Below are 57671 nucleotides of genomic sequence, written 5' to 3'. Positions count from 1 at the left end.
TGGGGGCCGACTCGGAGGGCGTGCCGGTGGTCACGAGAGCTGGTTCCGGGACGGGGGCGACGTCGACCGCGCACACCTTGAACTCCGGCATGCCGGAGACGGGGTCGGTGGCGTCGGTGGTCACGCGGTTCACGGATCCGGTCCCGGACCAGTGGAAGGGCATGAAGACGGTGTCGGGCCGGACGGCGTCGGTCCAGCGGGCCCTCGCCTCGACGACGCCGCGGCTCGTGGTGAGGCGGGCGCGGGCGCCGTCGGGGACGCCGACGCGGACCCCGAGAACGGGGTGGAGCTCCACGTACGGCTCGGGGACCAGCCGCTCCAGCTCGGCGACCCGGTGCGTCTGGGCCCCGGACTGATAGTGCTGCAGCACACGCCCGGTCACGAGATACACCGGCGCCCCGGGCCGCAGATCATCGGCCGGCCCCGCATGATCGACGACAACCATCCGAGCCCGCCCGTCCGGAGTAGGAAACCCCCCGACAAACATCCGCGGCGTCCCCGGGTGGCTCTGCCAGGCGACCATGTCATCTGGGTTGGTGGTCGCGGTCTCATCGGACGGGATGACATGTTCGCCGGCCGGGGTGGCGGGGACCGGCCAGAAGTAGCCTGGGCCGTTCTCGGCCTCGTCCTTGTCCAGGCGGGCGTGGGTCAGGCCCGAGTAGTCGGCGATGCCGCCCTTCGAGGCCAGGGCCAGTTCGTCGAAGACCTCCGACGGGTCCGTGGAGAAGGTCACCGAGCCGGGCTCGAGCTCGCCGGCCGTGCCCAGGCGGCGCGCGAGCTCCGCGAGGATCCACAGCTCGGAGCGCGCCTCGCCGGGCGCGTCGGCCGCACGACGACGCCGGATGACCCGGCCCTCCAGCGACGTCATGGTGCCCTCCTCCTCGGCCCACTGGGTGACCGGGAGGACGACGTCGGCGATCCGCGCGGTCTCCGACGGCACGAAGTCGCACACCACGAGGAGTTCCAGCGCCCGCAGCCGCTCGGCCACGGAGTCCGAGTTGGGCGCGCTGACCAGCAGGTTCGAGCCGTGCACGAGCAGCGCCCGGGGCCCGTCCGCGGTCCCCAGCGACCGGAGCAGCTGCACGGCGGGCTTGCCCGGCCCCGGGATCGACCCGGGGTCCACGCCCCAGACCCCGGCAACGTACTCGCGCGCCGCCGGGTCGTCGATCTTGCGGTACCCGGGCAGCTGGTCGGACTTCTGCCCGTGCTCGCGCCCGCCCTGCCCGTTGCCCTGACCGGTGATCGCGCCGTACCCCGAGCCCTCCCGGCCCACCAGCCCGAGCGCGAGTGCCAGGTTGATCGCGGCCGTGACGGTCGCGGTCCCCTGCGAGGACTGCTCGACGCCGCGCCCCGTGAGAACGTACGCCCCGCGACCACCTCGCGCGGGCGACGCCGCCGCGAGCTTCCGCGCCACCCGGCGCAGCTCGCCGGCCGGTACGCCGGAGACGATCTCGGCCCGCTCGGGCCACCAGGCCGCGACGGACCGGGCGACGTCGTCGAACCCGGTCACGCGCTCGGCCAGGTACGCGCGGTCGGCGAGACCCTCGGCGAGCACGACGTGCAGCAGCCCCAGCAGCACCACCATGTCGGTGCCGGGCACGGGCTGCAGGTGCACGCCGGCGCCGTCGTCGGTCAGCTTCGCGGTCGCGGACGACCGCGGGTCGACGACGACGAGCCCGCCCTCGTCGCGCTGCCCCGCCTCGCGCGCACCCTGCAGGTGCTGGACCGCCGGCGGCATCGTCTCGGCGACGTTCGAGCCGAGCAGGACGACGACGTCGGCGCCGCCGAGGTCCGGCAGCGGGAACGGCAGGCCCCGGTCCGCCCCGAGCGAGCGGTTGGCCGCCGCCGCAGCGGAGGACATGCAGAACCGCCCGTTGTAGTCGATGTTCGGCGTGCGCAGCACGGTGCGGGCGAACTTGCCCAGCGCGTACGCCTTCTCGTTGGTGAGGCCGCCGCCGCCGAAGACGGCGACGGAGCCGGGACCGTGCTCGTCGCGGAGCTCGCCGAGCTTCCCGGCGATCAGGTCGAGCGCCTCGTCCCAGCTCGCCGGGGTGAGCTCGCCGCCCCGGCGGATCAGCGGGGTGGTGAGGCGGTCGGGGGTGGTCAGGACCGCGGCCGAGGTCCAGCCCTTCTGGCACAGGCCCCCGCGGTTCGTGGGGAACTCGCGCGGGGTGACCGCGAGGGGGAGCCTGCGGCGGGCGGCGGCGGCGTCGGGCATCGAAACGGACGACGCGGCCGCGGCCACGCCCCCGGCGCCGGGAACCGGCGCCAGGGACATGCCGCACTGCAGGGCGCAGTAAGGGCAGTGGGTATCAGCCATGGTGGTGCGGACCTTTGCTCGACGGGCCGGTCAGACCTTCGCGGCGCGCATCTCGCCGCGGCCGTAGACGACCGCGCAGACGACGGCCATGGCCGCGTACGCGCCGATGAACACCCAGAACGCCGGGACGAGGGACCCGGCCAGATCGGTCGAGACCGCGAACCCGCGGGGGATGAGGAAGCCGCCGAACGCGCCGACCGCACCCGCGATGCCGATGCAGCCCGCCGCCATCTTGGACGTCCCGCCGGACACCCGGAACACCGCCGGGATCATCCGGTAGATCGAGCCGTTGCCGATGCCCGAGGCGATGAACAGGAACATGAACGAGCCGAAGAACATCCCGAAGTGGTGCGCGCCGAGCGACCAGATCACGCCGAGCGTGCCGATCCCCATCGCGAGGTAGGACAGGAGGCTGATGACGACGCCGCCCAGCCGGTCCGCGAGCATGCCGCCGACCGGCCGCGACAGCGAGCCGACGAGCGCCCCGGCGAAGGCCAGCGAGAGCGTGACCTCGGGGAACTGACCCTTCATGAGGGTGGGGAACGCGCCGGCGAAGCCGACGAACGAGCCGAAGGTGCCGATGTAGAGGAAGCTGATCAGCCACGTGTGCCGGCTGCGGGTGGCGATCAGGAACTGCCGCGGGTCCGTCTTGACGGTGCCGAGGTTGTCCATGAACCGCCAGGCCAGGAACATCGCCAGGACGATGAACGGGATGAAGACGAGACCGGCGCGCTCCAGCGCCACGCCGGCGCCGGTGAGGATGACCAGCGGCACCACGAACTGCACCGCCGCGGTGCCGATGTTGCCGCCGGCGGCGTTCATGCCGAGCGCCGCACCCTTCTCCCGCTCCGGGTAGAAGAACGAGATGTTCGCCATCGAGGAGGCGAAGTTGCCGCCGCCGAGGCCCGCGAGCGCCGCGACGGCCAGCAGCGCGCCGAACGAGAGGTCCGGGTTCTGCACGGCGAAGGCGAGCGCGATGGTCGGGACGAGCAGGAGCGCCGCGGAGATCACGGTCCAGTTGCGGCCGCCGAACAGGGGGACGGCGAGCGTGTAGGGGATGCGCAGGGTGGCGCCGATGAGGGCCGGGGTGCCGATGAGCCAGAACATCTGGTCGGCGGTGAGGGCGAAGCCGGCGGCCGGGAGCTGCGGCACGACGATCGACCAGATGGCCCACACGCAGAAGCCGAGGAACTCGGCGAAGATCGAGATGTAGAGGTTGCGGCGGGCGATGCGGCGGCCGCCGTCGTTCCAGAAGGTGGAGTCCTCGGGGTCCCAGTACCTGATCCAGCGGCCCGTGCGGTGGTGCTTGCGCTCGGCCTCGGCGCTGATGCCGGCGGCGCGGGCGGCGTCCAGGGCGTGGGAGGGGGCGGTCTCGGTCGTCGCCTCGCCGTCGAGGTCGGTGTCCAGTGCGGGGCCGGGGGCGAGGTCGGTCGCCGTCGCCGTCGTCTGCGGGACGGCGGTGGTGGGGTCGTTCTCCTGGGCGGTTGGTGCGGACACGGGTTGCCTCCTGAGATGGGCTGGGGTGCCCGACGACGTCGGGCGTCCGGAACCTGCGGGATCCCGGGCCCGGCCCGACGTCGGACCAGATACCCGGACCCTAGGAAACGGGTGTTTCCCCGCCGGTCATGAGGCGGTGAAGCGACCGTAAGAAGAAACGCACAGCGGTGGGGTCGTCGCTGTGAGAGCCCTCACCAGCGGCTTTGCGCCGCACCCCGGGCCCGGACGGGCTCGTGAAGCTGCTCACACGGGCCCGCGGGCCGCTGTGCGAATCTCGTGACGGTCGATTAACTGCGTCAGGTCGAGCCTTGAAACCTGCGGTTCATACGGTCGTGACATCCGGGTGTCCGACGGCGGACCCCAAGCTGGGAGAAGCTCACGTGTCATTGCCGACCGCTCGAGAAACTCGTGAAGACGATCCGACCACAGCCGCCGAGAGGGCCGGGGCCGTGCTCGACACCGCGGAGGCGACCCTGGTCCGCCTGGGCCGGAACCTGCGCCGCGGCGAGACCAGCGAGGACCTGCGCAGCCTGTTCCTGACCGGCGGTCGCGACGGCGACTCCTTCTACCGGGACCGCTGGAGCCACGACAAGGTGGTGCGCTCGACCCATGGGGTGAACTGCACCGGGTCATGCTCGTGGCAGGTGTACGTCAAGGACGGGATCATCACGTGGGAGACCCAGGCGACGGACTACCCGTCCGTGGGGCCGGACTCCCCCGAGTACGAGCCGCGCGGCTGCCCGCGCGGGGCGTCGTTCAGCTGGTACTCGTACTCGCCGACGCGCGTGCGGTACCCGTACGTGCGCGCGGTGCTGCTGCAGGCGTACCGGGAGGCGAAGGCCCGCACGGGTGATCCGGTGGAGGCGTGGGCCGCCGTCGTCGGCGACCCGGAGACCTCGCGGCGGTACAAGGCCGCGCGGGGCAAGGGCGGGCTGGTGCGGGCGTCGTGGGACGAGGCGGCGGAGATCGTCGCGGCCGCGCACGTGCACACGATCCGCAGCCACGGGCCGGACCGGATCGCGGGGTTCTCGCCGATCCCGGCCATGTCCATGGTGTCGCACGGTGTGGGGGCGCGGTTCGTGCAGATGCTGGGCGGGTCGATGCTGTCGTTCTACGACTGGTACGCGGACCTGCCGATGGCGTCTCCCCAGGTGTTCGGGGACCAGACGGACGTGCCGGAGTCCGGGGACTGGTGGAACTCGTCGTACCTGGTGATGTGGGGCTCGAACATCCCGGTGACACGCACGCCGGACGCGCACTTCATGGCCGAGGCGCGGTACCGCGGGCAGAAGGTCGTGGTGGTGTCGCCGGACTTCGCGGACAACACGAAGTTCGCCGACTCGTGGCTGTCGCCGCATCCGGGGACGGACGGGGCGCTGGCCATGGCGATGGGCCACGTGATCATGAAGGAGTTCCTGGCGAAGCCGGCCGGCGAGCGGGAGCCGCGGTTCCAGGAGTACCTGAAGCGGTTCGCGGACGCGCCGTTCCTGATCCGGCTGGGCGAGCGGCCGGACGGGTCCGCGGGTGCCGCGGGCACCACGGGCGGCGATCCGGGCCCGGCGTCGTCGGACGGCTACGTCCCGGGGAAGTTCCTGTCCGTCGCGGACCTGCCCGACGACGTGCTGCCCGGCGCCTCCCGCACGGAGAACCCGAGGTTCAAGCAGGTCGTGATCGAGGCCGACGGGACGGTGCGGGCGCCGAACGGGACGCTCGGGCACCGCTTCGGGGACGACGGCGAGGGGCGGTGGAACCTCGACCTGGAGGACCTCGACCCGGTGCTGTCGATCGCGGATCTCGAGGGTGGTGCCGAGCCGGTGACGGTCGCGCTGCCGCGGTTCGACGTCGTGCCGCAGCCCGGGGACGACGACGGCGCGCACGTGGGCGGCTCGGGTGTCGTGCTGCGCGGGGTGCCGGCCACGCGGGTGGGCGGGCACCTCGTGACGACGGTGTTCGACCTGTTGCTCGCTCAGTACGGCGTCGGACGGGACGGGCTGCCTGGCGACTGGCCGTCGGGTTACGACGACCCGGCCACCCCCGGGACTCCCGCGTGGCAGGAGGAGATCACCGGGGTTCCGGCCGCGGCGGCTACGCAGGTCGCGCGGGAGTTCGCGCGCAATGCCGTGGACTCGCAGGGGCGGTCGATGATCGTCATGGGCGCGGGCACCAACCACTGGTTCCACTCCGACACGATCTACCGGACCTTCCTCACCCTGACCACGATCACCGGCTGCCAGGGCGTGAACGGCGGCGGCTGGGCGCACTACGTCGGGCAGGAGAAGTGCCGGCCGGTCACCGGCTGGCAGCAGTACGCGGGCGGGCTGGACTGGGCGCGGCCGCCGCGGCAGATGATCGCGACGGCGTACTGGTACCTGGCGACCGACCAGTGGCGGTACGACGGCATGCCCGCCGATTCCCTCGCGTCTCCCCTGGCGCGCGGCCTGTTCAAGGACCGGACGACGGCGGACACGCTGGTGGAGTCGGCGCAGCGCGGCTGGATGCCGTCGTACCCGCAGTTCGACCGGAACCCGCTGGACCTGGTCGCCGAGGCCCGGGAAGCCGGGGTCGACCCGGCCGAGCACACCGTGGCCGCGCTCAAGGACGGCAGCCTGAGGTTCGCGTGCGAGGACCCGGACGCCCCGGAGAACTTCCCGCGGGTGCTGACGATGTGGCGGGCGAACGTGCTGGGGTCGTCGGCGAAGGGCAACGAGTACTTCCTCAAGCACCTGCTCGGGACCGACGGCGCCGTCCGGGCCGCCGAGATCCCCGCCGAGCGGCGTCCGAAGCACATCCGGTGGCGGGACGAGGCGCCGCGCGGCAAGCTCGACCTGCTCACCACGCTGGACTTCCGGATGACGAGCTCGACGCTGTTCAGCGACGTCGTCCTGCCTGCCGCGACCTGGTACGAGAAGCACGACCTGTCCAGCACGGACATGCACCCGTTCGTGCACTCGTTCAACCCGGCGGTGGACCCGCCGTGGCAGACGCGCACCGACTTCGACATCTTCCACACGATCGCGCGCAAGGTGTCGGCGATGGCGGCCACGCACCTCGGGGTGCGGGAGGACCTGGTCGCGGCGCCGCTCGCGCACGACACCCCGGACGAGCTGGCGGTGCCGTACGGGGCGCCGGAGGACCCGGGGGCGCCGATGAGCGAGCGGGAGCTCGTCCCGGGCGTGACCATGCCCAAGCTGATCGTCGTCGAACGCGACTACCCCGCGTTCGCGGACCGGCTCGCGGCCCTCGGGCCGCTCACCGACTCCATCGGCATGCTGACCAAGGGCGTGCGGTTCATGCCCGACGCCGAAGTGGAGTACCTCGGGAAGAAGAACGGGCTGGTCACCGAGGGTCCGGCGAAGGGCCGGCCGCGACTGACCAAGGACGTGCACGCCGCCGAGATGATCCTGGCGCTGTCCGGCACCACGAACGGCCGGCTGGCCGTGCAGGGGTTCGAGGACCAGGAGAGGCGCACCGGGCGGCCGCTCGCGGATCTGGCGCGGGACGAGGCCGGGAAGCGGATCCGGTTCGAGGACGTGCAGGCGCGGCCCGTGCCCGTGGTGACGTCGCCGGAGTGGTCCGGGTCGGAGCACGGCGGGCGGCGGTACAGCGCGTTCGTGATCAACGTGGAGCGGCACAAGCCGTGGCACACCCTCACCGGGCGGCAGCACTTCTACCTGGACCACGACTGGCTGACGGAGCTCGGCGAGGCCCTGCCGGTGTTCCGGCCGCCGCTGGACCTGCACCGGCTGTTCGGGGACTCGCCGCGGCCGGGCGACACCGGGTCGCTGAACCCGGACGCGAACGGGGCCGCGGAGGTCGCGGTCCGGTACATCACGCCGCACTCCAAGTGGTCGATCCACTCGGAGTACCAGGACAACCTGTTCATGCTGTCGCTGTCCCGCGGCGGGCCGAACCTGTGGATGTCGCCGGCCGACGCGCGGAAGATCGGCGTCGCCGACAACGAGTGGGTCGAGGCCGTCAACCGGAACGGCGTCGTCGTCGCACGCGCGATCGTGTCGCAGCGCATGCCCGAGGGCACGGTCTTCATGTACCACGCGACCGAGCGGACCGTGGACGTGCCGCTCGCGGAGGCGTCCGGGAAGCGCGGCGGCATCCACAACTCCGCGACGCGGATCCTGCTCAAGCCCTCGCACCTGGCGGGCGGGTACGCGCAGTTCAGCTACGCGTTCAACTACATCGGGCCCACGGGCAACCAGAGCGACGAGGTGACGGTCGTGCGCCGTCGCTCGCAGGAGGTGACGTACTGGTGAAGGTCATGGCCCAGATGTCGATGGTGATGAACCTCGACAAGTGCATCGGCTGCCACACCTGCTCGGTCACGTGCAAGCAGGCGTGGACGAACCGGTCCGGCACCGAGTACGTGTGGTTCAACAACGTGGAGACCCGGCCGGGGCTGGGGTATCCGCGCACGTACCAGGACCAGGAGAAGTGGCAGGGCGGGTGGGTCCGGACGAGGAGCGGGAAGCTGCGCCCGCGCGCCGGCGGCCGCGTGAAGCGGCTGGCGTCGATCTTCGCCAACCCCACGATGCCCACGATCGACGACTACTACGAGCCGTGGACGTACGAGTACGACATGCTCCTGTCCGCCCCGCAGGGCGAGCACACGCCCGTCGCGCGGCCGAAGTCGCTGATCGACGGCGAGGACACGAGGATCACCTGGTCCTCGAACTGGGACGACGACCTCGGCGGCTCCGAGCGGACCATGCGCGAGGACCCCGTGCTGGCGCACATGAACTCGCACGTGGCCGAGGAGCTCGAGCAGACGTTCATGTTCTACCTGCCGCGGATCTGCGAGCACTGCCTCAACCCGTCGTGCGTGGCGAGCTGCCCGAGCGGGGCGATGTACAAGCGGGCCGAGGACGGCATCGTGCTCGTCGACCAGGACGGCTGCCGCGGGTGGCGCATGTGCGTCACCGGGTGCCCGTACAAGAAGGTCTACTTCAACCACAAGACCGGCAAGGCCGAGAAGTGCACGCTCTGCTACCCGCGCCTCGAGGTGGGGCTGCCGACGGTGTGCTCGGAGACGTGCGTCGGACGGCTGCGGTATCTCGGGCTCGTGCTGTACGACGCCGATCGGGTGGCGTCCGCGGCGGCGGTGGAGAACGAGCACGACCTCCTCGCCGCGCAGCGGGAGTGCTTCCTGGACCCGCATGACCCGGAGGTCGTGGCGGCCGCGCGGCGCGACGGCATCCCGGACAACTGGATCGAGGCCGCGCAGGCGTCGCCGATCTGGCGGCTGATCAGCGAGTTCGAGGTGGCGCTGCCGCTGCACCCGGAGTACCGGACCATGCCCATGGTCTGGTACATCCCGCCGCTGTCGCCGGTGGTCGACGTCGTCGCCTCCTCCGGGAACGACGGCGAGGACGGGAAGGTGCTGTTCGCCGCGATCTCGCAGCTGCGGATCCCGCTGGAGTACCTGGCCGGGTTGTTCACGGCCGGGGACACGCGGCCCGTGGAGAAGGTGCTGCGGCGGCTGGCCGCGATGCGGTCCTACATGCGGGACGTGAACCTCGGCGTCGAGCCTCACGAGGAGACGGCTGCCGCGGTGGGGATGACCGGGACCTCGATCCAGGACATGTACCGGCTGCTGGCCATCGCGAAGTACGAGGACCGGTACGTCATCCCGACGGCGATCCCCGGCGAGTTCGCGCGCGACGCCCAGGAGCTGTCGGACATGGCGTGCTCCCTGGACACCGAGGGCGGGCCGGGGATGGGCGGCGGCGGGCCGTCCGGCGGAGGCCCGGGCGGGCCGGACGGCCCTGGTGGCGGAACGGTCGGCGGGCCCGTCGGCGGAGTCACGGCCGGCGCGCCGGACCTGGTCGGCGCTGGCGCCGGACACGGCGTCGGCAGCGGCGCCGGAGAGGGCGGCTCCCGGGTCAACCTCCTCAACTGGAGCGGCAAGGGCCGCCCCTCGGGCCTCTTCCCGCCCCGCACGGCCCAGGAGCCCTCATGACCCGGATCGTGTCCAGGATCCGCCGCAGCGGCGCGGCTCCACGTGCGGCGGATCGCGGGCCCTCGTCGATCCGCCGGGAGGATCTGCGATGAGGTTCGATCTCTCCAAGCTGGCCGCGATCCGGGGGGCGGCGGCTGAGCGTGCCTCCGCCGGGACGCGGCCCGCCGCGGTTCGGCTCAGCGCGGCTCAGCGGCGGACCACCCAGATGGCCGCGTCGTTGTTGCTCGCGTATCCCGACGAGCGGGCGCTCGCCGATGCGCGGGTGGTGGGCGACGTCGTCGGACACCTGCCTGAGCCTGTCGGCGACCTGCTTGCCGGGCTGGCACGGGAACTGACCGACGCGGATCCCGAGGCCCTGCGGGCGCGGTACGTCGACACCTTCGACATGAAGCGGCGGTGCACGCTGCACCTGTCGTACTACGCGGCCGGGGACACGCGGCGGCGCGGGGTGGCGCTGGTGCGGTTCGTGCAGGCGTACAAGGCTGCGGGGTGGACGCCGTCGGACGACGAACTGCCCGATTACTTGCCGACCGTGCTGGAGTTCTGCGCGCGGGCGGCCGACGGCGACGAGGCGCGGATCGCCGGGGCGCTGCTGACCGGGCACCGGGACGGGCTGGAGGTGCTGCGGCGGGCGCTGGCCGACATGCGGTCGCCGTGGGCGGCGGCCGTGGAGGCCGTCTGCCGGACGCTGCCCGAACCCGACGCCGCGACGCTCGCGCGCGTGCGGGAGCTGGTCACGGCCGGGCCGCCGGCGGAACTCGTCGGGCTGAGCGGCACCGCCCGATCAGGTTTACCCGGATTCGGCGACGACGGCGCACCCGGTGGCGTCACACCTCACTCGGGCCACGTGCCCGACCCGGCTGGAAGGGAACTGCTGCCATGGGCCTGATCCTGTGGGTCATCGTGCCGTACGTGACGTTCACGATCTTCGTGGCGGGGACCGTGTGGCGGTTCCGGCACGACCAGTTCGGCTGGACGAGCCGGTCGAGCCAGCTGTACGAGTCGCGGCTGCTGCGGCTCGGGTCGCCGCTGTTCCACTACTCACTCCTGATGGTGATGGCGGGGCACTTCGGCGGGATCGTCGTCCCGAACACATGGACCGCGGCGGCGGGGGTCTCCGAGGAGGCCTACCACTTCGTGGCCACGACGCTGGGGACACTGGCGGCGGTCGGGCTGATCAGCGGCGTGCTGATCCTGACGTACCGGCGCGGGAGGTCGAGGCGGCTGCAGCTGGTGTCCACCACCATGGACAAGATCATGTTCGGGATGCTCGGGGCGTCGATCCTGAGCGGGACGTGGGCGACGGTGCAGCTCCAGGTGTTCGGGAGCTTGGGCGGCGGGCACGGGTACGACTACCGCGAATCGATCTCGCCGTGGTTCCGCTCCCTGTGGATCCTGCGGCCCGAGGTGGCCCTGATGGAGGGCGTGCCGCTGCCGTTCCAGGTCCACATGATCATCGCGTTCCTGCTGTTCGCCCTGTGGCCGTTCACGCGGCTGGTGCATGCGTTCTCGGCGCCGGTGGGGTATCTGACCAGGCCGTACGTGGTGTACCGGTTCCGGGACGACGGCGGGACGACGGGGCCGCGCAAGGGGTGGGAACTGCCTTCGATCCCGGGAAGGACGTCCAAGCGGTAGCGAATCCGACGCCCAGACCCTTCGACGATGTACGACGGCGCGCCCGTTCGGTCATCGCGCGGCAGCGCCGTCAACCTTCCTCACCCAGATCGTCCGCGAGAACTCCCAGCCCAGTTCTCGTTCCTTGAGCGAACGCCCGCAGACATATTCGACGTGATAGCCGGACCCCCAGGGCTGGTGCTCGATCGGGCACCGGTACTCCTCACGGTCGGAAGGGAGCAGGAAGTGTCCGGCGGAGAGCACGTAGATCGACGGCGGCTCGTCGATCAGTTCCAGCTTCCGCAGATCCGGGGCCTGCACGTCGATGGTCAACGGCATCTCCAACGGCAGGGCCAGACCGACAACCAGCTGCGCGCCGATGTCGGCAACCACCCGAGTCGCTGCGTCAAGCGCGGTGATCGCCTCCTGTACCGCCGATTCCGTCGACCACAGGCTCGCGCCGGCCTCGTCGAGATGGCCGCTGGCAAAGCTCTGACCGCTGCCTACTTCCCCGGCCAAGGCAGCCACCCACTGATCGAACAGCTCAAGCTGGCGGATCGCCGCGGTTTGAACCTCATCCCACCGATGCCGGGACAGAAACTGAAGTGTTGCGAGCGGCGTTCCTGGATTGTTCGCCACCGTGTGTACCACCGCGTCGCACGGGTCATGCGCCAGTTTCTCGAGCAGGTCGGGCGGGCACGGTACTTGCCCCGACCGTGTGCGGCGCTTGCCGGCAACCCTGTGTCGTGTCTGCCACGTAGCACTCACCGCGAGCCGTCTCAACTCGGCCACGCCGATGGTCCGATTGTTCGCGACCCAGAAGTCGAGGTCCGGATACTGCTCGATGAATTCGATCCAGATGGATGTCTCCGCCACACCATGATCTCGTCGACGAATCGCATCGGAAGAGTGATCTTCGAGGTTGCGTGCAAACTCCTCCGTTGATTTAAAAATCATCACAAATCTCTCTCGTCACGCATTGCCTGTACGACGACTTCCGCACACCGAAGCTGTCCGCCGGACCCGTCATCAGTTGATACTGCGACCAGCCGGTGGAGTCGACCACTACCCTTCCGGGGCTCATGACGGGGCAGCTGGGTAGACGTGGTGGAGATCCGATCCGCGCGCGAAGACCCGCCAGGCTTCCTCGTCGCGAGATGAGTCGGGAACAGCCTCGATGGCCGCGCCGCCCTCCAGGTGAACGGTCAAGAACCCGCCTGGTTGGAGGTCCACCCCAACGACAACTGGGCAGCGCTCTGCGAATTTTTCATTGAGTCGTCGTGACCGCGAGTCGTAGAGCGAGTCCGCGGCCAGGAAGGGATCGAATTTGTCACCCTTCTGGCGAAGCATATCCTGGGATCCGAGAATGATTATGTCGCCTCGAACCATTCGAAACGGACATTGAATGTGGAGCGCGACCCGACTGCCAGTCGGACCCAAGAATTGGAAGTCTCCCATGTCAACAGTACGCCCGACGCGCTCGATACCGGTGCCGACCAGCAACGAGGACAGATCTTCCTGTTTGATCACGCCGCTACCTTTCTCCAGGTGGACGCGCCCAGACAGCCAGTTCTCACAGCGGCGCACCAGTTCCATCTGATCGAATTAAAAACTGAGTTCGGAGTACTGGAATTTCGAGAGTCGACGGCGACCCGGCTCGTCGCGCACCATGCCCAGTCCATGAATTTTCTGGGCACCGCCCACGTGAGTCCTTCAGGCACAGGCCGCACAGACTTCGCTGCGCACTGTCGACTCAGCTATTAGACCACCCTCCATCGCGCTTCAAGGTCTGCAGCCTCAATTACCAAGGTGCCGCCTCCGAGTTCGAACTCGTGTCGGATTCCGCCACCTTCCGGCAGGATCTCGTCGAGGAGCACATTGAATCGCCAGGGAACGGACTCGGCGGCTGGTTCCATACGGAACTCAATCGACCTGATGTCGACATACGTTACCGTCAGGCCTTCATCGTGCTTGTGCACGTTCGGGGCGAACTCAAGCGAGAACTTCTCGGAATCAACGTCGAACAGCTGCCGCTCCAGCGCCAGATCCTTAACGCACCTCGTATTGTAGAAGTCGTAGTGATCTGGATCCGTAGCGAACCGCCGGGCCCCTCCGGGCAGGAGTTTTTCAAACGATGGCAAGGCTTCCAGATAGCGCCTGGCGTCAAACATGATTCCGCCGTCTTCGCTTCTCAGCTCCACATACTTCATTTGCACCCCGTCAGTCGTGGGCGCATCCAGCTGTCGCCCTTGATGTTCTCCGTACCCTTAGCACCGAGCCGACCGGCAGCGCGGAGTTCCGCGACAGCGATTCCCTTCATCCTGTTAGCGATGCTATCAGGAACATCCACCTGAGCAGGATGCCCGCGCTTGTCAAAGAATCCATTACCGCCAAAGACCCCGATCTCGGTTTGCCACGCGGTAGCGGGTCAAGGGGCCCTGTACCGAACAGGACAATGGCTGGGCACCTCGCACCGAGAGGCGCCCAGCCATGTATTACTCACCCAAGAGACGTTCCAGGCCCTGCGAAAGCAGCACCATCCGCCTTCGGACTGCCTCACCCTGCTCTTCCAGGACCTGAGTGAAACGGATGGCTTCGACGTCAGCTTCCGCCAGCCGGACGATCTCCGAAACGCCGGAGCCGTCACTTTCGAACAAGCTGATCGCACCCTGCAGCTGAGACTGCAGCCTGTCGAGCCGATCCTCGGATCCGTCAAAGGCACCGATTGATTCAAGCAACTGCGCGGTCCGAGTCTGGTTGTTTTCGTTCAACGTCATCGTGTGATCACCGTAACCACGATGTCATTTTCCGTGACGATCTGCACGGTGCCGCTCTCATACGAGAGTCTGGGCTGACCCTTGAGGCCCTTCACGCGCCACCTCAAGGGAGCGTGACCACACCGCCGCCAACTCTGCGACACTAGTGATGAACCGGTCAAGAGCACCTAACAACCTTTCATTTCACCCTATCGCCGGTTTCTGTGCTATCTCGCCGATCGGCCGCGGACACGCCGGACGGTGACATGCGCACCGGCCAACCGTGGGACGACTTCGCCGGTGAGCCGGTGCGGCTCAGACCAGGGCGGTCAAGGCACGGTGTATGGCCGCGTCGAACTCCTCCGGCTTCAGGGACAGGCGGGCCTTGACGTCGCGGCTCCACTGATCGGCCAGGACCTCGGCGGCGTCTGCCTCGACGCCGTCGAGCACGGCGTCGGCCAGGTCCGACGGTGCGAGCTTGGCCACCGACCAGCCTGCGGCCATGTCCGTGTCGGCCAGACCCAGGTGGACGGCCGTGACGAGGGTGCCCTGCTCGGCGAGCTCCACGCGGACCGCATTGGTCATCGCCCACGCGGCGGCCTTGGACAGGTGGTAGGCGCCCGCGCCCTTGCTCGTGAACCATGACATCGCGGAGAGGACGTTCACGATCGCGCCCCCGCCGTTCGCGGCGAGCGGCGGCGCGAACGCCCGGATCATGTTCAGGTGGCCGTGCAGGTTGGTGTCCAGCTCGCGGTGGACCTCGTCGAGCGGGCCGGTCACCAGGTCGGTACCGGTCGCGATGCCGGCGTTGTTGACCAGCAACGTGACGTCGGCGGCAGCTTCGGCGGCGGCGGCCACGGACACGGGATCGGTGATGTCGAGCGGGAGCACCTCGACTCCGGGGAGGTCCACGGTTTCCGCGCGACGAGCCGTCGCGTAGACCTTGCGGGCGCCGCGATCGAGCAGTCGCTGGGCGAAGGCGCGCCCCAGCCCGCGGTTGGCTCCGGTGACGAGGGCGACGGAATCGTTGATCTTCATGCCCGGTACGCTAAAACCTGACGTTGACGTCAGAGGCAAGTGTCAGCCCGCGAGGATCGCTGTGAGAGGAGTCACCATGGCCACCACCGACGCCGTGGACGCGAGGCCGATCCGCATCGGCGAGGTAGCACGCGATGCCGGAGTCTCCGTTCGCGCCGTGCGCTACTACGAGCAGGAGGGCCTGCTCACCCCGCGGCGCAGCCCGTCCGGCCAGCGCCTCTACCCGCGGGACGCCGTCGTGCTCGTGCGCTTCTTCCAGCAGATGTACGCCGCCGGTCTGACCAGCCGAAGAATCGCCGAACTCCTGCCGTGCTGGGACATCGGCCACACCAACGCCGAGCAGCGCGCCATGCTGCGCGCCGAACGAGCGCGCATCCGGGCCAAGCTCGACGACCTGCAAGCGGCCCTGGACCGCCTCGACGAGATCATCGAGGTCACCGACACCCACCCGTAGACCCGCCCGCGCCCCTGAGCTGTCAGCTGGTGCCGGCCCTGCCGGCCGGCCCGGCGACAGCCTCGACGAACTGCTCGGCCAGATCGACGATCGCGCGTGCCGCCAGGATCCCGTCATCGACGTCCCGCCTCGCGGCCGTCGGTCGTTCGAAATCCGGGTACTCGGTGTCGTTGCGCTTCTGTCGCATCCAGTCGAACTCACGCAAGGTCCGGCGACGATCTGGGATCTGAGCCTGGACCAGCTCGCCGAGCACCCGATGACCTCCGTCACCGCCCCGCGCACGGAGCCCTTGGACCGCGAGCACGGCAGCGAGGGCCTTGCGGGCGGCGTCGTAGGCGGTGACGAACGCCGCCGACTGGTCATCGGTGGTGGCCAGAAGACTCGCCGACGACAGGTGTCTGCGCGCCTCGGCGAGCAACGTTCGGGCGTGCTCGGAATGAGGTTCGACCTGCTCGATCTGCCCTCGTCCAAGGAGGAACTCCTTGGCGGGCGCGTCAGGCCGCCAGTTCAGGTCCTCAGGTGGCCTGGTCGGATCGGCGATCTCGGGCAAGAGTGGACTCCGTACTGGTGAGAGCGATCAGTGGTCTGTCTGCGACGGTCTTCAGGAAGGGGTCGCTCCTGGCGTCCCAGGCTTCCCTGCTGACGAGGTGGATGTTGACTTCCGTGCGCAGCCGTTGCCCGGCAACCTCGGCGACGTCGAGCACGTCTCCACGGGACGGTTGCCCGACGACAAGAACATCAACATCACGCGGTGGCGGACCGGCAGTGCCACTACGTCGCACCGCCCATGAGCCGTAGATGAAGGCTTGGTCGACGCCCGGGATCTCGCGGAGAAGATCGCGGAGAACCGGAACTGGCCCGTAGGTCTCTGCGACCAGCTGCGACATCAACGACCATAAGGGATGTTGCGTATTTGCGCTCACCAAACGGTTGTTCCCGTCGCGGCGATCCTTCAGCACGCCTGCCTCGATGAGCCGGCTCACCTCACGATGGGCGACAGCGGGCAGCACCTCGGCGCGCCGCGCTACCTCCGACACGGAGATCTCCACGCGAGGATCAAGGAGCGTCTCCGCAAGCACCGCTCCCTGTGCGTCCGAGCGCAGGAACGGGGTCAACGCAGATGGACTAGCTCTCACATAACGTGATACTAGTTTCACGTTATGTGAACGGCAACGGCGATCCTGGGCAGGGCCTCCTGCCAGGGCTCGCGCGCCGTAGTGTGTGGGCGTGGAGCCCAGGTCCCGGACCGTCGCCGAGCATGTCGCCGCCGTGCTCGGGCTCGTCGCGCCGCTGCCGGCAGCGGTCATGCGGCTCTCCGAGCTGGTGGACGCGCGCACGGCGTCGTCGGACATCGTTCTGGCTGACGACGTACGTGCCCTCGCGCCCGTGCCCGCGTTCGATCATTCCGCGATGGACGGCTACGCCGTCCGGAGCGCGGATCTGCCGGCGTCCGGGGAATCGGTCACGCTTCGGGTGACCGCCGACATCGCCGCTGCGCCGAACGATCCCGAACCCCTCAGGCCTGGGACGGCGGCCCGGATCATGACCGGGGCGCCGCTGCCGCCGGGGGCGGACGCCGTCGTCCCCGTGGAGCGCACGTCGACCGGGCGGTTCGACCCCGCGGCCGATACCCGTGCCGCGGCCGTGACCCTGACCCGGCAGCCGCGGGACCACATCCGGCGGCGTGGCGAGGACATCGCGGCCGGGAGCCTGCTCGCGCGGGCCGGGACGGAGCTGAGGGCGCCGGTCGTGGCGGGGCTGGCCGCCGCGGGCGTTCACGAGGTCGGTGTCCGACGGCGGCCGCGGGTGGCGGTCATCGCCACGGGCTCGGAGCTGGTTCCCCTGGGGGCGCCGACGGCGCCGGGGCAGATCACCGACTCCAACTCGCTGATGCTGGCGGCGGCGATCCGGGCGATGGGCGCCGATGTCGTCCGGCTGGGGCCGGTGGGCGACACCTCCGAAGCCCTGACCGCGGCGCTCGACGAAGCCGTGCGGCACGTGGGGCGGAGCGGCGACCCCGGCGCGGCATCGCCGTCGACCGCCGAGGCCCCCGGGCCGGAGAACCCGGCGCCGGATCTGATCGTGACGGCCGGAGGCGTTTCCGCCGGTGCCGCCGACGTCGTTCGCGGGCTTCTCACCTCGCGGCCGGAAGCCCTGACCGACGTCGAGCTCGCCGCGGTGGGGATGCGGCCCGGGCGGCCGCAGGCACTGGCGCGCTGGCGTGGCGTGCCGTGGATCGCGGTGCCGGGGACGCCGGTGGCCGCCTACGTGTCGTGCGCGATGTTCGTGCGGCCGGCGGTCGGGCGGTTGCGCGGGCTGCCGGGCCCCGGCGCCCGGACGGAGGATCGGCCCGTAGCCGTCGGCTGGTCCAGCCCGCGCGGCCGCGAGCAGGTGGTCCCGGTGCGGGTGACGGCCCGGGGCATCGCACCGTCCGGGGACGGGCACCACCTGTCGGCGCTGGTCGCGGCCGACGCCCTGGCCGTCGTCCCGGCCGACGTCGAGAAGGTCTCGCCCGGCGACCTCATCCCGGTGATCCCGCTGTGACCGGCGACGCCGGCGGCCCTGCGCCCGCGACCCCCGCCCACGACGCGATCATCCTCGCGGGCGGCCGGGCCGCGCGGCTCGGCGGGGCATCGAAGCCCGCTCTGACCGCGGGCGGCGTGCCGCTGCTGCACCGCGCGCTGGACGCAGCCGGTGCGGCGGGGCGCATCGCCGTCGTCGGCCCCGACGACCTGGCCGGCCTGCTCGCCGCGCATCCTGCCGCGGCCAGAAGCACGCTGACCAGGGAGGTGCCGGCGTTCGGCGGGCCTGCGGCCGGTATCGCGGCGGGGCTTGCCGCGCTGCGGGGCAAGGCGGGCGACCGCGAGGAGACGACAGGGCCCGCGGCGCGGCCGGGAGCCCCGCCCCTCGAAGGAACGGATCGGTGGGTCCTGCTGCTCGCCGTCGATGTGCCGCGGGCGGCGGGCGCCGTCGGGGCGCTCGTGGACGCCGTGGGGCGAGAGGCGTGCGACGGCGCGCACCTCGTGGTCGACGGGCGGGCCCAGTGGCTCGTCGGCATCTACCGCGCGGCTGCGCTCAGCGGGCGGCTCGGCGCGATCGGCGCCGGGCAAGCCGGCGCATCCGCCGGGACTGCCGGCCGGGGTGCCTCCGTGCGGCAGCTCATGGACGGGCTCGACCTGCTCGAGGTGCCGGATCCTGGCAGGCTGTCGGCAGACGTCGACACCCCTGACGACGCCGCGCAACTCGGTATCCGCCTGCCCCGCACCCCGAGGAGTTCCCCATGACCGACCTCAAGACCTGGATCTCAGCCCTGGAGACCGAGCTCGGCCTCCCGCCGGGCACCATCGACATGAACGAGGTCCTCGACCTGGCGCGCGACGCCGCGCACGCCGTCGCGCGGCCCGCGGCCCCGGTCACCACGTACGCGGTCGGCTACGCCGCCGGCCTGGCGGCGGCGTCGGGCGAGCGCAGCGACGCGGCACGCCGGGCGATCACCCTGGCCCACCGCTGGCCGGAGCCGATCCAGCCGGGGTGAGGACGGGTCGCACGAGGACCGCCCGCCGGATCAGCCGGAGCCGGGCCGCGTGGCGACTCCGCCCGGCGCCGCTGGTGTTTCCGGCGCGAGACCGTGCGGTGTGTAGCGACCGCGGGGTCCGGCGGTCGCTGACCGGGTCGTTTGCCAGACTTGGGGCGTGCCCTCCGACGAACATCCGCTGCTCGACGTGCTCACCGCCTCCGGGGCGCGTGCCGATCGGCTCACCCACGTGCGGGTCTTCCCCGCACGCGACGGTGAGCGGGCCGGCTGGCCCGCGTGGGCGGACCCGGGCATTGTCGCCGGGTACGGGAAGCTCGGCGTGGAGCGCCCGTGGGTGCATCAGGCGGAGGCCGCCGACGCCGCCTGGCGGGGCCGGCACGTCGCGCTCGCGACATCCACGGGCTCGGGGAAGTCGCTGGCTTTCTGGCTGCCCGTGCTGTCGGAGATCCGGCGCGCGGGCGCGGGTGCGGGTCCGGGGACGACGACGCCGGGCGCAGCCGCGAGGCCGGGCGGGGGGCCCGCCGTGCGGCCGGGCGGGGCGCGCGCGACGGCGATCTACCTGAGCCCGACCAAGGCGCTCGCCGCGGATCAGCTCCATGCGGTCCGGCGCGTGCTCGACGCCGCGGACGCCCGCGACCTGCGGGTCACCACCTGTGACGGCGACACCCCGCGCGAGGACCGCGGCTGGGCGCAGAACTACGCCGACGTCGTCCTGACCAACCCGGACTTCCTGCACTTCGCGCTGCTGCCGAACCATCGGCGCTGGTCCCGGCTGCTGCGCGGACTGCGCTACGTGATCGTCGACGAAGGGCACGCGTACCGGGGCGTCTTCGGCGCGCACGTGTCCCACGTCCTGCGCCGCCTGGCGCGCCTCGCGGAGCACTACGCGACGGTGCCGGAGTTCCCGTCGGTGGCCGGAGGCTCGGCCCCGGCAAACCCGGCGACGACGGGGTCGCTTTCGGCGGGTCCGGCGGCGGCCGGTTCAGCGGCGGCAGGTTCGGCCTCGGCGACCGCTGCAGGTTCCGCTTCAGCGGGGTCGGCGGCGGGTACGGCGGCCGGGCGGCGACGGCGGGTCAGCTTCGTCGTCGCGTCCGCCACGAGCGCGGAGCCGGGGGTGAGCGCGGGGCGGCTGATCGGCGTGCCCGCCGAGGACGTCGTCGTCGTCGACCGTGACACGTCGCCCTCCGGGCGGCGCACCTTCGCGCTCTGGCAGCCGCCCGAGGTGGCGGGGTTCGCGTTCCAGCGGTCCGCCAGCCAGACGCTCGGGCCGGGCGACGACGATCCCTGGGCGATCGACGCCGAAGCGGGCCATGAGTCGCCCCCGGTGGCCGCGACGCCGCGGGAGAACCCGCGCCGGTCCGCCACGGCCGAGGTCGCGGACCTGCTCGCCGACCTGTCCGCCTCCGGCGCCCGCACCCTGGCGTTCACCCGAAGCCGCCGGGGCGCGGAGTCGGTCGCCCAGCGGGCCCGGGACCGCCTCCGACACGCGATCCTGCAGCCGTCCCGCTCGGTCGGTCCGATGTCGCAAGATCGGTCGCCCGAGGAACCGATCTTGCGACATCGGACCGACCACACGGAGCCTGGAGGGAGCGGAGGCGGCGCCGCCGTCGGACATCCGGCCGACCGCACGGAGCTGGAGCGGGTCGGAGGCGGCGCCGTCGTCGGGCATCCTGCCGAACGGATCGCCGCGTATCGCGGCGGGTACCTGCCCGAGGAGCGGCGGGAGCTGGAGCGGGCCGTGCGGACCGGGGAGATCCTGGGGCTGGCCACGACGAACGCGCTGGAGCTCGGGGTGGACATCTCCGGGCTCGACGCCGTGCTGATCGCCGGGTGGCCGGGGACGCGGACGTCGATGTGGCAGCAGGCGGGGCGCGCCGGACGGGCCGGTGCCGACGGGCTCGTCGCCTTCGTGGCGCGGGAGGATCCGCTGGACACGTACCTCGTGCACCATCCGGAGGCCGTGTTCGACGCGCCGCTCGAGGCGACCGTGTTCGATCCCGGGAATCCGCACGTGCTGGCACCGCATCTGTGTGTCGCAGCGCAGGAGGCGCCGTTGCGGTCGGAGGATCTGGCGCGGTTCGGGGAGCCCGCTCACGTGCGGCACGTGCTGGAGGTGCTGGTGGCGCGGGGTGCGCTGCGGCGGCGGGCGTCGGGGTGGTACTGGACGCACGCGCAGTCGGCGGCCGGGCTGACGGACCTGCGTGGGGCGGGCGGGCAACCGGTGCGGGTGGTCGAGGCGGGGTCCGGGAGGCTGCTCGGGACGGTGGACGCGCCGTCGGCCGACGGGCAGGTGCACGACGGCGCCGTGTACGTGCACCAGGGGGTGACCTATGTGGTGGATCACCTGGACCTGACGGACCACACGGCCGTCGTCGTGCGGCACGACGTCGACTACGGGACGTGGTCGCGTGAGGTGATGGAGGTGGCGATCGAGGGGTACGACGACGGCGCGGGCGCGGGAGCGGCCTCGGCTGGAACGGCGGTGGGTGCCGGGGAGGGCGGTCCGGGTGAGAGCGCCGTGGCCGAGGGCGGAGACCGGAACGGCGGCGGGGACGGGGACGACCGGCGGATCGTGTCGCGCGAGTGGGGGCCGATCACCTGGGGGCTCGGGCCCGTCGAGGTGACGAGTCAGGTGGTGAGCTATCAGCGGCGGCGGCTGCCGGACCTGCAGACGCTCGGCACCCAGGCGCTCGACCTGCCGGAACGGACGCTCGGGACCGTGGCGGTGTGGTGGTCCGTGCCGGAGTTCGTGCTGCGGGCCGCGGGCGTGTCCGCCGAGGAGGCGCCCGGGGCGCTGCACGCGGCCGAGCACGCGTCGATCGGGATGCTGCCCCTGCTGGCCACGTGCGACCGGTGGGATCTGGGCGGGGTGTCCACCGAGCTCCACGCCGACACCGGCGAGGCGACGGTGTTCGTGTACGACGCCTTTCCCGGCGGGGCCGGGTTCGCCGAGCGGGGGTTCGAGCTGGGGGCGACATGGCTGCGGGCGACCCGGGACGTGATCGCGCGGTGCGACTGCGCCGACGGGTGCCCGTCGTGCGTGCAGTCGCCGAAGTGCGGGTCGTACAACTCGCCGCTGGAGAAGGAGGCGGCGGTGCGGCTGCTGGACGCGGTGCTGTCGCACGCGCCCGGCCCGGAGGCGCGATGAGGTGGGCTACTTTCCTGGTCAAATTGCATGGCGACAGGCCAGGATGACTGCATGCCCCAGAATCTGCTGTTCTCGACCTCGGCCGGCGCCGGGTCCCGGCCGGGAGTCCGGCGATGATCCTGATACTCCTCGGGATCGGTGTCGGAGTCGCCGTCTACGCCACCGTGTACGGAGTGCCGTTCGACACCGGGTGGTGACGCCCCCCGAAGCTGTGGATCGGGTCCGGTCCGCTGCCTGCGCCCTGATGGTGCCCGCCGGGAGTCCCGTCGCGCGGCACGGGGCGGGACCTGTCGCACAGGGCCGACGCCGCCGGGACGGCGTCGGCCCTGTGCTGGTCGGTCAGCCGGGTGAGCCGACCTTGGGGTCCGGGAGGTAGACCGTGCCGCCCGCGGCGAGGAATTCCTCGGACTTGGCGGCCATGCCGGCACGGGCCTCGGCCGGGGTGAGGGCTGCCGCGACGTCGTCGGGTACGGCGGCGCCGGCGATCGCCTGCTGGGCGGCCGCGCCGCCGAACTCGTCGCGGATGTCCTGCGAGATGCGCATGGAGCAGAACTTCGGGCCGCACATCGAGCAGAAGTGGGCGGTCTTGGCCGCCTCCGCGGGGAGGGTCTCGTCGTGGTACTCCTGCGCGAGCTCCGGGTCGAGCGAGAGGGCGAACTGGTCGCGCCAGCGGAACTCGAAGCGGGCCTTGCTCAGGGCGTCGTCGCGGTCGCGCGCGCCGGGGTGGCCCTTGGCGATGTCCGCCGCGTGCGCGGCGATCTTGTAGGTGACGACGCCGGTGCGGACGTCGTCCCGGTTCGGCAGGCCGAGGTGCTCCTTGGGCGTGACGTAGCAGAGCATCGCGGTGCCGTAGCGGGCGATCTCGGCGGCGCCGATGGCGGAGGTGATGTGGTCGTAGCCGGGGGCGATGTCGGTCACCAGCGGGCCGAGCGTGTAGAAGGGGGCACCCTGGCAGAGCTCCTGCTGACGCTCCACGTTCTCCCGCACCAGGTGCAGCGGGACGTGGCCCGGGCCCTCCACCATCACCTGCACGTCGTGCTCCCAGGCGCGGCTGGTCAGCTCGGCGAGGGTGTCGAGCTCGGCGAACTGGGCGGCGTCGTTGGCGTCCGCGACGGAGCCGGGGCGCAGGCCGTCGCCGAGGGAGAACGCGACGTCGTACGCCGCGAAGATCTCGCAGAGCTCGTCGAAGTGGGTGTAGGTGAAGTTCTCCTGGTGGTGGGCGAGGCACCAGCCCGCCATGATCGAGCCGCCGCGGGAGACGATGCCCGTCACGCGGTCCGCGGTGAGCGGGACGTAGCGCAGCAGCACGCCCGCGTGGACGGTCATGTAGTCCACGCCCTGCTCGCACTGCTCGATCACCGTGTCGCGATAGATCTCCCAGGTCAGCGTGTTGGCGTCGCCGTTGACCTTCTCGAGGGCCTGGTAGATCGGCACGGTGCCGATGGGGACGGGCGAGTTGCGCAGGATCCACTCGCGGGTGGTGTGGATCGCGTCGCCGGTGGACAGGTCCATCACCGTGTCGGCGCCCCAGCGGGTGGCCCACTGGAGCTTCTCGACCTCCTCGGCGACCGAGCTGTGGACGGCCGAGTTCCCGATGTTCGCGTTGACCTTCACCGTGAAGGCCTTGCCGATGATCATCGGCTCGGACTCGGGGTGGTTGACGTTGTTCGGGATGATGGCGCGGCCCGCGGCGACCTCGGAGCGGACGAGCTCGGCGTCGCAGCCCTCCCGGAGCGCGACGAACCGCATCTCCGGGGTGATCTCGCCCTTGCGGGCGTAGTGCATCTGGGTGATCGTGCGGCCGGGCAGGGCACGGCGGGGCGGGCGGCGGGTGCCCTTCCACTCGTCCTCGGCCGCGCGCCTGCGGCGGCCGTCGTCGGCCTCCGCGGGCGGGCGGCCCGCGTACTCCTCGGTGTCACCGCGCCCGACGATCCAGTCCGTGCGGCCCGCGGGGAGGCCCTCGTTCGGGTCGCAGGCCGGGCCGTCGGTGCGGTAGACACGCAGCGGGGGGTTCGCCGTGCCGTCGGGAGACGGTGCGAGGGTGATCTCGGTGACGGGAATCCTCAGGCCGGTGGCCTGGTCGACGTCGTACGTGAGCGCGCGCGAAGGGATGCTGGTCATCACTCTCCTACTTCCTACGCCGGTATGAGCCGGAATCAGGTTCGACGGTCCGGGCCGCGACAGCCCGATCTCAGCCCCTGCGAGGGCACCCGTGGGATCGCCGCTTACGTTACAACATGTCAGCATCCGGGCGTCAAGCGTTCCGCCCCACCATGTGCGGATCGCCCTTCCCCGGTTCGCAACACGCCATCTGACCTGCGAGGATATGACGCCGTGGACGATATGACAGTGCAGCGCGTACCCCCCGGACCAGTTCTCGACGCCTTGCGCACGCACCACTGGCTACCGCCCAGGTGGGACTCCGTCCATCCCGTGCTCCTGGAATCCGCCCTCGAACTGGCCGACGGCGACCCGCGCCGCCTCCGTGTCGAGGACGACGGCACGGTCACCGTGCTCAACCACCCCGCAACCCCGAACCCGGGCGACGACGGAGCCTGACGAGCGCGCGGGCGCACGCACGGGACGCGGGCGTCCCGTTCGGTCCCACGCACTCGCCGGCTCGTCACCGGCCGGGTCCGGCCCGGCACGAACGGCCGTCCGGCCGGCGTCATTCCCCCAGGCGCCGGAAAGGACGGGTACTGAAGATCACCTCGACCGCGACACCGAAGTACTCGGCGATGCGCAGGGCCAGGTGGAGCGACGGGCTGTACTCACCTCGTTCCAGATAGCCGACCGTCTGGTAGTGCACGCCCAGTGCCTCGGCCAGCTCGCGCCGCGAGATGCCCCGTTCGGCGCGGAGCATCGCGATGCGGTTGTGGACGACGTCGGACGTGGTCTCGCCCACCGCTCACCACCCCTGAGCCATGACGCGGTCCCTGGCCGCGGCGACCGCTGCCCCCGACGCGCGCCGGGTCATCCGCCGCAGCACGATCGGGGCGAGGATCAGGCCCAGCACGATCCACACGCCGAGCACGCCGAACATCTCCAGGGTGCGCCACGACCCGCCGATCTCGGCCGCGGCCATCTCCGCCGGGAGCAGCGCCGAGCGCGCCCCGAGCCCCAGCCAGTAGTAGGGGAACGCCTGGCCGAGCCACTGCAGCCAGACGGGCAGCGCGGTGATCGGGTAGAAGATGCCCGACACCGTCAGCAGCACCATCGAGCCGAGCATGAGCAGGCCGGTCTGCTGCGCGGTCTTGAACAGCGAGCCGAGGGCGATGCCGATCGGAACGGTCGCCAGCATGCCGACCACGAAGATCACCGCGAGCAGCACCCAGGTGCGGGCGTCGAACCGCAGGTCACCCGCCACCGTGAACCCCGGGATGACGAGCAGGGCGAGACTCATCAGCGTCGTCGCGCCGAACAACACGATCTTGCCGAACATGTAGCCGATCATGCCGTTGGGCGTGGCCTTGGCCCGCAGCAGGGTGCCGTCCTCGCGGTCGGTGGCGATCGTGCCCGCGGGCCCGGTCATCCCGCCGAACCCGATCGACATCCCGACGATGCTCGGCAGCACCATGGCGCCGAGCTCGAAGTTCATGCCGGGCACGGTGTTGCCCCGCATGAAGAGCAGCACCACGGCGAAGATCGCCGGCATCAGGAAGTACCAGAGGACGTCCCCGGGCTCCCGGAACGACTGCTTGGTCTCCAGCCAGCCGCGCACCAGCCCCGCGCGCACGGCCACCCAGCGCTGTTCGTTGGTCGTCGTCGTCATGAGCGCACCTCCTCGATCTCACTGCTCGCGCCCTCGGCGGGCGTCCCGCCCGCCTGGCCGGGCGTCTCCGGTCGATCACCGCCGGACTCCGCCTGCCCCGTCTCGGCGCGGTGCACCAGCGCCATGTAGGTGTCCTCGAGACTCGCGTGCCGCACCTCCAGGTCCACCACGTCCGGCTCCCGCGCGAGCAACCCGCGGACGAAGCCCGTCGGGTCGCCTTCGGTGACCGCGTGCACGTGCCGTTCGCCCGCGATCGTCCAGCGCACCTCCGCGCCCTGGGCCATCTGGCGCGCCAGTGCCTCGGCCGATCCGTTCGCGACGATGCTGCCCTTGTCCAGGATCAGGATCCGGTCGGCGAGCTTCTCCGCCTCGTCGAGATCGTGGGTGGTGAGCAGGATGGTCGTGTTGTCGAAATCGGCCAGGCGGTGGACCAGGTCGTGGAACTCCCGGCGGGCGTGCGGGTCGAAGCCCGCCGTCGGCTCGTCGAGGAACACCAGTTCCGGCCGGCCGACGATGCCGATCGCCACGTCGAGGCGGCGCCGCTGCCCGCCCGAGAGGGCCTTGATCTTGAGGTTCGCGTGCTCGGTCAGGCCGACGGTCCGCAGCAGCTCGTCGACGTCCCACGGCCGCTGGACCTCCGGGGTGGAGAACGGCACGTAGAACCTGGCCAGGTAGCCCAGCAGTTCCCGCACCCGCCACCGGCCGTGGTCCCGCCAGGACTGCAGGACGACGCCGAGGCGCGCGCGCCAGGCCTCGTCCCCGTGCAGCGGATCCTGGCCCAGAACGCTGACCTCACCGGCCGAACGGGTCCGGAACCCCTCCAGGATCTCGATGGTGGTGCTCTTGCCGGCGCCGTTGGGCCCGAGCAGCGCGAGCACCTCGCCGCGCTGCGCGGTGAAGGAGACGCCCGTCAGGACGTCCTTGGTTCCGTAGCGCATCCACAGGTCACGGACATCGATCGCCGGGTCCGCCGTCCCGTCGGACGCTTGTGGTTCTGTCATCACAGCCTCCGTACTCTTCGTAGCAGAGATACTACGACCCATAGCCAGATCACAACAGCCCCCTTGGACAGGCCGGTCACGCGCCGGTCCCGTACTCCCAGTGCCACGGCTCGGGTTTCGACCCGCCCGGCCGCGCCCAGGCCGGGTGGATCCACCCGTACCGGGCCGCGTTGGCGGCCATCCACAGATGCTCGGCGGAGCCGAACGACTCGATCCCGCCGCCCAGGTCCAGCGCCTGCCCCCATCCGTGGTTGGACATGCCCGGCGGCGCAGCCAGCGCGCCCTTGCTCGCCTTCACCGCCACCTGCTGCGCGTACGACCGGTACGAGTCCGTCACGGACAGATCCCGCCCGAACTCCGCGCGGAACGCGCCGTTCAGCCGTCCGGCGGCGGCCGCCGCGTCGCACCGCAGCCGTTGCCCGGCGGCGAACGACAGCTCGCACAGCGCGTCCGGCGGGATCTGCCCGTTGGTGTGCCCGCCCGCTCCCGCGGCGCGCACCCCGCTGCCCGGGACGACACCCGCGGCGCCGAGGCCCTGGTCCCCCGCGAGGCCCGTGGCGCGCAACCCGGCCCGTGCCGCGGCGTGCGCGGCGCCGGGAGAGGAGAACGCCCCGGGTAGCCCCACAGCGGTCCGGGCCTCCACCCGCACGACGCCTGCGGCCGGCACGGTGCACGACGTCGTCTCCGCGCCGTTCCGGCCGACGACCGCGGACGCCCGGGCGCACTCGTCGTACCCGTCCCGCAACGCGGCCGCCCCGGCCAGCGCGCCGAGATCGGCCGCCGCCTGCGCGGCTCCCCGGGCGTGCTGCGCGGCCGCGAGCGCCGCGAGTCCCAGGGTGAGCAGGAGCACGGCGCCGATGATCCCGAGCACCATGACCGCGCCGGCGCCCCGCTCCTGGTCCGGGCCGGAGGCCGGCCTGCCGGCACCCCGGCCCGGCGCGTTCGCGGCCGCGTCCGCACCACGCCTGGCGTCCGGCCGGTTCATGGTTCCGCCCAGGCTGTCGCCGTGCCCCGGACCCGCAGCTGGTCCACGAGGTCCCAGCCGGTCACGACCGGCTTCGAGACGATCACGCTCACCCATTCGCCGTCGCGTTCGACCGTCAGTTCCGCGTCCTTGCCGCCGACCCGGGCGACCACCCGGTCGACGCCGCCGCCGTCCTCGCCGATCGCGATCGCCCTGGCGCCCGCCCGGGCCGCGTCCACGGCGCGCATCTGCGCCATGGACGCGGCCACGAGCGACAGCACCACGACCAGGACGAGCACCACGGCGGGCAGGGCGAAGGCGATCTCCGCCGTCACCATCCCGCGTTCGGAATCCCGGTTCGTGGTCATGGTCAGCCGATCGAGAGGGCCTGCTCGATGAGGTTCATCAGCATGTCCTTCACGGGCCCGCCCTTGAGCAGCGCGAGGAGCAGGCCGGCGATGCCGGCGGCACCCAGGGTGCCGATGGCGTACTCGGCCGTCGCCATCCCGGCCTCGCCGTCCCGCGGCGCCCCCTGCCCGCCGCGCCCGCGCTGCCCGCCCGGGTGCGACCCGGTGCCCTGCGCCGCGGCGACCTTCGTGTTCTTCATCGCGTTCCTCCTTCATCAGGACCTGCCGCCCGTGCGGCAGGTGATCTCCCGTGCCCGCGGATCCCGGGGCACGGCTCCCCGCTGGCGGGGAAGTTCGTGCGGCTGCGCGCAGCCGGTAGCGCTAGGGACCGCCGAGCAGGTCGATCCCGAGCCCGAGCAGCACCGGCACCAGCCCGACCAGGACGAACGCGGGCAGGTAGCAGCAGCCCAGGGGGAGGACGAGCCGTACCCCGAGCCGCCCCGCGGCGGTCCGTGCGTCCGCGCTCCGTTGCCGGCGCGCCTCCTGACCGGCGGCGCGCAGGGCCTCGCCCGGCCCTGCACCGTCGACCCAGGCGCCGCGCAGCGCCTCGGTCACAGGCCTCAGGGCATCGGGCGCGCCTGCCCAGGCCTGGTCCCAGCGGGCGCCGAGCACGAGCGCGTCACCGGCGCGGCGGAGCACGGCACCGACCTGCCCGCCCGCGGCCTGTCCGACGGCCCCGAGCGCGCGCGGTACCCCGGATCCCGCGCCGAGGGCCGCCGCGAGCAGGTCGAGCAGCACCTGCACGTCGACCTCGTCGCCGCGCGGGCGGTCCCGTGCGGACGCGATCAGCCGGGACGTCCAGGCCCAGCCGGCGACCAGCAGCCCGGATCCCAGCACCACGGCGACGGTCCCGACGCCGCCGGAGGTCACCACGCGGAGCGTGTCGACGCCGAGCAACCACCCGAGCCCGGCTCCGGCCAGCGGCAGCCAGACGATGACGCGCGCCGTGGTGCGCGGCCCGGCAATCACCGCGTCGCGTTCGGCGGCCGCCTCGGCGTCTCGTACGAGCGCATCGGCGACGGACTCCAGCACCCGGCCGAGCGGCGCGCCGACATCGAGGGCGAGCCGGGTCGCAGCAACCACGGCCAGGGCGTTCGCCGGGCCGAGCAGCCGTCCCAGGGCCGTCCCGTCGGGTACGCCCGCCTGGTCGACCGCGACCCCGGCCGCACCCGCCCAGGCCGCCCCGGGCGCCGCGCCCGCCCGCAGCATCGCGACCACCTGGAGCACGAGCACCCGGACCGGCAGGTCCCTGCGACGCCGAGCCCCGCGGCGCGCCGGTTCCTGTCGCACCGCGGTCCGGCGCGCCGCCCTCCGCGACCCCCGCGCCACGCGGGTCGCCCCGGTCGCCCCGGTCGCCCGCGGCGGCTCGATCCCGAGTTCCGCGACCGGACGTCCCACCGGACCCCAGCCGAACCGGACCGCCAGCGCGGCCAGCACCCCGGCCCACAGCGCGCTCACCATGGCCCGAACCTCCCCGTCAGCTCCCGCCAGGCGTCGTCGTCGACCGTGAACGGGCCGGCGCCGCCCCACCATGCCGCCGGCCGGACCTGCAGCTCGCCGCTGTCGTCACGGCCGACGACGCCGATCTCCGCGAGGAACCGCACGCCGCCCTCCCGGCGCAGGTGGAGCACCACGTCGAGCGCGCCCGCCGCCTGAGCTGCGACGGCCTCGCGCGGCATCCCCGCGAGGGCCGCGAGCGCCTCCAGCCGGGCCGGGACCACGGACACGGCGTTGGCGTGCAGGGTCGCGAGGCCGCCGTCGTGCCCGGTGTTCATCGCCATGAGGACCTCGCGGACCTCGGCGCCCCGGCACTCGCCGAGCACGATCCGGTCCGGGCGCATGCGCAGGGCGTTGCGGACCAGGTCGGCGAGGTCGACGCCGCCCGCTCCCTCGACGTTCGGCCGCCGGGTCACCAGCGGCATGACGTGCGGGTGGCCGGGCATGAGCTCGCGGGCCTCCTCGACGGTGAGGATCCGTTCGCCTGCGGGGACCAGGGACAGCAACGCTGCGAGCAGCGTGGTCTTGCCGGTCCCGGTGCCGCCGCTCACCAGGATGTTCGCCCGCCGCTCGACGAGCGCCCGCAGCAGCCCGGTCCAGCCGTCCGGCAGGGCCCCGCCCGCCACGAGTTCGCCGAGGGAGTAGGCACGGGCGCGGAGCACCCGCAACGAGATCGCCGCCCCGGCCGGGGCGAGCGGTTCGAGCACCGCGTGCAGCCGCGTCCCGTCCGGCAGGCGGGCGTCCACGCTCGGCTGGGCGTCGTCGAGCCGTTGCCCGCCCACGGCGGCCAGCCGCACGGCGAGGGCGCGCACGTCCGACGCCGTGCCGAGCCGGAGCGCGACGGGCTCCAGGCCGCGCCCGCGGTCGACCCACACCTCCTCGGGACCGTTGACCAGGACGTCGGTGACGTCCGGTTCCTCGAGCAGCACCTGCAGCGGCCCGGCGCCGAGCAGCTCGGCCCGCGCCGCCCGGTCGAGCGCCTCGAGCGCGGTGGAGCCGACGACCCGGCCCCTGGCCCGCACGGCGGCGCGCAGCGCGTCGGCCGAGCCCAGCCCGCCCTGCGCGATACGCACCCGGACGTCGTCGAGCAGCACCTCGTCCAGCACGGCGCCGCGCGGCTGCTCCGGCTCCCGCAGGGCCGTTCCCGGCCGCGCCGTCCCGCCGCGGGCCGTCTCCCACTGCGTCACCCCACGCGGTGCCCGCTCCGGCGCCGCCGGTTCCGCCGGCGACCCGCCCCGCCCGCCCGTCCCGCTCCGCCCGTCCCGCGGCGGCATACGCCGCGAGCCACCCGCCGCCCGGCCGCTCACAGCGCCGCCCCGAGCTCCGCCGCGAGCCGGCCGACCGCGTTCCGCGACCCGGCGGGCGGCCCGTCGCCACGCTCGACGGCCTCCGGCAGGGACCTGTCCCGCAGCAGGGTCCCCTCGACCGGGAGGCCGAGCGCATCGCCCAGCAGCTCCGGCACCACCCGCCCCGGAGCGGGCCCGCGCACCACGACGCGCACGTCCGGCACACCGGCCGCCAGGAACTGATCACGCACGAGTTCCGCCGCCGCGGCCCCGGCGAACGTCAGGGGCGCGACCAGCACCGCCACGTCGCAGCCGCGAAGCAGCGCACGCACCGCCCCCGACCAGGAACTCGGCCGCGGCAGATCGAGCACCACGACGCGCCCGGTCCGCGCGATCCCCGCGCACACGTCGAGCACGACGTCGTCGGCGGGCAACGGCGAGCGCCGCCGCCCGCTCACCACCGGCACGCCACGCCAGTGCGGCAGCACGGAGACCAGCCCTTCCCCGTCGACCTCCCCCTGGGCCTCCGACAGATCGGGCCAGCGCACCCCCTGGGCGTCCTCGATCCCGAGCGGTAGCTCGATCCCCGGTGCGCCGTGGTCCAGGTCCACGAGCACCGCCGGTCTCCCGCGCCGGATCATCCCGAGGGCGGTGGCCGCGGCGGCGGTGCTCGCCCCCACGCCACCGACAGCTCCGGTCACGCCGATCACACGCTGCTGCGGTCCCACGCCGGCCCCCCTTGTCCGTGCCGGGAGCTACCCCGGTCGGCCCACCGCGCCGGCCGATCCGACGCACGACCCTCAGCCTTCCCGGGCCGGGCGCCGCCCCGCGCTCCGCCCGCGAGCACCCTGTCGACAACTCGCGTGACCGGGCCCCTGTGGTCGGCGTCGGACCGTTGCGACACCGCGAGCAGAGTCCGTCCGTCACGACTCCACACGGCGAGAAACCCCGCCCGCCACCAGCCGCCCGCCCCATCCCGCCGGGCGAAATCCGCAACCACCCGCGAGCAGGCACCGGTCAGATCGGACAGCACCGCTACGCTCGTCGTGTGAGCGAAAAGGCACGCCCTGGCCGCGTTCCGACGACCGCCCGACCCGCGGCGTTCTTCGACCTGGACAAGACGATCATCGCCACGAGCTCGTCCCAGGCGTTCTCGAAGCCGTTCATCGCCGGCGGGCTGATCAAGCACGCCGACGTGCTGCGCAGCGCCTACGCGCACTTCCTGTTCCTCATCGGCAACGCGGACGAGGACCAGACCGAGCGCATGCGCGAGCACCTCAGCTCCCTCGTCAGGGGCTGGGACGTGCGCAAGGTGCGCGAGATCGTCGAGGAGACCGTCCACGAACTCATCGACCCGTACGTGTACGCCGAGGCGATCGAGCTGATCGAGGACCATCACGCGCTCGGCCACGACGTCGTCGTCGTCTCCGCGTCGGGCGCCGAGGTGGTCGAGCCGATCGCCGCCGTGCTCGGCGCGGACCATGTGCTCGCGACCCGCATGGAGGTGGCCGACGACCACTACACGGGCGAGATCGACTTCTACAACTACGGCGAGAACAAGGCGGCCGGCATCCGCGGCCTCGCGGCCCGCGAGGGTTACGACCTCGCCGCGAGCTACGCCTACTCCGACTCGATCACGGACGCGCCGATGCTCGGCGCCGTCGGCCACGCCTTCGTGGTCAACCCGGACCGGGCCCTGCGCCGCCGCGCGGCCGAGTCCGGCTGGGGCGCCCTGCGGTTCTCCCGCCCGGTCGCGCTCAAACCGCGCGTCGAGCCGCTCCCGACGGCGGCCGTCGTGGGCGCCGTCGCGATCGCGGTGGCGGCGTTCTTCGTCGTCCGCCACTACCGCCGGCGCCGCCGGGCCTGACCGGCCGCGGCCCCTGCCCCGCGCCCGGCAGCATCACGCCACGGCCGACGGCACGACCTCCCACGGTTACCTCCCGTGGAACTCCGGCGGGCGCTTCTGCTGGAAGGCGGCGAAGCCCTCGCGGTAGTCGGCGGTGTCCCGCACGGCCGCCTGCGCCCGGTTCTCCTGCTCGACGGCGGCCCACAGGCCGAGACGCTGCTCCCGGATGGCGGTCACGATCTCCTTGCTCGCCACGAATGCCCTGGTCGGACCGGCCGCCGCACGTCGCGCCGCCACGCGGGTCGCGTCCAGCACCTCGTCCGCGGGGAACGACCGGGAGAACAGCCCCGCCGTCACGGCCTCCCGCCCCGATATCAGGTCGCTCGTGTAGATCAGGTCCAGCGTCCGGTGCGCGCCCAGCCGCTCCACGAACAGCGCGTGCCCGCCCGAGTCCAGCACGGCGCCCAGGCGCCCGAACGGCGAGCCCACCTTCGCGTCGTCGGCCAGGTAGACGACGTCGGACGCGATGAGCAGCCCCAGCCCGACGCCGAGGCACGCGCCGTGCCCCACGGCGAAGGTCGGCGCGGGAAAGCGCGCCAGCCGCCGCAGCACCGGCTCGACGCGGCCCGCCAGGAACCCGAGCACGTCGTCGGACGCGGGGTCGACGCCGGAGATGTCCCGCCCCGCGCAGAACGCCTTGCCCTCGCCGCGCAGCAGCAGCGCCCGCACGCCGGCGCCCTCGGCCGTGACCAGCGCGTCGGACAGCTCGTCCAGCCCCGCCTCGTCCAGCGCGTTGAGCCGCGCGGGCGCGTCGAGGACCACCTCGGCGACGTCGTCGTCCACGGACATCCTGATCATCCCGGCCTCCTCGGCTCCACGATCTCGTCGGCGGTGTCTCACACGTCGTAGTCGACCGTCACACGATCCGACGTCGGACGCGACTGGCAGGTCAGCACGTACCCCGCGGCGATCTCCTCGGGTTCGAGCGCGTAGTTCTCCCGCATCTCGACCGACCCCGACACGAGCCGCGCCCGGCACGTGCCGCACACGCCGTTGGCGCACGAGTACGGCGCGTCCGGCCGGGCCCGCAGCGCGGCGTCGAGAATCACATCGCCCGAGTCCTCCGCGATCTCCACGGTCGACGACACGCCGTCCAGCGTCACCTCGACCACGCACTCGACGGCGATCTCGCGCACCGCGCCGCGCGCCGCGGCGGCGGCCCCGCCACCCGGCTCGTCGACGCGCCCAGCAGGCGCGTCACCGGGACGTCCACCGGGTTCCGCCCCGCCGTCCGCCGGCAGATCTCCTCGCCCGTCCGGCCCCGCCTCCGCGTCCGTGGTGAACAGCTCGAACCGCACCCGCGCGGCCTCCACGCCCGCCCGCGCCAGCGCCGCCTGGCACTCCCGGACCAGCCCGAGCGGCCCGCAGAGAAACCACTCGTCGACCCCGCGCGCCCGCACCACGCGCTCCAGCAGGACGTCCAGCCGCCCGGCGTCGAGCCGCCCCGACAGCACCGGAACGGTGCGCTTCTCCCTGGTCAGCACGTGATGCAGCGCGAACCGCGCCGGGAACCGGTCCTTGAGGTCGGCGAGCTCGCCGAGGAACATCACGTCCGACGCCGCCCGGTTCGCGAACACCAGGCTGAACCTCGCGGTCGCCGACCTCTCCAGCACCGTCCGCGCCAGCGCCATGACCGGCGTGATCCCGGACCCGGCCGCGACGGCCGCGAGATGCTTCCCGTCCAGCCCCGCCAGCTCCGTGGTGAACGTCCCCTGCGGGGTCATCACGTCGAGCCGCATCCCCGGCGTGAGCTGCTCGTTCGCCCACACCGAGAACAGCCCGCCCTCGTCCCGCTTGATCGCCACGGCGATCACGTCGTTCCCGGCGGACGACGGCGCCCGGCACAGCGAATAGCTCCGCCGCACCTCCCGCCCGCCGATCTCGGCCCGCAACGCGACGTTCTGCCCCGGCAGGTAGTCGTACTCGCCGCGCAGCTCGTCCGGAACCGCGAGCACCACCTCGACCGACCGGTCGGTCAGCGGCCGCACGCCGGCCACGGTCAAGGCATGGAATCGCGCACGACGACGCCGGGCGGCCCCCGCGCGCTCGGCACCACCGCCGGCCGGGTCGCCGGAACCAGGCCGCACCGAGCCACCGGCCGCCCGTCCCGTGCCGTCAGGCGTCCGGTCGATCACGCTCTCACCCATCAGTGCACCTTGAAGTGGTCGAAGGGTTCGGAACAGGCCCGGCACTCGTACAGCGCCTTGCACGCGGTCGACCCGAACCGGCTGAGCTCCCGCGTGTCGAGCGATCCGCAGCGCGGGCACGGCACGGAGATCTCCACCGGCACCGGCCCCCGGGGCCTCGCCTCGCCGAAGCGGGATCGCCCGGTCGGCGGTGCGATCCCGTACTCGCGCAGCTTGCGCCTGCCGTCCTCGCTGATCCCGTCGGTCGTCCACGCGGGCGAGAGCACCAGGTCGACCCGCACCTCGGCGAAACCCTCCCGGCGCAACGCGTCCACGACGTCGTCCCGGATCGTCTCCACGGCGGGACAGCCGGAGTAGGTCGGCGTGATCGCGACGCGCACGGCGCCGTCGTCGGACACCTCGACGGACCGCAGCACCCCGAGATCGGCGATCGTCAGCACGGGAACCTCGGGATCGACGACGGCGGCCGCGGCCGCCCAGGCCCGCCGGCGCGGCGACTCCCCCGCCACGGGCCCGACCGCCCCGGCCACGACCGTGTCGGCCACGCCTGCGCGGGCCGGCCGCACGGCGAATCCCGCGCCCGTCACCACGTCGCCCCCGGATGCCGCCGGGCCAGCCACTGCATCTCGGCCAGCAGATATCCCAGGTGCTCGGAGTGGCTCCCCGAACGCCCGCCACCCGCGGCAGGCACCACGTCCGGCTCCTCCAGCCCCGCCGCGCCGAGGACCCCTCGCAGCACCGCCGTCACCGGCTCCCGCAGCGACGACGGCGGCACCGCCACCCCGCCGGCGCCAGCGTCCCCCAGCCGCCCGATCAGCGGCTCGTCCCGGAACAGCTCGTCCAGGTACGGCCACACGGCCGCCAGCCCGTCGGTCATCCGCCGCCGCGACTCGCGGGTCCCGCCCGCGAGCCGCACCGTCCACTGCACGGCATGGTCCCGGTGGTAGTCCACCTCGCGCACCGCCTTCGCGGCGATCGCCGCGAGCGTGGGCTCCGACGACGCCGTCAGCCGCCCGTACAGCTCCACCTGGTACGCCGCCGCCAGCAGCTGCCGCGCGATCGTCCGCGCGAAGTCCCCGTTCGGCTGCTCCACGAGCCAGCAGGACCGGAACTCCGGCTCGTCGCGCCAGTAGGCCAGGGAGTCCTCGCCGCGCCCGGCGGTTCCTGTTCGCTGCCGTTCCTTCGTCGCGTCAGCAGTCCCGGCGTGCCGCAGCAGCGACCGCGCGTGTCCCAGCAGGTCCAGCCCGATGTTCGCGAGCGCCACGTCCTCCTCCAGCTCGGGCGCGCGCGAGATCCAGGCGCCGAGCCGCTGCGCCAGCACGAGCGCGTCGTCGCCGAGCCACAGCGCGTACTCGGCGACGTCGGCCGTGGCGGCGGGCCCGTCGACGGTGACGAGCTCCGGGTCGAGGGCTTCCGCCGCGACGGCGACCTTCCCGTGCAGGTCGTCGCGGGCGACGTGCTCGGGCCGGTGCGCGGCGGGCAGGGCGGGCGCTGCGCCCGCCCGGTGCCCGGCCGCCGCCGCAGACCCTGCCTCCGGGGACCACTCCGTACCGCTCACAGGTGCGGCACCCCCTCGGCCTGCGTGTAGTACGACGCGTGCCGGTAGTTCTTCCCGGCCGGGCTCTCGAACCAGGCGTCGCGCACGCCGGGATCGCTCGTGGTGATCGCGTCGGACGGCACCACCCAGATCGAGACCCCCTCGCCGCGCCGTGTGTAGAGGTCGCGCGCGTTGCGCACGGCCATGGCGGCGTCGGGCGCGTGCAGGGACCCCGCGTGCACGTGCGACAACCCGCGGTTCGCCCGCACGAACACCTCCCACAGCGGCCAGATCTCCTCGGCGTCGTTCCCGGGCGTGGTCATGCGGCGGCCTCTCCTTCCTGTCCGACGACGGCGCGCTGCGCGCGCGGTTCCGTGGCGGGTGCGTCGGTGCGGGCGGGTGCGCCGCCGTGAGGCCCGGCGCCCGGGCCGCCGTCGGACATCGCCTGCTTGCGCGCGTACTCCGCCGCGGCCTCGCGGACCCAGGCGCCGTCGTCGTGCGCCTCGTTGCGGCGCCGCAGTCGCTCGGCGTTCATCGGGCCGCGCCCGGCCAGGACCTCCTGGAACTCGGTCCAGTCGATCTCGCCGGTGATCCAGCGCCCGGCGGCGTCGTCGTACCGGAGATCCGGGTCCGGGAGACTCAGCCCCAGCGCCTCGGCCTGCGGCACCAGCATGCCGACGAAGCGCGCGCGGAGGTCGTCGTTGCTGAACCGCTTGATCTTCCAGGCCATGGAGCGGGCGGAGTTCGGGGAGTCGCCGTCGGGCGGGCCGAACATCATCAGGGACGGCCAGTACCAGCGGTCGACGGCGTCCTGCGCCATCGCGCGCTGCTCGCCCGTGCCGCGCGCGAGGGTCAGCAGGATCTCGAAGCCCTGCCGCTGGTGGAACGACTCCTCCTTGCAGATCCGGATCATGGCCCGGGCGTACGGGCCGTACGACGCGCGGCACAGCGGCACCTGGTTGCAGATCGCGGCGCCGTCCACGAGCCAGCCGATCGCGCCGACGTCGGCCCAGGTGGGCGTGGGGTAGTTGAAGATCGAGGAATACCGGGCCTTGCCGGTGTTGAGCTGGTTCAGCATGGTGTCGCGCGACGTGCCGAGCGTCTGCGCGGCGGAGTAGAGGTAGAGGCCGTGGCCCGCCTCGTCCTGGACCTTGGCCATGAGGATCGCCTTGCGTCTCAGGCTCGGGGCCCGGGTGATCCAGTTGGCCTCGGGCTGCATGCCGATGATCTCGGAGTGCGCGTGCTGGGAGATCTGGCGCACGAGCGTGCGGCGGTAGGCGTCGGGCATCCAGTCGCGGGGCTCGATGCGCCCGTCGGCGTCGATGATCGCGTCGAAGGCGGCCTGACCCTCCGGATCGACCGCTGCTTCCTGCCCCGTGCCGCCCTGCGTGCTGGACATCGTCATGACTCCTCGGCCTCGTCGCCTGTTCCCGTCACATTACCAACCGATCGTTCGGTCAGTAAAGCAATCCGGTCCGGCGATCCGCCGCGCTCACCGGGCCCGAAGTGCGACGGATCGCGGACGCGACATTGAGAGACTGTGGGCATGGTTCAGCAGAGTGTCGCCGGGGCGGGGCGGCGTGGGCGGCCGGGATACGACCGGCAGGGGATCCTCGACGTCGCCGTGGCGACCTTCATCGAGCGCGGCTACGACGCCACCTCGATCGCCCTCCTCGCGGACCGGCTGGGCCTGTCGAAGTCCGCGATCTACCACCATTTCCCGAGCAAGGAGCAGATCCTCGCGGCGGCCCTCGACGAGGCGCTCGACTCCCTGGAGGCGGCACTCGTCCCGGCCGGCGACGACGCCGGGCGCAGCACGCCCCGCGGCGAGCTCGCCCAGCTGGAGCACGTGCTCCGCGAGGCGGTGCACGTCCTCGTGGAGCGCCTCCCCTACGTGACGCTCCTGCTCCGCGTCCGGGGGAACACCGAGACCGAGCGATCCGCGCTGGCCCGCCGCCGCGCCTTCGACAGGCAGGTCAGGGCCCTGATCGAAGCGGCCCAGCACTCCGGCGAGCTCCGCTCCGACATCGACGCCCGCGTCGCCGAGCGCCTCCTGTTCGGCATGATCAACTCGATCGTCGAGTGGTACCGCCCGGGCGGCCGCGAATCCGCGCAAAGCCTCGCCGACGACGTCGTCGCCCTCACCCTGGACGGCCTCCGCACACCCTGATCACCGGTCAGAGCATCTTGCGCGCCTTCAGATAGGCCGCCAGGTCGTCGTACATCCCGTCCTTGTTCGCGAACGTGACGACGTTCCGCGCCGACTGCAGCCACGCCGTCGTGCTCGGCCGGACCTCCTTGAGCGCGCTCTTCAGGTCCTTCATGTCCACGGGGCGGATCTGACCGCTCCGGATCGAGTCGCCCATCGCCTTCTTTGCGTGTGCTGAACGCGGATGTCGAGGGCTACGTCGATGCGTGGATGAACCACATGGACGGTCACGTCTGATCGCGCCTTCGGTCATCCGACCGGCTTCGTCCATTCCAAGGTGTAGCGGAACCAGAGTCGTTGACGGAACCGGGAGCCGGCGAGGACGCGTGCTGCGGTGGCCGCGACCTCGCCGTATGTCTCGGCCGGGTCGTGGACCGGCATCCCGGGATCGTCGGCCGGCGCCGCCTCCTGATCTCGTGATGTCACCGGCCGCGGGTGCTTGGCGAGGCCCATCAGGGGATTCGCCAGGGCCGAGACCGTGTCCACGGCGAACTCCCGGGAGCTGCCCGCCCGCGCTAGGCCCACGACGAGCAGCCGCCCGCCCGGCGTGAGCAGTCGCGAGGCACGCAGCAGTGCGTCCTCCAGCGGCATGTGATGCAGGGACGCCACCATCGTCACGACGTCGAACATCTCCGTGACCTCCATGAAGTCCAGGTGCTCGATGCGGACGCCGGTGTCGCCCGCGAAACGGGCGGCGGATGCCTGCGCCATCCCGGCGTCGTCGTCGATCCCGACGACGACGGCGCTGCGCCCTCGCAGCCGGGCGACGAGTTCACCCTCGCCGCACCCGACGTCAAGGACGCGCAGGTGGTGACCGGCGGGCCGGAACGGCAGCCGACGCAGGATCCAGCCGTGGAAGTGGTCGTTGTGGTTCCACGGATGCCGCGCGTTGAACCTGTCCAGGACCTCGGCGGCGCGGCGCACGGCAGAGTGCTCTTCTTCCGGTCCGTCCCACATGCCCCGCAACCTAGCGGGCCCGCGCCGTCTGGTCACCGGTACGGCTCGCCGGTCCGGCCTACCTCTTCGCGACCAGCGTCAGGACGTCGTAGGTGGCCACCACCTCGTCGTTCTGGTTGGTGAGCCGCGCGTCCCAGTGGACCTCGCCGTGGTCGTCGGTCTCGCGGGGGATGATCTGCTTGGCCGTGAGGGTGACCGTGATCGCGTCGCCCGGGGAGACCGGGGTCAGGAAGCGCAGGTGCTCCAGGCCGTAGTTCGCCAGGACCGGGCCCGGGGCGGGGTCCACGAAGAGGCCCGCCGCGAACGACACCAGCAGGTAGCCGTGCGCCACGCGGCCCGGGAAGAAGGGGTTGGCCGCGGCCGCCGCCTCGTCCATGTGGGCGTAGAACGTGTCGCCCGTGAACTCCGCGAAGTGCTCGATGTCCTGGAGCGTCACCTCGCGCGGCCCGCCGACCACCTGGTCGCCGATCCGCAGTTCCGCCAGGGACTTCCGGAAGGGATGGACGACGACGCCCGCCGGGCCGCTCCCGGAGGTGCCGTCGGCGCTGCGCACCGGCGCCCCCGTGTGCCACACCCCGGTGAGCTCGGTGAGCATCCGCGGTGACCCCTGGATCGCGGTGCGCTGCATGTAGTGGTGCACGGCCCGCATGCCGCCGAGCTCCTCGCCGCCGCCGGCGCGCCCCGGCCCGCCGTGCACCAGGTGCGGCACCGGCGAACCGTGCCCGGTCGAGGTCCGCGCGTCGTCCCGGTCGAGGAAGAGGACGCGCCCGTTCGCCGCGCACAGGCGCGCGAAGAGCGCCGCTGCGACCCCGGGATCGCTCGTCGCGACCGACGTCACCAGCGATCCGCCGCCCCGGACCACCAGTTCGGCGGCATGGTGCACGTCCCGGTACCCCACCACGCTCGCGACGGGCCCGAAGGCCTCCACGTCGTGCAGCGCCGCGGCGTCCGCGTCGTCGAACCGCACCAGCAGCGGCGCGGCGAAGGCGCCGCCCTCGGCCCCGCCCACGGAACCGTCGCCGCGCACCACCTCGGGCCCGGCCGTGAAGTCCTCCGGCCCGGCCACGATCCGCCCGCCCGCGCCGATCAGCTTCTCCACCTGCCGGTGCAGCTCCTCCCGCTGCTCCGCGGACGCGAGCGGCCCCACCGTCACGCCCTCGACGCGCGGGTCCCCGAGCACCACCTTCTCGTCGAGCCGCTGCCGGACGGCGGCGACGACGTCGTCCACCAGCCCCTCGGGCACGATCGCCCGCCGGATCGCGGTGCACTTCTGCCCGGCCTTCACCGTCATCTCGGTGACCAGCTGCCTGACGTAGGCGTCGAACTCGACGGACCCCGGCACGCCGTCGGGCCCGAGCACGCTCGCGTTGATCGAGTCGGCCTCGGCGGTGAACCGCACGCCCTCGGCGACGGCGCCGCGCAGCCGGCGCGCCGTGTCGGCGCTGCCGGTGAAGGCGACGACGTCGCCGAACCGCAGCTGACCCAGCAGATCCCGCGCGCTCCCGGACACGAGCTGCAGCGATCCGTCCGGGAGCAGCCCGGCGTCGACGAGGATCCGCACCCACGCCTCCGTGAGGTACGCGGTCGGCGTAGCGGGCTTGACGACCGTCGGCACGCCCGCCAGGAACGCGGGGGCGAACTTCTCCAGCGGCCCCCACACGGGGAAGTTGAACGCGTTGACCTGCACCGCCACCCCCGGCAGCCGCGTGTACACGTGCCGCCCCAGGAACGACCCGTCCTTCGACAGGAGCTCCGGCGGCCCGTCCAGGACGAGGTTCGCGTTCGGCAGCTCGCGCCGCCCCTTGGACGAGTAGGTGAACAGCACGCCGATGCCGCCGTCGACGTCGAACGCCGCGTCCCGGCGCGTCGCGCCCGTGCGCGCGGACACCTCGTGGAGCGCGTCCTTGTGCGCGGTGAGCTCCAGCGCCATCCGCTTGAGCAGCACGGCGCGCTCGTGGATCGTCAGGTCGCCGAGCGACTTCTGGCCGACGTCGCGCGCGTGGTCGAGGACGGCGGCGAGGTCGAGGCCGTCGGCGGACACGCGAACCACCGGCTCGCCGGTGGACGCGTCGTGGACGACGACGGCCCGGGGCTCGGGCGTCTCGGTGGCGGCACCGCCTGCCGCGGCCGCGTCATCGGCGGGGGTCCACCAGCCGTCGCGGACGTAGGAGGGCAGCACGGGCACGGTGTTCGTCATCGGTTCTCCTCGGTCTGCGGCCGTTCTGACCGCGTCGTTCCCTCGGGTTCCGCTCCGGGCGCGGGACTCGTTCCCCGGTCCGCACCCTGCGCCGCGCCTTTCGCCGACGCCGCGGGGTGCCCCTTGCGGTCCAGGAACGCCCGCATGCGCGAGCGCTTCTCCTCGCTCTCGAACAACTCTGCCTGAAGGTCCAGCTCGAGCCCGGGATGCTGGTCCGGCCGGGCGCGCAGAGCGGTCTTGGTGTGCCGGACGGCGGCCGGGGCGAGCCGCGCGATGCGGTCGGCCAGCTCGTGCGCGGCGGGCAAGAGGTCGGCGGGATCGTGCAGGGCGGTCACGAGGCCCCAGGCCAGCGCCTCGTCCCCGGTGAGCACCCGCGCGGTCAGCAGCAGCTCGGCGGCCCGCGTGGCGCCGACGACGGCGGGCAGCCGCCAGGTCGCCCCGGCCGCCGGCATGATCCCGAGCGTGGGCTCCAGGCTCCCGATGCGCATCCGCGGGGTGCCGATCCGCAGGTCGGCGGCATACGCGAGTTCCGCGCCGCCGCCCAGGGCATACCCGTCGACGGCCGCGATCACGGGCATCGGCAGCGCGGCGATCCGGTCGAAGCAGCGGGTGTTGATGCCGGCCCGGGCGTCGTCGGCCCCGCGTCCGAGCAGTTCGGCGATGTCGGCCCCGGCGGCGAAGTCGCCGTTCGCCCCGGCCAGGACGAGGGTGCGCGGCTCGGCCTCGAGCTCCGCGCACACCGCGTGCAGCGCGTCGACGGTCGCCCGGTCGACGGCGTTCCGCGCGCCGGGCCGGTCGAGGGTGACGACGACGCGGCCGGCCGAGCGCTCCACGCGGAGCGGGCCGAGTTCCGCGGTGTCCCCCATGGCACTCCTCGACGTCGTCGTCCGGGCCCGACCGGAATTAGTGACCGATCGTTCAGGAATCATCCTGCCACACGGCCGTGCGGCTGAGAAGCCGCACCCCGTACTTCGCCGGCCGCGGAGCGGCGTACAGTCGAGGCAGGAGCTGACCTGGGTTCCCCGGAGATGGGATCTCGATGTCCGACGTCGCTCGCCGTACTTCCGCTGTGCCGGCACCTTCGCCCACGCCTCCGCCGGCCGGCGCCGCGCCGGGCGAGGATCTGCTCACGCTCGGGCTCCTCGCGGGCTCCTCGATGGAGAACGAGCGGCGGCTGCCGATCCACCCCCGTCACCTGGACCGGATCGACCCGGACGTCCGCGCGCGGATGATCGTCGAGCGCGGCTACGGCGCCGGCTTCGGGCTGGAACCCGGCGAGCTGAGGGCGCGCGTCGGACGCGTCGCGGAGCGCTCCGAGGTGCTCGAGGCCGCCGACGTCCTGCTGCTGCCCAAACCGCAGGCGGCGGACATGGCGGCGATTCCGGCGGGCCGCGTGCTGTGGGGGTGGCCGCACTGCGTGCAGGACGCCGGGATGACGCAGACCGCGATCGACAACCGGCTCACGCTCATCGCCTTCGAGGCGATGAACCACTGGACCCGCCGGGGCGACTTCAGCCTGCACGTGTTCCACAAGAACAACGAGCTGGCCGGCTACTGCTCCGTGCTGCACGCGCTCAGCCTGGTCGGCTCGACCGGGGACTACGGGCCGCGGCTCAGCGCGGTGGTCATCGGCTTCGGCGCGACGGCGAGGGGTGCCGTGACCGCGCTCAAGGCGCACGGGATCCACGACATCCAGGTCCTCACCCAGCGTGGCGTCGCGGCGGTCGGCGCCCCGATCCACACCGCGCACATCGCCCAGCTCCACACGGGCGAGGGCCCGACCCACCTCAGCACGGTCCTCACCCCGGCCGGCGACGTCCTGCTCCCGGATTTCCTGGCCTCGCACGACATCGTCGTCAACTGCACGCTGCAGGACGTCGCCGCGCCGCTGACCTACCTGAGGACCCAGGACCTGGGGCGATTCGCGTCGGGGGGCCTGATCGTCGACGTCTCGTGCGACGAGGGGATGGGTTTCGAGTGGGCCCGGCCCACCACGTTCGACGAACCGATGTTCACGGTGGGCCCCGGCCTCGACTACTACGCCGTCGACCACAGCCCCTCGTACCTGTGGAACTCGGCGACGTGGGAGATCAGCGAGGCCCTCCTGCCGTTCCTGCGCACGGTCCTGGAAGGACCCGCCGCGTGGGCCACGAGTCTCGCGGTCTCCCGCGCGATCGAGATCCGCGACGGCGTCGTGCAGAACCCGAACATCCTGAGCTTTCAGGACCGCGACCCGGCCTATCCGCACGCCCGGGCCGCCTAGCGCCCGTGCCGGGCCCGGCCGTCAGTGGTAGACGTGCACCGGGGTCCCGGGGCCGGCGCCCCACGCCCAGATCCAGTCCATCGCCGCGTTCGACACGCGCACGCAGCCGTGCGACGCCGGGTAGCCGGGGATCGACGGCGAACCGTGCACGGCGATCCCGCCGGTGAAGTACTTGGGCCGGTACATGCTGCCCAGGTCGAGCGAGGACTCGCGGTACCCGTCGATCTGCTTGTAGACGCCGAACGAGCCGGCCGGCGTGCTCGCGACGTACCAGTTGCCCCGCGCCTCGTAGCGCTCGCCGTTGCCCGACGACGCGTTGATCGTGCGGATCACCCTGCCGTTCTCCACCACCAGCAGGACCTGCCGGGTGAGGTCGACCTCGATCCCGGTACCGCCGTACCGCGACACCGGGACGACGCCGTTCTCCAGCGCCTTGAGCGTGGCGGGGCCCGCGACGGCGTCCCGGCCCAGGCCGGCGACCTTCTGCAGCGCGAGCACGGCCTGCCAGGTCTCGCCCCCGTACGCGCCGTCCACGGAGCTGATCTGGTAGCCGAGCCGCCGCAGCCGCTCCTGCATCCGCGCCACGTGCTCGCCCTGCTCGCCGAGGGTGATCTCGGCCAGGCGCGCCGCCTCGCGCGCCGCCTCCTCGGCCGCCCGCCGTTCGGCGGCCCGCTCCTTGGCCGCCCTGCGCTCGGCGGCCCGCCGCTCCTCGGCCGCCCGCTCGGCGGCGCGTTCCTCCAGGGCCGCCTGCAGCAGCGCCGCCTTCTCCTCGGCGAGCCTCAGCTCGGCGGCACCCGGCGAGGCTCCCGTGGCGGACGACGGCGTCGTCGTCCCCTCGCCCTCCGGGCGCTCCTGCGCCTGACTGCCCGGCGTGAACAGGGTCGCCGCGAGCGCCACCGCGCCGAGCGTCCCGAGGGCGGCCTTACGAGCCACGCTGTTGCTCATCGTTCCCACGCTTTCCTGGTCATGGCGCCCCGCGGCGGTGCCGGGCTGCGTTCGAGGTCTCCGTACGAACAGACGGACCGGACGCGGTTTCAGTTGGGCGATCCGGCGGATCGTCGCCATACCGTGACCAGCACGAACGACCTCCGACGCCATCGCGCGGCAACGCATTTCATTCGCTACAGGCGAATGTCGATAAAATTCATCCATGACATGCCGCGAGCCCCAGTTGCACACACTCCCCTAATGCTGTGTCATGGGACACACAGCACCACGAGGCGAGAGCGGCATCCGGCTGAGGAACCTCCCTGATGTCGTGCTCGTGGGGGACGAGGTCTCGCATCGCTGGCGGCGGCTCGCTTACGGGCCCCGGTCGAATCGACTCGACCGGGGCCCGTGGCACGCCTTTCACGATCCGCTGACCATCCGAATGCGCGCAGCCGCTCCCGCCGGAGCCCCGGTATGTGATACGCAACTCCTGTGGCATTCTGGCGTCTGCCAGGAGTCCTAACAAATACATCGCCTGAGCAGCACGCAACGATGCGCACCGGAGGTCCGATCGTGACAGAAACTCAGCCCACCACCCCGGCCGCCCAGCCGGGAGGCAGCTCCAGCCCGAGCCTCGAGAACCTGCTGCACGAGACCCGTGCGTTCCCCCCGAGCGCGGAGTTCGCCGCCCAGGCCAACGCCGGGGCCGATCTCTACGCGGCGGCGCAGGCGGATCGCCTCGGCTTCTGGGCGCAGCAGGCCAACGACCTGATCACCTGGCAGACGCCGTTCACCGAGACCCTGGACTGGTCGGGCGCCCCGGTCGCCCGCTGGTTCGCGGACGGGAAGCTGAACGCCGCCTACAACGCCGTCGACCGCCACGTCGAGGCGGGCCACGGCGACCGCGTGGCGTTCCACTTCGAGGGCGAGCCCGGCGACACCCGCACGGTCACGTACGCGGAGCTGCAGCGCGAGGTCTCCAGGGCGGCGAACGCCCTGACCGCGCTCGGCGTGACCAGCGGCGACCGCGTCGTCGTCTACCTGCCGATGCTGGTCGAGTCGGTCGTCGCGATGCTCGCGTGCGCGCGCATCGGTGCGCCGCACTCCGTCGTGTTCGGCGGGTTCTCCGCCGACGCCCTGCGCAGCCGCATCGCCGACGCCGGGGCCAAGGTCGTCGTCACGGCCGACGGCGGCTACCGCAAGGGCGGCGCGTCCGCCCTCAAGCCGGCCGTCGACGAGGCGCTCGCCCCGAAGGAGGGCGCGCCCGCGACCACCGTCGAGCACGTGCTCGTGGTGCGCCGCACCGAGCAGGAGGTCGCCTGGACCGAGGGCCGCGACGTGTGGTGGCACGACATCGTCGACTCCGCCTCCGACCAGCACGAGCCCGTCTGGGTCGAGGCCGAGCACCCGCTGTTCATCCTGTACACGTCGGGCACCACGGGGAAGCCCAAGGGCATCCTGCACACCACCGGCGGCTACCTCACGCAGGCCGCGTACACCCACAGATACGTGTTCGACCTCAAGCCCGAGTCGGACGTGTACTGGTGCACGGCCGACATCGGCTGGGTCACCGGCCACTCCTACATCGTCTACGGCCCGCTCACGAACGGCGCCACCCAGGTGCTCTACGAGGGCACGCCGGACACCCCGCACAAGGGCCGCTGGTGGGAGCTCGTCCAGAAGTACTCCGTGACCATCTTCTACACGGCGCCGACGGCGATCCGTGCCTGCATGAAGTGGGGCGACGACATCCCGGCGTCGTTCGACCTGTCCTCGCTGCGCGTGCTCGGCTCGGTGGGCGAACCCATCAACCCCGAGGCGTGGATGTGGTACCGCGAGCACATCGGCGGCGGGTCCGTGCCGATCGTCGACACCTGGTGGCAGACGGAGACCGGCGCCATCATGATCAGCCCGCTGCCGGGCGTCACGGCGACCAAGCCCGGCTCGGCGCAGGTCGCGCTGCCGGGCATCTCCGCCGAGGTGGTCGACGACGAGGCGCGCGCGGTCCCGAACGGCTCGGGCGGCTACCTGGTCCTCACCGAGCCGTGGCCGTCGATGCTCCGCGGCATCTGGGGTGACCTGGAGCGCTACCAGGAGACGTACTGGTCGCGCTACGAGGGCCTGTACTTCGCCGGCGACGGCGCCAAGAAGGACGAGGACGGCGACATCTGGCTGCTCGGCCGGGTGGACGACGTCATGAACGTCTCCGGCCACCGGCTCTCCACGACGGAGATCGAGTCGGCCCTGGTGTCCAACGAGATCGTGGCGGAGGCCGCCGTCGTCGGCGCCGCCGACGAGACCACCGGCCAGGCCGTGGTCGCGTTCGTCATTCTGCGCGGCGAGCACGCGGACCGCGCGTCGTCCGACGACGGCGCTGCCGCCGTGCAGACCGAGTTGCGCAACCACGTGGCCAAGGAGATCGGCCCGATCGCGAAGCCGAAGCGGATCCTCGTCGTGCCGGAGCTCCCCAAGACCCGCTCGGGCAAGATCATGCGCCGCCTGCTGCGCGACATCGCGGAGGACCGCCAGGTCGGCGACGCCACGACGCTGGCGGACTCGACCGTGATGGACAAGATCGCCGCGGGCCTCAAGGCACCGGCGGCCCAGGAGGACTGAGCCACGGGACGCCGGGACGGTGCGCGACGCGCCGTCCCGGCGTCCCTGCCTCGCCGGGCAGCAGGCAGAATGACTGTCGTGTCGCCACGCATCGAGATCGGGCCGCTGACTTCCGCCGCACGCCATGACGTCCGCAACGTCGCCGCCGCGGCCGCCGGGACCGACGGCGTCGTCCCGCTGTCCGAACAGCCGCTGCTGAACCTCGCGCGGGACGAGGCGTGGCTCACGCACGTCGTCGCGCGCGTGCGCCCGGAGGGCTCCGGCGGCCCGTCCGGCGAAGACACGTCCGGCGGCGCCGGGCCCGGCGGCACGGTGCCCGACGACGTCGTGGCCGGGTACCTCCAGGTGGACCGGTCCGGCCCGGTGGCGTCCGCCGAGCTCGTCGTGCACCCACGGTACCGGCGGCAGGGGATCGCGCGGCGCCTGCTACGCGCCGCCGAGCTGGACGTGACGCTCCCCCTGCGCTCCGGCGAACCCGGCGGCCAGCACCTGCGGGTGTGGGCGCGCGGCGACCTTCCCGCGGCCAGGGAGCTGGCGGCGGCCCTCGGCTACTCCCCCGTGCGCGAACTGCGGTTCCTGGCGCGCCCGCTCGGACCGGACGGCTCCGCCCCGGCCTCCGGGGAGGCCGAGGTCGCGGCGCCGGGCGACGTCGTCGTCCCCGACGGGTACACCCTGCGCACCTTCCGGCCCGGCGCCGACGACGACGCCTGGCTCCGCCTCAACGCCCGCGCCTTCGCGAGCCACCCGGAACAGGGCCGGTTCACCCTCGACGACCTGCGCGCCCGCCAGGCCGAGCCGTGGTTCGACCCGGCAGGCTTCTACCTGCTGTTCGACGACGACGGCACGACGGCGGACGGCCCGGCCGGGCCCGCCGCCTTCATCTGGACCAAGATCGAGAACTCCCCGCGCCCGGAGACCCGCGACGGCGAGATCTACGTGGTCGGCGTGGACCCGGACGCCCAGGGCAAGGGCCTCGGGCGGCTGATGACCGATGTCGGCCTGGCGCACCTCGCGCGGGCGGGCGCCAGGCGTGCCGTGCTCTACGTCGAGGGGGACAACGCGCCCGCGATCGCCACCTACCGCCGGGCAGGGTTCACGCAGGACGCGCGGCACGTCCAGTACTTCAAGCCGTGACAACATAAGGGCATGAGTTCCACTCGCGCCCGGGACGAACGGGGCAGGTTCGTCAAGCCTTCGTCCGCGGAGTCCACGGAGTCCGCCGAGCCCGGCGGGTCCAGCCGGTCCGGCGCGTCCAGGACCTCGGCGACGGCCCCGGCCACGGACGGCACCCCCGCGAGCGTGACCACGCAGGCGGCCCGCCCCAACGACGTCGTCCGGCACGATCCCGCACCGTTCGAGGGGCCGCGGGACGGCGTGACCCCGGCGTCGACGTCGTCGCGCCCGCTCACGCCGGAGCTCGCGGCCCACATCGCCGAGCACATCGCCGAGGACCCGGACGGGACGGCGCGGATCGCCGCCGCCACGCTCGAGGCGGCGGTCGAGCTGCCCGAGGACCGCTTCCTCGAGCGCGAGAGCTCCTGGCTCGCCTTCAACGAACGCGTGCTGGAGCTGGCCGAGGACCCGAACCTGCCCCTGCTGGAGCGCGTCCGGTTCCTGGCGATCTTCGCCTCCAACCTGGACGAGTTCTTCATGGTCCGCGTGGCGGGCCTGAAGCGCCGCATCGCCGCCGGGCTCGCGGTGACCAGCGCGTCCGGCCTGAGCCCGCGCGAGGTGCTCACCGTGATCGCCGAGCGCGCCCACGAGCTGGCCGCACGGCACGCCCACACCTTCTCCGACAAGGTCCGCCCCGCGCTGGCCAACGAGGGCATCACGCTGTCGCACTGGGACGAGCTGGACGAGCGGGAGCAGGAGCGCCTGCACAAGTTCTTCCGCCGGCAGATCTTCCCGGTCCTCACGCCGCTCGCCGTCGACCCGGCGCACCCCTTCCCCTACATCAGCGGCCTGTCGCTGAACCTGGCCGTGGTGGTCGTGAACCCCGCCACGGGCAAGGAGCACTTCGCGCGGGTGAAGGTGCCGCCGCTGCTGCCGCGGTTCGTCACCGTCGACAAGCAGGGCAAGCCGCGCAAGCCCGGGACCAAGAAGGCCGACCCGCAGCGCGGGCCGATCTCGTTCGTGCCGCTCGAGGAGATCATCGCCCAGCACCTCGACCAGCTCTTCCCGGGCATGGAGGTCCGCGAGAGCCACACGTTCCGCGTCACCCGCAACGAGGACGTGGACGTCGAGGAGGACGACGCCGAGAACCTGCTGGCTGCAATGGAGAAGGAGCTGCTGCGCCGCCGGTTCGGCCCGCCGGTGCGCCTCGAGATCGCCGAGGGGATCAGCCCGCGCATCCGCGACCTGATCGTGCGGGAGCTGGGCGTGCGCGAGTCCGAGGTGTACGAGCTCCCGGCGCCGCTCGACCTGACCGGCCTGAACCTGGTCGCCGACCTCGACCTGCCCACGCTGCACTTCCCGCCGTTCGTGGCGGGCACGCACCGGCACCTGGCCGAGGTGGAGAGCGCCAAGCCCACCGACATCTTCGCCGCGATGCGGCGCCGCGACATCCTGCTGCACCACCCGTACGACTCGTTCTCGACGTCGGTGCAGACCTTCCTGGAGCAGGCCGCCGCGGACCCGCACGTCCTGGCGATCAAGCAGACGCTGTACCGCACCTCGGGCGACTCCCCGATCGTGGACGCCCTGATCGACGCCGCCGAGGCGGGCAAGCAGGTGCTCGCGCTCGTCGAGATCAAGGCGCGGTTCGACGAGGAGGCCAACATCTCCTGGGCGCGCAAGCTCGAGGAGTCGGGCGTGCACGTCGTGTACGGGATCGTGGGCCTCAAGACGCACTGCAAGCTCTCGCTCGTGGTGCGCGAGGAGTCCGACGGCTCGCTGCTGCGGTACTGCCACGTCGGCACCGGCAACTACCACCCCAAGACGGCGCGCCTGTACACGGACCACGGCCTGCTGACCTGTTCCCAGGACATCGGGCAGGACCTGAGCCGCCTCTTCAACCAGCTCTCCGGCTACGCGCCGCTGTCGCGGTTCCACCGGCTGCTGGTCGCGCCGCGCGCGGTGCGCGCGGGCCTGCTGGAGCGGATCGAGCGCGAGACCGCGGCCGCCCGCTCCGGGCACGAGGCGTGGGTCAAGATCAAGGTGAACTCGATCGTCGACGAGACCATCATCGACGCGCTGTACCGGGCCTCGCAGGCCGGGGTCCGGGTGGACCTGCTGATCCGCGGGATCTGCGCGCTGCGGCCGGGCGTTCCCGGGCTGAGCGAGAACATCCGCGTGCGCTCGATCCTGGGCCGGTTCCTGGAGCACTCGCGGATCTTCGCGTTCGCCAACTCGTCCGGCCCCGCGATCGGCGAGGGCCCGCAGGCGGGCCCGGAAGTGTTCATCGGCTCCGCGGACCTCATGCACCGCAACCTGGACCGGCGGGTGGAGACGCTGATCCGCGTGACGGACCCGCTGCACGTCATCGAGCTCACCGAGCTGCTGGACACGTCGATGGCCGATTCGACGTCGTCCTGGCACCTCGCTCCCGACGCCTCGTGGGAGCGCCATGCCACCGACCCGTCCGGCGAACCGCTGCGCGACATGCAGTCGGTGCTGATCCAGCGCCAGCGACGCCGGGGCGAGCCGGCGCGGTGACGACCGCGCACGGCCCGGACCCGGCGTCCCCGGCACACCCGTCGGCGCTCGAGAGCGCGGGCGCGCTCGTCTGGCGCAGGCGAGCCGGTGAGCTGCAGGTGCAGCTCGTGCACCGCCCGCGGTACGACGACTGGTCCTGGCCCAAGGGAAAACTGGACGACGGCGAGACGTCGCAGGCCGCCGCCATGCGTGAGGTGGCCGAGGAGACCGGCAGGCCGATCGTGCTCGGCCGCCCGCTCCCGGGCCTGCGCTACCTCACCCCGGAGGGGCGCGTGAAGCGCGTGCGCTACTGGGCGGGACGCCGCACGCGCAAGGGCCACGACACGTACGCACTCGTCGCGCGGCCGCCGGTGGCGCCCGTCGACCGGCGGGAGATCGACCGCGCCGCCTGGCTCGGGGCCGACGACGCCGCCGCCCGGCTGACCCGGGCCGCCGACCGGCGGCCGCTCGAGGCGCTGGTCGCGGCCGACGACGCCGGGCTGCTCGTCACCCGCGCCGTGGTGATCGCGCGGCACGGGCAAGCGCTCGCCAGGACGCGCTGGCACGGGTCGGAGCGGGACCGGCCGCTGACGCCCGTCGGGCACGCCCACGCGGCGGCCCTGGTGCCCGTCCTGGCCTCCTACGGCGTCGAGCACGTGATCAGCTCCCGCTGGGAGCGCTGCGCGACGACGATCGACCCCTACGTGCGAGCGGCCGGGCTCCGGCCGGCGTTCAGCGAGTACCTCACCGAGGCGCGCCACGAGCACTCGCCGTCCCGGGTGGCGGCCGCGATGCGCGACCTGCTCTCGGACACCGACGAGTCCGCGGTGCTGTGCACGCACCGGCCCGTCATGCCGACCGTCATGGAGGTGCTCGCCGAGCACTCCCCGCCGGAGGTCGCCGCCGCGCTGCCCGCGCAGGACCCCTACCTGAACCCGGGGACCGTCCTGGTGGCGCACGTCGCCGCGACGCCGGACGGCCCGCAGGTGGTGGCGGTGGAGAAGGTCGCGCCGCCGCTGTACTAGTCCGGGCCGGGCCGCGGCGGACCGGGTGGCCGCGTCCCCGGGACGGCGTGGGGTCCGTCACCCGGGCACCCCCTTGGAATCGCGCGGATCACGGCTAAGATGGTCTGCGGCGACGCCGGGCCGCGGTAGCCCCGGGCTCCATCTTCAGCCGCTACGAGCGGCCCCGCGCCGAGAGGCGCTCCCGGCTCGGCGTCGCCTACACGTCCGACCTGTCGCACCGTCCTGGCCGACGACCGTTCCACCGGCGTTCACACGCAACGGCGCGTGTGTCACGAACATGTCAAGAAGTAACGACTGGTTGGCGATTCTCATCCAAACGGATCTACGCTGATGGCGTTCCGACTCGCCTCTTACCTGGAGCCACTAGTGCGTCTTCGCCTCACTCCGCGGGACACGACGTTCTTCGATCTGCTGGGCACCTTGGCGCAGCACCTGGTGACAGGAGCGTCGCTCCTGGCGGAACTGCTCGGGGCGGACCGGGAGGGCCGCGAGAAGCTGGCGGGCGAGCTCCGCGACATCGAGCACCTCGCGGACGAGGTCGCGCACGAGATCATGCGCCGCCTCAACCAGACCTTCGTCACGCCCTTCGAGCGGGACGACATCTACGCCCTCACCTCCGCCCTCGACGACTGCATGGACGCCATGGAGGAGGCCGCGGACCTGATCGTCCTGTACAAGGTCGGCGAGCTCCCGCGCCGCGTCTCCGACCAGGTCCAGGTGCTGCACCGGTGCGCCGAGCTGACCGCCGACGCCATGCCGAAGCTGCGCACCATGGGCAAGCTCGTCGACTACTGGGTCGAGGTGAACCGCCTGGAGAACGAGGCGGACAAGCAGCACCGGCTGCTCATCGCCCACCTGTTCGACGACGTCTCGGACCCGATCCTGCTCATGAAGCTCAAGGAGATCGTGGATGTCCTGGAGGACGCCGCCGACAGCTTCGAGAAGGTAGCGAACACGGTCGAGACGATCGCGCTCAAGGAGTCCTGAGGTGGAGGCCGCCCTCGTCGTCCTCGTGGTCGCGCTCGCGCTCGCGTTCGACTGGACCAACGGGTTCCACGACGCCGCCAACGCGATCGCGACATCGGTTTCCACCCGGGCGCTGACGCCCGGTGTCGCCCTCGCCATGGCCGCGGTCATGAACTTCCTCGGCGCCCTGCTGGGCACCGCCGTCGCCGAGACGATCGCGACGTCGATCGTGAACCTCGAGGGCGCGTCCACGAGCGCCGAGCTCGTCGTCGTCCTGGGCGCCCTGGTCGGGGCCATCGCCTGGAACCTGGTCACCTGGTGGTTCGGGCTGCCGTCGTCGTCCACGCACGCGTTGATCGGCGGGCTCGTGGGCGCCGGCCTCGCCGGCGGGATCGCGGTGCACTGGGGCGAGATCGTCGACAAGGTCGTGCTGCCCATGGTGATCTCGCCGCTGGTGGGCTTCGGGCTCGCGTTCGTGGTGATGATCGGCGTGCTGTGGGCCTTCGCCAAGGCGGCGCCCGGGAGGACCGCGCGGCGGTTCCGGCTCGCGCAGACCGTCTCGGCGGCCGCGATGGCGCTCGGGCACGGCCTGCAGGACGCGCAGAAGACGATGGGCGTGATCTTCCTCGCGCTGCTCGCGGCCGGCTGGGCCGACCCCGCGGACGGGATCCCCCTCTGGGTCAAGCTGGCGGCCGCCGCGGCCATCTCCGCCGGGACCTACGCCGGCGGCTGGCGCATCATGCGCACGCTCGGCCGCAGGATCATCGAGCTGGACCCGGCGCGCGGGTTCGTCGCCGAGTCGGTGTCGGCGGTGGTGCTCTACGCCAACGCCTTCGTGCTGCACGCGCCGGTGTCGACGACGCACACCATCACCAGCGCGATCATGGGCGCCGGCGCGACGCACCGGCTGTCGGCGGTGCGCTGGGGCGTGGCAGGCAACATCGCGACGGCCTGGATCCTGACCATCCCGGCGGCGGCCCTGGTCGCGGCGCTCGTCACCTGGCTGCTGCGCCCGCTGGCGGGCTGATCCCGCGGACTTTTGATCCGCAGGTCCCGTCCGGGTACTCGGTGGTGGGCCCCCCGGGGCTCGAACCCGGAACCTACGGATTAAAAGTCCGCAGCTCTGCCAATTGAGCTAGAGGCCCGCGCCGGGGTGCCGGCGCGGCGTGTGCCCGCGGCACACGAGCACACAGCCTACCCAGGTGAACCCGGAACCGGCTGCGGATTTCACCCTACCCGTGCCGCGGACGGGGCCCGGACAGCGCGCCACTCGTCCCGCCGGCGGATCTCGCGGGTTCCGCACGCAGATGTGTCCGCCGTGCGTTTCGCGCTTGCGATCGGGCTCACACCTTGATTCGGTGGTGCTCGTCACGAGAACCGACGAGAGGAGCCACCAGTGCTCACCGTGACCGACAACGCCCGCACAGCGGTCGAGGGCCTCGTTCAGGCGAACGAGGTTCCGGCCGAGGGAGGCCTTCGCATCGCGGAGGCCGCGGGCCAGCCGGGCAACTTCGAACTCGTGCTGGTCCAGGCACCTGAGGCCCAGGACGAGGTAGTAGCTCGGTCCGAGACCTCGCACGTCTTCGTCGACCAGGCGGCCGCGGCCGCCCTCGACGAGCTCACGCTGGACGTGCAGCCCGACGTCGAGGGACCGGGCTTCGTCCTGGTCCAGGCGGAGGCCTGACCGCAGTCGTCCGCGAACCAGGAGGGTTCGCACCGACGCCGGGGTGGTGCGCCGCAGCTCGCGGCCGCTGCCCCGGCGTCCTTCCTGCCGCAGGCGGCGTGCTCAGCCCGCGGCGAGGATCCAGGTACCGCCCAGCACCACGGAACCGCCGGTCACCACCAGGAAGAGCAGCACCCACACCACGCCCGGCACGCCCGTGAGCCCCGCGAGCTGATCGGCGTCCGACGACGCCGCCCGGCCGCGCGCCCGCTGCACCTGCAGCTCCAGCACGGGCCGTACCGCCCCGAACAGCAGGAACCACGTGACCGCGTAGGCCGCGCCCATCTGCGCCTCGGCGGGCAGCCACCACGACACGAACACGAGGGCGGCCCCGCTCACCAGGATCGACCACAGCCCGAACAGGTTCCTGATCTGCACCAGCAGCAGCGCCAGCAGCAGCACGAGCAGCCACAGCAGCCCGACCGCGTAGCCCTCGCGCAGCAGCCAGGCCGCCCCGAGCCCGATGAGGCCCGGCCCCACGTAGCCGGCGAACGCGGTGAGGATCATGCCGAACCCCCGGGGCCGCCCGCGCGAGACCGTCAGCCCGGAGGTGTCCGAGTGCAACCGGATCCCCTCCAGTTTCCGGCCGGTCAGCAACGCGGCCAGGCCGTGCGCCGCCTCGTGCGCGATGGTGATCACGTGCCGCGTGATCCGCCAGGTCGGCCGGAACAGCACCACCACCAGCGAGAACCCGCACATGCTCAGGATCAGCAGGGAACCCGGGGTGTCGACAGGCGTGATCGCCGCGGTCCAGATCGTGCCCAGCACCCGTCCCGCCTCGGCGAAGAAGTCGGTCATGCGGGCCATGGAACCACAAGACCGTGAGAGACTTTCCCATCGAGGGCAGCGCGATCCCGCGCGCCCGGCGTCGTGGAGGTCGCCCGGGTCCCCGGGCGGCGGTGCGCGGCGGATCAACGCTTCGAGCCCCCCTGAGAGGCCACGCACCCGTGACTACCTTTGCCGACCTCGGCCTTCCTGCCCCCGTCGTGCGTTCGCTCGCCGACCGCGGCATCATCGAACCCTTCCCCATCCAGGCCGCCTCGGTCCCCGACTCGCTGGCCGGCAAGGACGTCCTCGGCCGCGGCCGGACGGGTTCCGGCAAGACCCTGGCGTTCGCGCTCCCGGTCGTGACGCGCCTGGCCGCCCGCCCGGCGGCGTCGGGCAACAGGCGCCCGCGCGCGCTGATCCTCTGCCCGACGCGTGAGCTGGCCAACCAGATCGACGCGACCCTCGCGCCCGTGGCCCAGGTCATGGGCCTGCGCACGACGACGATCTTCGGCGGCGTCGCGCAGAGCCGCCAGGTGCAGGCGCTGCGCGGCGGGGTCGACGTCGTCGTCGCGTGCCCCGGGCGCCTCGAGGACCTGCTCGGGCAGGGCGTGCTCAGCCTCGACGCGATCGAGGTGACGGTGCTCGACGAGGCCGACCACATGGCCGACCTCGGCTTCCTCCCGGGCGTCAAGCGCATCATGGACCGCACGCCGCGCGACGGGCAGCGGCTGCTGTTCTCCGCGACGCTGGACAACGGCGTCGACGTGCTGGTCAAGCGGTACCTCAAGAGCCCCGTCACGCACTCCGTGGACGACGCCGCCGCGCCGCCCCCGCAGATGACGCACCACATCCTCGCCGTCGCCGACAAGGACGCGAAGAAGCTCGTGGTGCAGCAGCTCGCGAGCGGCACGGGCCGCCGCGTCCTGTTCACGCGGACCAAGCACCAGGCGAAGAAGCTCGCGAAGCAGCTGACGACGTCGGGCGTGCCCGCCGTCGACCTGCACGGCAACCTCGGGCAGGGCGCGCGCGAGCGCAACCTGGCGGCGTTCAGCTCGGGCGAGGTGCGGGTGCTGGTCGCCACGGACATCGCCGCGCGCGGCATCCACGTGGACGACGTCGAGCTCGTCGTGCACGTCGACCCGCCCGCCGAGCACAAGGCCTACCTGCACCGCTCCGGCCGCACGGCACGGGCCGGGTCCGGCGGCGACGTCGTCACGGTGATGCTGCCCGAGCAGCACGGCGACATGAAGCTGCTGACCCGCAAGGCGAAGATCACCGCGCAGCCGCGCGACGTCGTCCCCGGGGACGCCACGGTGACGGCGCTGGTCGGCGAGATCGCCGAGTTCGTGGAGCCGGTGCGGACCGCGAGCCCGGAACAGGGCCAGGGTTCGGGCGCGACGACGACGGCGCGGTCCGGCGGCCAGGGCGGCGGCCGCGGCCGGCGGCGCGGCGGCGGTTCCGGGCGCGCGGGCGGTACCGGTGGAGCCACCGGCGGCACGGGCCGCGCGGGCGGTTCCGGCGCCGGGAACGGTGG

52 protein-coding genes, 1 tRNA gene and 1 riboswitch (1 of these 54 running past the window's edge) are annotated in these 57671 nt (G+C 72.5%); of the genes, 21 read left to right on the top strand and 32 right to left on the bottom strand.

The features are described from left to right. Positions 1 to 2320, bottom strand: partial view of a molybdopterin oxidoreductase family protein gene (locus ABD208_RS00265; protein ID WP_344098658.1) — the 5' portion only. The gene continues 23 nt to the left of window position 1, outside the view; the window shows 2320 of its 2343 coding nt (coding positions 1-2320); the start codon lies at positions 2318 to 2320; the stop codon falls past the left edge of the window. Between the two features lie 30 nt (positions 2321 to 2350). Further along, positions 2351 to 3673, bottom strand: a complete 1323-nt coding sequence (locus ABD208_RS00260; RefSeq protein ID WP_344099979.1) for an MFS transporter — start codon at positions 3671 to 3673, stop codon at positions 2351 to 2353. Positions 3674 to 4266: 593 nt separating this feature from the next. On the opposite strand from ABD208_RS00260, the gene ABD208_RS00255 reads away from it, so the two are divergent. The 4 genes from ABD208_RS00255 to narI all read left to right on the top strand — a co-directional run bounded on the left by ABD208_RS00255 (position 4267) and on the right by narI (position 11423). Continuing rightward, entirely contained in the window at positions 4267 to 8085 is a 3819-nt protein-coding gene (locus ABD208_RS00255) for a nitrate reductase subunit alpha (RefSeq protein ID WP_344098657.1), read from the top strand. Next, complete coding sequence (gene narH, locus ABD208_RS00250) at positions 8082 to 9788, top strand: nitrate reductase subunit beta (protein ID WP_344098656.1); 1707 nt, start codon at positions 8082 to 8084, stop codon at positions 9786 to 9788. The genes ABD208_RS00255 and narH overlap by 4 nt, the downstream gene beginning before the upstream one ends. Before the next feature lie 88 nt (positions 9789 to 9876). Continuing rightward, complete coding sequence (gene narJ, locus ABD208_RS00245) at positions 9877 to 10677, top strand: nitrate reductase molybdenum cofactor assembly chaperone (protein ID WP_344098655.1); 801 nt, start codon at positions 9877 to 9879, stop codon at positions 10675 to 10677. Next, complete coding sequence (narI, locus tag ABD208_RS00240) at positions 10668 to 11423, top strand: respiratory nitrate reductase subunit gamma (RefSeq protein WP_344098654.1); 756 nt, start codon at positions 10668 to 10670, stop codon at positions 11421 to 11423. The genes narJ and narI overlap by 10 nt, the downstream gene beginning before the upstream one ends. Positions 11424 to 11474: 51 nt before the next feature. On the opposite strand, the gene ABD208_RS00235 is transcribed toward narI, so the two are convergent. From ABD208_RS00235 to ABD208_RS00215, 5 genes are all read right to left on the bottom strand, one after another. Next, a complete protein-coding gene (locus ABD208_RS00235; protein WP_344098652.1) occupies positions 11475 to 12278 on the bottom strand; it encodes a hypothetical protein in 804 nt (267 codons plus the stop codon). Positions 12279 to 12482: 204 nt separating this feature from the next. After that, complete coding sequence (locus tag ABD208_RS00230) at positions 12483 to 12998, bottom strand: hypothetical protein (RefSeq protein ID WP_344098651.1); 516 nt, start codon at positions 12996 to 12998, stop codon at positions 12483 to 12485. Between the two features lie 164 nt (positions 12999 to 13162). Continuing rightward, positions 13163 to 13612, bottom strand: coding sequence for a hypothetical protein (locus tag ABD208_RS00225; protein WP_344098650.1), 450 nt, complete (start codon positions 13610 to 13612; stop codon positions 13163 to 13165). 285 nt (positions 13613 to 13897) lie between these two features. Next, positions 13898 to 14179 carry a hypothetical protein gene (locus ABD208_RS00220; RefSeq protein ID WP_344098649.1) on the bottom strand — a complete coding sequence of 94 codons (282 nt, stop codon included), beginning with the start codon at positions 14177 to 14179 and terminating at the stop codon, positions 13898 to 13900. A gap of 294 nt (positions 14180 to 14473) precedes the next feature. Further along, positions 14474 to 15196, bottom strand: a complete 723-nt coding sequence (locus ABD208_RS00215; protein WP_344098648.1) for an SDR family oxidoreductase — start codon at positions 15194 to 15196, stop codon at positions 14474 to 14476. 76 nt (positions 15197 to 15272) lie between these two features. On the opposite strand from ABD208_RS00215, the gene ABD208_RS00210 reads away from it, so the two are divergent. Further along, complete coding sequence (locus ABD208_RS00210) at positions 15273 to 15650, top strand: MerR family transcriptional regulator (protein WP_344098647.1); 378 nt, start codon at positions 15273 to 15275, stop codon at positions 15648 to 15650. 22 nt (positions 15651 to 15672) lie between these two features. Here ABD208_RS00210 and ABD208_RS00205 read toward each other — a convergent pair whose 3' ends face one another. Then, the gene (locus ABD208_RS00205) at positions 15673 to 16200 is read right to left on the bottom strand and encodes a HEPN domain-containing protein (RefSeq protein WP_344098646.1); all 528 of its coding nucleotides are present in this window, start codon (positions 16198 to 16200) and stop codon (positions 15673 to 15675) included. Then, entirely contained in the window at positions 16166 to 16699 is a 534-nt protein-coding gene (locus ABD208_RS00200) for a winged helix-turn-helix domain-containing protein (RefSeq protein ID WP_344098645.1), read from the bottom strand. Before ABD208_RS00200 ends, ABD208_RS00205 begins: the two co-directional genes overlap by 35 nt. 178 nt (positions 16700 to 16877) lie before the next feature. On the opposite strand from ABD208_RS00200, the gene ABD208_RS00195 reads away from it, so the two are divergent. The 4 genes from ABD208_RS00195 (at position 16878) to ABD208_RS00180 (ending at position 22333) form a co-directional block, all read left to right on the top strand. After that, positions 16878 to 18194, top strand: a complete 1317-nt coding sequence (locus ABD208_RS00195; protein WP_344098644.1) for a molybdopterin molybdotransferase MoeA — start codon at positions 16878 to 16880, stop codon at positions 18192 to 18194. Then, positions 18191 to 18934, top strand: a complete 744-nt coding sequence (gene mobA / locus ABD208_RS00190) for a molybdenum cofactor guanylyltransferase (protein WP_344098643.1) — start codon at positions 18191 to 18193, stop codon at positions 18932 to 18934. The genes ABD208_RS00195 and mobA overlap by 4 nt, the downstream gene beginning before the upstream one ends. Next, entirely contained in the window at positions 18931 to 19185 is a 255-nt protein-coding gene (locus ABD208_RS00185) for a DUF6457 domain-containing protein (RefSeq protein ID WP_344098642.1), read from the top strand. The genes mobA and ABD208_RS00185 overlap by 4 nt, the downstream gene beginning before the upstream one ends. Before the next feature lie 157 nt (positions 19186 to 19342). After that, positions 19343 to 22333, top strand: a complete 2991-nt coding sequence (locus ABD208_RS00180) for a DEAD/DEAH box helicase (RefSeq protein WP_344098641.1) — start codon at positions 19343 to 19345, stop codon at positions 22331 to 22333. 339 nt (positions 22334 to 22672) lie between these two features. Here ABD208_RS00180 and thiC read toward each other — a convergent pair whose 3' ends face one another. After that, positions 22673 to 24454 (bottom strand): phosphomethylpyrimidine synthase ThiC, encoded by a 1782-nt coding sequence (thiC, locus tag ABD208_RS00175; protein WP_344098640.1) that lies wholly within the window; start codon positions 24452 to 24454, stop codon positions 22673 to 22675. Then, positions 24449 to 24555: riboswitch (TPP riboswitch) on the bottom strand. (Overlaps the previous gene by 6 nt.) Before the next feature lie 112 nt (positions 24556 to 24667). Between thiC and ABD208_RS00170 the strand changes: the two genes are divergently transcribed. After that, positions 24668 to 24892: a hypothetical protein gene (locus tag ABD208_RS00170; RefSeq protein WP_344098639.1), complete on the top strand. Its 225-nt coding sequence runs from the start codon at positions 24668 to 24670 to the stop codon at positions 24890 to 24892. Between the two features lie 109 nt (positions 24893 to 25001). Here ABD208_RS00170 and ABD208_RS00165 read toward each other — a convergent pair whose 3' ends face one another. From ABD208_RS00165 to ssd, 9 genes are all read right to left on the bottom strand, one after another. Then, on the bottom strand, positions 25002 to 25238 hold the full coding sequence (locus tag ABD208_RS00165; RefSeq protein WP_425561048.1) for a helix-turn-helix transcriptional regulator: 237 nt from the start codon (positions 25236 to 25238) through the stop codon (positions 25002 to 25004). Between the two features lie 3 nt (positions 25239 to 25241). Next, a complete protein-coding gene (locus tag ABD208_RS00160) occupies positions 25242 to 26105 on the bottom strand; it encodes an ABC transporter permease (protein ID WP_344098638.1) in 864 nt (287 codons plus the stop codon). Continuing rightward, a complete protein-coding gene (locus ABD208_RS00155) occupies positions 26102 to 27106 on the bottom strand; it encodes an ABC transporter ATP-binding protein (protein ID WP_344098636.1) in 1005 nt (334 codons plus the stop codon). The genes ABD208_RS00160 and ABD208_RS00155 overlap by 4 nt, the downstream gene beginning before the upstream one ends. A gap of 76 nt (positions 27107 to 27182) precedes the next feature. Next, positions 27183 to 28091, bottom strand: a complete 909-nt coding sequence (locus tag ABD208_RS00150) for an Rv3654c family TadE-like protein (RefSeq protein ID WP_344098635.1) — start codon at positions 28089 to 28091, stop codon at positions 27183 to 27185. Further along, positions 28088 to 28438 (bottom strand): TadE family type IV pilus minor pilin, encoded by a 351-nt coding sequence (locus tag ABD208_RS00145; RefSeq protein WP_344098634.1) that lies wholly within the window; start codon positions 28436 to 28438, stop codon positions 28088 to 28090. Before ABD208_RS00145 ends, ABD208_RS00150 begins: the two co-directional genes overlap by 4 nt. 2 nt (positions 28439 to 28440) lie before the next feature. Further along, positions 28441 to 28677 (bottom strand): DUF4244 domain-containing protein, encoded by a 237-nt coding sequence (locus ABD208_RS00140; RefSeq protein WP_344098633.1) that lies wholly within the window; start codon positions 28675 to 28677, stop codon positions 28441 to 28443. Positions 28678 to 28798: 121 nt separating this feature from the next. Beyond that, the gene (locus ABD208_RS00135; RefSeq protein WP_344098632.1) at positions 28799 to 29938 is read right to left on the bottom strand and encodes a type II secretion system F family protein; all 1140 of its coding nucleotides are present in this window, start codon (positions 29936 to 29938) and stop codon (positions 28799 to 28801) included. Continuing rightward, on the bottom strand, positions 29932 to 31110 hold the full coding sequence (locus ABD208_RS00130; RefSeq protein ID WP_425561064.1) for a TadA family conjugal transfer-associated ATPase: 1179 nt from the start codon (positions 31108 to 31110) through the stop codon (positions 29932 to 29934). The genes ABD208_RS00135 and ABD208_RS00130 overlap by 7 nt, the downstream gene beginning before the upstream one ends. A gap of 167 nt (positions 31111 to 31277) precedes the next feature. Beyond that, entirely contained in the window at positions 31278 to 31988 is a 711-nt protein-coding gene (ssd, locus tag ABD208_RS00125) for a septum site-determining protein Ssd (protein ID WP_344098631.1), read from the bottom strand. 320 nt (positions 31989 to 32308) lie between these two features. On the opposite strand from ssd, the gene ABD208_RS00120 reads away from it, so the two are divergent. Then, positions 32309 to 33127 carry an HAD family hydrolase gene (locus ABD208_RS00120; protein ID WP_344098630.1) on the top strand — a complete coding sequence of 273 codons (819 nt, stop codon included), beginning with the start codon at positions 32309 to 32311 and terminating at the stop codon, positions 33125 to 33127. Between the two features lie 66 nt (positions 33128 to 33193). On the opposite strand, the gene ABD208_RS00115 is transcribed toward ABD208_RS00120, so the two are convergent. The 6 genes from ABD208_RS00115 to paaA form a co-directional block, all read right to left on the bottom strand. Continuing rightward, positions 33194 to 33964 (bottom strand): enoyl-CoA hydratase/isomerase family protein, encoded by a 771-nt coding sequence (locus ABD208_RS00115; protein WP_344098629.1) that lies wholly within the window; start codon positions 33962 to 33964, stop codon positions 33194 to 33196. Positions 33965 to 34002: 38 nt separating this feature from the next. Next, a complete protein-coding gene (locus ABD208_RS00110; protein ID WP_344098628.1) occupies positions 34003 to 35313 on the bottom strand; it encodes a 2Fe-2S iron-sulfur cluster-binding protein in 1311 nt (436 codons plus the stop codon). Next, on the bottom strand, positions 35313 to 35858 hold the full coding sequence (paaD, locus tag ABD208_RS00105) for a 1,2-phenylacetyl-CoA epoxidase subunit PaaD (RefSeq protein WP_425561063.1): 546 nt from the start codon (positions 35856 to 35858) through the stop codon (positions 35313 to 35315). The genes ABD208_RS00110 and paaD overlap by 1 nt, the downstream gene beginning before the upstream one ends. Positions 35859 to 35896: 38 nt before the next feature. Further along, positions 35897 to 36754, bottom strand: a complete 858-nt coding sequence (gene paaC / locus ABD208_RS00100; RefSeq protein WP_344099972.1) for a 1,2-phenylacetyl-CoA epoxidase subunit PaaC — start codon at positions 36752 to 36754, stop codon at positions 35897 to 35899. 113 nt (positions 36755 to 36867) lie between these two features. Next, complete coding sequence (paaB, locus tag ABD208_RS00095; RefSeq protein ID WP_344098627.1) at positions 36868 to 37173, bottom strand: 1,2-phenylacetyl-CoA epoxidase subunit PaaB; 306 nt, start codon at positions 37171 to 37173, stop codon at positions 36868 to 36870. Then, on the bottom strand, positions 37170 to 38249 hold the full coding sequence (gene paaA, locus ABD208_RS00090; RefSeq protein WP_425561047.1) for a 1,2-phenylacetyl-CoA epoxidase subunit PaaA: 1080 nt from the start codon (positions 38247 to 38249) through the stop codon (positions 37170 to 37172). Before paaA ends, paaB begins: the two co-directional genes overlap by 4 nt. Before the next feature lie 147 nt (positions 38250 to 38396). On the opposite strand from paaA, the gene ABD208_RS00085 reads away from it, so the two are divergent. After that, positions 38397 to 39020, top strand: coding sequence for a TetR/AcrR family transcriptional regulator (locus ABD208_RS00085; protein WP_344098625.1), 624 nt, complete (start codon positions 38397 to 38399; stop codon positions 39018 to 39020). 7 nt (positions 39021 to 39027) lie between these two features. On the opposite strand, the gene ABD208_RS00080 is transcribed toward ABD208_RS00085, so the two are convergent. The 4 genes from ABD208_RS00080 to ABD208_RS00065 all read right to left on the bottom strand — a co-directional run bounded on the left by ABD208_RS00080 (position 39028) and on the right by ABD208_RS00065 (position 43079). Continuing rightward, entirely contained in the window at positions 39028 to 39216 is a 189-nt protein-coding gene (locus ABD208_RS00080; protein ID WP_344098624.1) for a hypothetical protein, read from the bottom strand. Between the two features lie 92 nt (positions 39217 to 39308). Beyond that, complete coding sequence (locus tag ABD208_RS00075; protein WP_344098623.1) at positions 39309 to 40016, bottom strand: class I SAM-dependent methyltransferase; 708 nt, start codon at positions 40014 to 40016, stop codon at positions 39309 to 39311. A gap of 58 nt (positions 40017 to 40074) precedes the next feature. After that, complete coding sequence (gene paaZ, locus ABD208_RS00070) at positions 40075 to 42213, bottom strand: phenylacetic acid degradation bifunctional protein PaaZ (protein ID WP_344098622.1); 2139 nt, start codon at positions 42211 to 42213, stop codon at positions 40075 to 40077. After that, positions 42210 to 43079, bottom strand: a complete 870-nt coding sequence (locus tag ABD208_RS00065; protein WP_344098621.1) for an enoyl-CoA hydratase/isomerase family protein — start codon at positions 43077 to 43079, stop codon at positions 42210 to 42212. Before ABD208_RS00065 ends, paaZ begins: the two co-directional genes overlap by 4 nt. Positions 43080 to 43369: 290 nt before the next feature. Here ABD208_RS00065 and ABD208_RS00060 point away from each other — a divergent pair, with 290 nt between their 5' ends. Beyond that, positions 43370 to 44476 carry a N(5)-(carboxyethyl)ornithine synthase gene (locus tag ABD208_RS00060; RefSeq protein WP_344099970.1) on the top strand — a complete coding sequence of 369 codons (1107 nt, stop codon included), beginning with the start codon at positions 43370 to 43372 and terminating at the stop codon, positions 44474 to 44476. Positions 44477 to 44497: 21 nt separating this feature from the next. Here ABD208_RS00060 and ABD208_RS00055 read toward each other — a convergent pair whose 3' ends face one another. After that, positions 44498 to 45421 carry a L,D-transpeptidase family protein gene (locus ABD208_RS00055; RefSeq protein WP_344098620.1) on the bottom strand — a complete coding sequence of 308 codons (924 nt, stop codon included), beginning with the start codon at positions 45419 to 45421 and terminating at the stop codon, positions 44498 to 44500. Positions 45422 to 45958: 537 nt separating this feature from the next. Between ABD208_RS00055 and acs the strand changes: the two genes are divergently transcribed. From acs to ABD208_RS00025, 6 genes are all read left to right on the top strand, one after another. Further along, on the top strand, positions 45959 to 48022 hold the full coding sequence (gene acs, locus ABD208_RS00050; RefSeq protein WP_425561046.1) for an acetate--CoA ligase: 2064 nt from the start codon (positions 45959 to 45961) through the stop codon (positions 48020 to 48022). Positions 48023 to 48091: 69 nt separating this feature from the next. Next, a complete protein-coding gene (gene mshD / locus ABD208_RS00045) occupies positions 48092 to 49156 on the top strand; it encodes a mycothiol synthase (protein WP_344098618.1) in 1065 nt (354 codons plus the stop codon). Between the two features lie 12 nt (positions 49157 to 49168). Then, positions 49169 to 51676 carry an RNA degradosome polyphosphate kinase gene (locus tag ABD208_RS00040; RefSeq protein WP_344098617.1) on the top strand — a complete coding sequence of 836 codons (2508 nt, stop codon included), beginning with the start codon at positions 49169 to 49171 and terminating at the stop codon, positions 51674 to 51676. Beyond that, entirely contained in the window at positions 51673 to 52680 is a 1008-nt protein-coding gene (locus tag ABD208_RS00035) for an NUDIX hydrolase (protein WP_344098616.1), read from the top strand. The genes ABD208_RS00040 and ABD208_RS00035 overlap by 4 nt, the downstream gene beginning before the upstream one ends. Before the next feature lie 366 nt (positions 52681 to 53046). After that, positions 53047 to 53667: a DUF47 domain-containing protein gene (locus ABD208_RS00030; RefSeq protein ID WP_344098615.1), complete on the top strand. Its 621-nt coding sequence runs from the start codon at positions 53047 to 53049 to the stop codon at positions 53665 to 53667. Position 53668: 1 nt separating this feature from the next. After that, the gene (locus tag ABD208_RS00025) at positions 53669 to 54673 is read left to right on the top strand and encodes an inorganic phosphate transporter (protein WP_344098614.1); all 1005 of its coding nucleotides are present in this window, start codon (positions 53669 to 53671) and stop codon (positions 54671 to 54673) included. 42 nt (positions 54674 to 54715) lie between these two features. On the opposite strand, the gene ABD208_RS00020 is transcribed toward ABD208_RS00025, so the two are convergent. Continuing rightward, a tRNA-Lys gene (locus tag ABD208_RS00020) sits at positions 54716 to 54791 on the bottom strand. Positions 54792 to 55042: 251 nt separating this feature from the next. On the opposite strand from ABD208_RS00020, the gene ABD208_RS00015 reads away from it, so the two are divergent. Further along, on the top strand, positions 55043 to 55330 hold the full coding sequence (locus tag ABD208_RS00015; RefSeq protein ID WP_344098613.1) for an iron-sulfur cluster biosynthesis family protein: 288 nt from the start codon (positions 55043 to 55045) through the stop codon (positions 55328 to 55330). 102 nt (positions 55331 to 55432) lie between these two features. On the opposite strand, the gene ABD208_RS00010 is transcribed toward ABD208_RS00015, so the two are convergent. Then, positions 55433 to 56176, bottom strand: coding sequence for a M50 family metallopeptidase (locus ABD208_RS00010; protein WP_425561045.1), 744 nt, complete (start codon positions 56174 to 56176; stop codon positions 55433 to 55435). Positions 56177 to 56316: 140 nt separating this feature from the next. On the opposite strand from ABD208_RS00010, the gene ABD208_RS00005 reads away from it, so the two are divergent. Continuing rightward, the coding region (locus tag ABD208_RS00005; RefSeq protein WP_344098611.1) for a DEAD/DEAH box helicase at positions 56317 to 57671 on the top strand (1355 nt) is incomplete at its 3' end.

The sequence above is a fragment of the Myceligenerans crystallogenes genome (assembly GCF_039529775.1).
In the GTDB taxonomy this organism is placed as follows: domain Bacteria; phylum Actinomycetota; class Actinomycetes; order Actinomycetales; family Cellulomonadaceae; genus Myceligenerans; species Myceligenerans crystallogenes.
Note: the sequence above shows the minus strand (reverse complement) of the source record. Positions and strands in the feature narration are given on the sequence as shown.

Coding starts and splice junctions, on each gene's coding strand:
- ABD208_RS00060 (WP_344099970.1), top strand. CDS start 43,370: ATGGAGAACGAGCGGCGGCTGCCGATCCACCCCCGTCACCTGGACCGG.
- ABD208_RS00160 (WP_344098638.1), bottom strand. CDS start 26,105: ATGACGACGACGACCAACGAACAGCGCTGGGTGGCCGTGCGCGCGGGG.
- ABD208_RS00065 (WP_344098621.1), bottom strand. CDS start 43,079: ATGGGGGACACCGCGGAACTCGGCCCGCTCCGCGTGGAGCGCTCGGCC.
- paaA (WP_425561047.1), bottom strand. CDS start 38,249: ATGTCCAGCACGCAGGGCGGCACGGGGCAGGAAGCAGCGGTCGATCCG.
- ABD208_RS00075 (WP_344098623.1), bottom strand. CDS start 40,016: ATGTGGGACGGACCGGAAGAAGAGCACTCTGCCGTGCGCCGCGCCGCC.
- ABD208_RS00085 (WP_344098625.1), top strand. CDS start 38,397: ATGGTTCAGCAGAGTGTCGCCGGGGCGGGGCGGCGTGGGCGGCCGGGA.
- ABD208_RS00210 (WP_344098647.1), top strand. CDS start 15,273: ATGGCCACCACCGACGCCGTGGACGCGAGGCCGATCCGCATCGGCGAG.
- ABD208_RS00155 (WP_344098636.1), bottom strand. CDS start 27,106: ATGACAGAACCACAAGCGTCCGACGGGACGGCGGACCCGGCGATCGAT.
- paaB (WP_344098627.1), bottom strand. CDS start 37,173: ATGACCACGCCCGGGAACGACGCCGAGGAGATCTGGCCGCTGTGGGAG.
- mshD (WP_344098618.1), top strand. CDS start 48,092: ATGACTGTCGTGTCGCCACGCATCGAGATCGGGCCGCTGACTTCCGCC.
- ABD208_RS00135 (WP_344098632.1), bottom strand. CDS start 29,938: ATGGTGAGCGCGCTGTGGGCCGGGGTGCTGGCCGCGCTGGCGGTCCGG.
- ABD208_RS00140 (WP_344098633.1), bottom strand. CDS start 28,677: ATGAAGAACACGAAGGTCGCCGCGGCGCAGGGCACCGGGTCGCACCCG.
- ABD208_RS00110 (WP_344098628.1), bottom strand. CDS start 35,313: ATGGGTGAGAGCGTGATCGACCGGACGCCTGACGGCACGGGACGGGCG.
- narJ (WP_344098655.1), top strand. CDS start 9,877: ATGAGGTTCGATCTCTCCAAGCTGGCCGCGATCCGGGGGGCGGCGGCT.
- ABD208_RS00145 (WP_344098634.1), bottom strand. CDS start 28,438: ATGACCACGAACCGGGATTCCGAACGCGGGATGGTGACGGCGGAGATC.
- ABD208_RS00150 (WP_344098635.1), bottom strand. CDS start 28,091: ATGAACCGGCCGGACGCCAGGCGTGGTGCGGACGCGGCCGCGAACGCG.
- ABD208_RS00115 (WP_344098629.1), bottom strand. CDS start 33,964: ATGATCAGGATGTCCGTGGACGACGACGTCGCCGAGGTGGTCCTCGAC.
- ABD208_RS00225 (WP_344098650.1), bottom strand. CDS start 13,612: ATGAAGTATGTGGAGCTGAGAAGCGAAGACGGCGGAATCATGTTTGAC.
- thiC (WP_344098640.1), bottom strand. CDS start 24,454: ATGACCAGCATCCCTTCGCGCGCGCTCACGTACGACGTCGACCAGGCC.
- ABD208_RS00230 (WP_344098651.1), bottom strand. CDS start 12,998: ATGGAACTGGTGCGCCGCTGTGAGAACTGGCTGTCTGGGCGCGTCCAC.
- ABD208_RS00040 (WP_344098617.1), top strand. CDS start 49,169: ATGAGTTCCACTCGCGCCCGGGACGAACGGGGCAGGTTCGTCAAGCCT.
- ABD208_RS00010 (WP_425561045.1), bottom strand. CDS start 56,176: ATGGCCCGCATGACCGACTTCTTCGCCGAGGCGGGACGGGTGCTGGGC.
- paaZ (WP_344098622.1), bottom strand. CDS start 42,213: ATGACGAACACCGTGCCCGTGCTGCCCTCCTACGTCCGCGACGGCTGG.
- ABD208_RS00220 (WP_344098649.1), bottom strand. CDS start 14,179: ATGACGTTGAACGAAAACAACCAGACTCGGACCGCGCAGTTGCTTGAA.
- ABD208_RS00185 (WP_344098642.1), top strand. CDS start 18,931: ATGACCGACCTCAAGACCTGGATCTCAGCCCTGGAGACCGAGCTCGGC.
- ABD208_RS00055 (WP_344098620.1), bottom strand. CDS start 45,421: ATGAGCAACAGCGTGGCTCGTAAGGCCGCCCTCGGGACGCTCGGCGCG.
- ABD208_RS00215 (WP_344098648.1), bottom strand. CDS start 15,196: ATGAAGATCAACGATTCCGTCGCCCTCGTCACCGGAGCCAACCGCGGG.
- narI (WP_344098654.1), top strand. CDS start 10,668: ATGGGCCTGATCCTGTGGGTCATCGTGCCGTACGTGACGTTCACGATC.
- acs (WP_425561046.1), top strand. CDS start 45,959: ATGCGCACCGGAGGTCCGATCGTGACAGAAACTCAGCCCACCACCCCG.
- ABD208_RS00080 (WP_344098624.1), bottom strand. CDS start 39,216: ATGGGCGACTCGATCCGGAGCGGTCAGATCCGCCCCGTGGACATGAAG.